The organism is Fibrobacter sp. UWB3 (genome assembly GCF_002210405.1).
Taxonomy (GTDB): Bacteria; Fibrobacterota; Fibrobacteria; order Fibrobacterales; family Fibrobacteraceae; genus Fibrobacter.
Genome location: NZ_MWQJ01000009.1, coordinates 115,344 through 173,014 on the forward strand (window position 1 = coordinate 115,344; position 57,671 = coordinate 173,014).

Here is a 57,671-nt window from a genome sequence, read left to right on the forward strand (position 1 = left end):
GGCGTTCAAGCCGGAATACCATGGTAGCACGATTTTCTACGGTGGTGATGTGAAGTCTGTAAGTCAGGTAAATACCGCCGGGATGAAGGAATTCAAGTTCCCCAATGGCAAGATTTACATGTACAAGTAAGTCAAGTTTTTGAATAAATAGGTACAAAAATGGCTGCGAGAAATCGCAGCCTTTTTGCTTGAAACCCTTGCATGTCATTCCACTTCGTGGCTTGACGTGTTCGCCTCGGATATAGAAACATGCAAGCATGTTTCTGCATCGCTCGGCTCTTTTGTCATTCCCGCCACCGAGCGGGAATCTCCTTATAGCAGCCTTTTTAATCCCTCGATATTGCGGAGCACGATTGCGCCGCGCTTGATTTCAACAAGCCCTTTGGCGGCGAATTCCTTGAGCATGCGGGCGACCACTTCTCGGGCGGAATTCACGTCTCGCGCGATTTCTTCTTGTGTCTTTTTGACTTCGGGCTTGTCGCTACTTTCGTATGAATTAATCAAGTAATTGGCAAGGCGTTGGTCGAAACGCTTGAATAGCATCTGCTGAATGGCCCAAATCGTCTGTGAATAGCGTTCCGTTTCACGTTCAAAAACGAATGAACGCACGTGAATGTTCGAGTCCATGAGCTTAGCGCAAACAGAGGAGGGGATGACGAGTACGGTTGTGTCATCTTCAGCGGTGACGATTGTTTCGAATGTCAACTGGTGAATCACGCATGAGGCGGTCGAAATGCAAAATTCATTTGCGTGCGCACGGTAAAGCGTGACTTCGCGACCTTCATCCGAGATAAGGCTCACGCGGATGCCTCCGTTCAAAATGAGGATAATCCCGAGACAAGCGGAACTATTGCTGCTGACAATCTGGTCTTTATTAAAGTGCTTGATCATCGCGCGTTGCGAAACTAACGCCTTTTCTTCAAGCGATAGATTTCCCCAAAACGGAATTTTCTTGACAATTTGACTAATCGGTTCGACCATAGCGAGCTCCCTCTAGAGGGAATATATAAAATCATTTTGTTTGTCATTCCCGGCGCCTGTCCTCGCTTGACGGGGATGACCGGGAATCTCCTTTTTTAAAGGAGTAGGAAGTGTGCTGTGTTTGATGTGTTAATGCATAAAATGCCCGCGCACTCGGACTCTGCTTACTTCGGCTTGCTCAGTACAGGCCATACAGACGGTGGCGGGCTTGGTTGGATTGAACAGGAGAATAGAAATTATATCATCTTCACGATTTGGTCTTTTGGACGGACGCCAACTGCGGAATTTGTGACTTTGCCGTCTTTCATGACCACGAGCAGCGGAATGCTAGACACGCGGAACATGGCAGCGAGATCACCCTCTTCATCGACGTTGACCTTGCAGACTTTGACTTTGTCCTTGTACTCCTCGGCGATTTCCGAGATGGTGGGCGAAAGCATACGGCACGGGCCGCACCATGGTGCCCAGAAATCAATCAGAACGGGTTTGTCGGATTTGAGGACTTCCTCTTCGAAGTTTTGATTCGTGATTTTTATTTCTGCCATTTTTTTACCTCTATTTTGTTTTCTTCTTGTTTACGTCTATATTTTAGATAATGTGAGGCTGTTGTTCTGTGACTAGGTTACATTACGTAAAAATTTTTTAAAGAAATTGTAGTAATTGCCGTTTTTGACTAAATTTCGTCAATTTTAAACGAAAAAAAAGTCGCGAAAAAAGATAATGATTGATGTATTGGATATACAATGCAGTGGAATAAGTTTAAACGTGTTGACGAAGATAGTGTGTATTTTATATATTAATTATATATATTTTATGGAATGGAATAATGACTGAAGCAAATGAAAAAAAGTAAATAGACGTGTTTTTTATATAAGTGCTATTTGTTGGTTTGTTTTGACTTTATGTTGTTTTTTGTTTAAAGAATCGTATAAAAGTTGTTGTGATATATTTACTGCATGGGGTACGTGTACTTCTATAATTGGCTTTGGCGTGGCTCTTTGGCAGATTGTTGGAATGCGTCTCAATACAGAAAATGCAAGAACTGCTGCCGAAAATGCGGAAACTGCTGCAGATGCTGCAAAACAAAAAACGCATGAAATTTATGAAGCTGTACAAAGTAATGTAAAGCGAGTGAATCAAATGATTGCATGTTCTGATATTCGAAGCTTTGCTCAGATTCCAAATGAAATTTTAAAATTGATAGATAGCAAACAATATCGGTGGGCTGGGGAAAAATTGAATTCTTTACGTGCATGTTTGAATGATATAAAATGTAATCCTGAATACGAGAAAACAAAAAAAACAGATGTGATAAAAGATTACTTGGCTGAATTGGCTGATAATGCTGCTGATTTAGCGATTATTAGTGATGGAGAAACACTTCAATCGACAAAACTTAAGGAATTGAACCAATTCCTATATAGAGTTAGTAGTTTTTTAGAAACGTTGGCGGGTGACGTTAAATATTCAAATTTAAGTGAGGTTTGTCATGGAAAAACGTTATAACGAAGATAAAGTTTCATTAGAACAACAAGTAGAAAATGCAAAAAAAAAGGTGAAAGAAAAATTAGTGATTTTGTTAAATCAATTTGTTGATCTTACGCAGAATCAAACTATTATTTGGAAAGAATGTTCTGAAAAGAATAAGTATATGTTTGTTCGTGAAAATGTGGCTTTTGTATTAAAAATATCAAAAAAAGAAAATGAAAAAGCTGTTTTTGGAATAAGAATGATGGATTTGAATAATCAAAAACCAACTATTGATTTTGATGATATAAATCAAAATGATGGGAATCTTTATGCAGCTGCAGAAAAATTGTATTTAGTAATTGATCGTGGACGTATTCAAAATGATGAACAGATGATTGATATGTTTATGAAAGATTTAAAGTGAATGTAAGACGAATTTTTAGAAAAAATTAATATTTAATTGTATTGCATAAGAATTGACTAGACGTTTATAGTTGAATTGTTATTAAGCGTCTTATGGAATAGAAATATTTTGCTTTTATTATAAATATTACTCGTTTTGTATAGAAAATATTGTCTGATTGCAATTCGTTTTACGAGGTCTGTGGATCCATCATGCACGCGGACTACGTAAAGTCCTTCGGCTATAGCGGAAAGATCTGCGCGACCTTTTTCGCACTTTGTGCTAAATATCGGGCGGCCTTGCATGTCGAAAACGTCTACCTTGGCGTTCTTGCCAGCGATGGTCCCTGCGATATACAGCGTGCGTCCGACAAGATTCATAGAAATGTTATTTGCAACTATGCTCGGCTTGATGGCGATTGTAGAGTCACCGCAGTTGTCCGATCCGCAATCCTTAGGCGGGTTGAGGACTGATTCCGGGTAGGGTGTCTTGACTTCGGAAGCGGGGTGCGCCTTGAGGCTAGCCATCACGCTATCGTAGGCGGGCTTCGGCTTGTATTGCTTGTCGTAGAGCAACCCTTCGGTCTTGCCTTGCTGTTCGTCGAGCCAGCTGTGTGCATCGGTCAATCCCCAAATCACGAATTCGCCCATATTCGGCTCTTCGAGGAATACGTCCATGAATTGGCGGTACAAGTGCCCTTGCTTGGCGTAGTCCGCTTCGGTGAGCTTGCCTGCTGAATCCTTCGGGAATCCGATGTCGAGTTCGGTGATGTTCAAAGTCACGCCGAGATCTGCAAGTGCTTTGGCGAGTGCGCGCACGTTTTGCGGAGTTGTTTCGTGTGCAATTTCGATGTGGGTTTGTGTGCCTACGCAGGTGATAGGAATGTTGTTTGCTTTCCAGCGCTTGACCTGTTCCACGACAAAGCTTGCCTTGGATCCTTCGCGGAGGCCCCATTCGATGGAATAATCGTTGTAGCAGAGCTCTGCATCCGGGTCGGCTTCGTGCGCCCAGACAAATGCGGAATCCAAAAATTCTGCGCCGATGCCTTCGTACCAAACGGAGTTTGTGGAGCGCCAGTCGGCATTGTAATCGTCATTGACGGCTTCGTTCACCACATCCCATTCGGCGATTTGGCCTTTCCAGTGGCCAACGACTTTGGTGATGTGATTTTTGAGGACGGCGAGCAGCTTTTCTTTCTGTCCGCTGTAGTTGTTCACCCAGTTTGCGACTTGGCTATGCCAGGCGAGGGCGTGTCCGCGAACGCGGAGTCCGTTGGCCTGTGCGTATTTGACCATCTTGTCGCCCTTTTCGAAGTTGAATTCGTCTTCCTTGGGCTCGGTGGCGTCGAACTTCATTTCGTTTTCGGCAACGACCACGTTGAATTGTGTCTTGTGTATTTCTTCGAATTCCGGCTCGATAGCGTCGTTGAACCATTCGCTGTTCAAGATTGTGCCGATAAAGCGGCCGCGCTCCTTGGCGAGCTCACGAATGGTTTCGTCAGCGGCATTGGCGTTTACAAAGCCCGCGCCTATAATTGCGGCACCGAGTGCAATGTGCGATAAAGAATGAATCTTTTTCATTTTATATCCCTCTATCAACCCATTTGCACCAACCCGAAAGATACATAAAACGTTCGAGAAAGTCAAATAAAAAAGGGACCAGGAAAATCCTAGTCCCTAGTAATTAAGAGGTGAAATCTATTTTATGGAAATCCGTTTGGTTAAATTCGTGGATCCGTTTTGCACTCGTACCACGTAAAGGCCTTCGGCAATGTTACTTAGATCGACTGTTCCGTTAATGCAATTTGTGCTGAACACGGGGCGACCTTGCAAATCGAGCAAGTCGACCTTTGCGGCGGTTTTCGAAGCCAATCCGGTCACGAACAGCGTGCGTCCGGCGACATGCAAAGAAAGACTATTGGGTGCATTGAGCTGCTTGATGGATTGTCCCGGATCCAGTGCGATTGAATCTTTGGCGGTTGAATCTTTTGCCGTGGAGTCCTTGACTGTAGAATCTGCTTTTGCTGAATCCTTCGGCGGTTCGTAAGTCTGGAGTCTTACCAAGATGCTGTCAAAAGCCGGCTTCGGTTTCAAATTGTCATCGTAGATAAGGCCTTTTTGTCGGTTGAGCCCGCCAAGCCAGCTCCATTTGTCAGATACGCCCCAAATCAGGTACGTGTCTGCATTTGGTTCTTCGAGAATGATATCGAGGTATTGACGGAATGTTTGTCCCTGACGTTCAAGGTCGCTTTTGCTGACATTGAGCCCACTCTTGAATCCGATATCAAGTTCGGTGATTTTCAGCTTTACATTGAGTTTTGCAAGTTCCTTGGCGAGGGAGCGGAGGCTATCTGGCGAACCGATAAAGTGCTTGTCGGTGGTGGTATCTTCCACATGCGTCTGGGAACCCACGCAATGGATAGGAATGCCGTTTGCAACCCAGCGCTTCACCTGCTCCAGCAAGAAGCCGGCCTTTGCTTTCGGATTGACTCCCTGTTCGAGATTGTAGTCGTTGTAGCAGAGTTCTGCATCCGGGTCTACAGCATGAGCCCATACGAAGGCAGAGTCGATGAATTCAGGACCGATACCCTGGTACCACACGGAACCTGTACGCCACTGGGGCTCGTTGTTGCTGATGGCTTCGTTCACCACGTCCCATTCGGCGACCTGACCTTTCCAGTGGCTGACAACCTTTTCGATGTGGTTCTTGAGAACGGCGAGCAATTTCTTTTTATCGTTCTTGTAGTTGTTTACCCAGCCCGGAACTTGGCTGTGCCAGGCGAGGGCGTGGCCGCGGACGCGCATTCCGTTTTGCTGGGCATACCTGACCATCTTATCGCCGTTGTTGTAATTGAACCTTCCTTCTTGCGGTTCGGTCGCATCAAACTTCATCTCGTTTTCGGCAACGACGATGTTGAACTGTTGCTTGTGAATCTGTTCGTAATTGCCAGGAAGGCCTCCGCCGAACCATTGCGAGTTCAAAATCGCGCCGATGTAGATTCCGTTTTTATCGGCAAGGGATCTTAATGTTTCGTCTGCAGCAAAGGCGTTTGTTAATCCTGCACCGAATAGGGCCATGCTAAGCATAAGACCCGCGAATGCGTGAGTCTTTTTCATCTTTTGTACTCCTTTTAACCCTAATCCTAATGAGTACCCAATGTTATTTAAGATAAACAAAAAGTAAGCTAAAAGATGTAAAGAAAAATATGCAAAGTTCCACGATAACCAAGATAATGGTAACGCTATTGAACACCTCCCTTTTAAAATTGAATATCTTTTTATCAGTAAAGTTTAAGTTGGAGGTTCTCATGTCTCGTTCCTTGAAGTTTTCGCTTGCTTTGTCGGCAGTATTTGCCGCATCGGCGATGTTCTCCGCTTGCAACAAGCAAGAAGTTGCGCAGTCTAAAACTCAGCCCGCGCCGATTGCTGAAGTAGCTCCGCAGCAGTCTAAGTCTGTGGTGGTTTATTTCTCGCAGACGGGAGCGACCAAAAAGTTGGCTCAGGTTTTCAAGGATGCCCGCAATGCAGACGAATTTGAACTCCAGCTTGTAAAGCCGTTCCCTTCGACATACGACAGCACGATTGCCGAAGTGCGTGCCGAACGCGAAAGCAAGCAGTGGCCCGCTCTTGTGAATGCAAAAGTGGAACTCGCCAAGTACGATACCGTGTTCCTCGGTTATCCGATTATGTTCGGGACATTTACGACTCCGATTTACACGTTCCTTGAAGCGAACGATTTGAGCGGCAAAGTCGTTGTGCCGTTCTGCACTTATGGCAGCGGCGGTCGCAAGGCGAGCGCTAGCGAACTTAAGACTCTTGAACCGAATGCCAATGTGACTATCGCTTATGGAATTTCTAACAAGCGAATTAATGCCGAAGGCGGTGTCGAAAAGGCTAAGGAAGAAGTCGCGACATTCTTTGCAAATCTCGAAACGGGCAAGACTGAAGAAATGCTTGCTGGTGGCTTCTCGGAACAGCGCCCGCTCACGGCTGAAGATTCTGCCGTGTTTGCTGCAGCTACCAAGGATTACGCCTATTTGGGCTTAAAGCCGCTCAGCGTTTCGACGCAGGTTGTCGCTGGAATGAACTACCTCTTCGTTTGCGAAATGAAGGCTTTCGGTGGACCGGCAACGCAGACGAATGTCAAGATTTTCAAGCCGCTTCCGGGCCGTGGTGAACCGGAAATGATTGTCGTCGAAAAGTAAATTTGGAATATGAACTATCTATCATCTGCTCTTGTAATAGCTCTCGTTGCGTCCAGCGCATCTTTTGCTGCCCCCAAAGCAAAAAAGCAAGAACTCAAGGACCCGCGTGATAAGCAAAAGTACCGCCTTGTCAAAATCGATGACCGCACTTGGATGGCCGACAACTTAAACTACAAAATGCCGGGCAGCACTTGCTATAGGGAAGATGACGATAATTGCATGGTCTATGGTCGCCTCTACACTTGGGATGCGGCAAAGTCTGCATGCCCTGCTGGTTTTCGCTTGCCGACAAACGAAGATTTCGAGAGCTTGTGGAAAGCCGCCGGTGGCGACTTCAATGCTGGCTATTTGATCAAGGCAAATTATGGATGGTCCGGCGAAACGAACGGAAACGATACGCTCAAGTTCAGCGCAATGCCATCCGGAAACATGTTTGATGATGGCACTTACGGCAACGAAAGCAAGTTCGCGTTCTTCTGGAGCGCAAACACCGAAGCTAATGAAGCTTCGGTGTGGTATCTTTCGTCAAAGTCGATGGGCTTTAGCTACATGATGAAGCCGAAAGCGTTCGGATTCTCAGTCCGCTGCGTACAGTAAACGGATAGCTTCAGATTCTATTTTGCATAATCCTCGTCGTTAGGCGAGGATCTGTTTTTTTAATGTCATCCCCGCTTTTTTGTCATGCCCGCGCAGGCGGGCTTCTCCTATTTTTAGAAAATAAGTTATTTTAGGGTTTAGAAATTCATGGATGAATTAAAGCCCGAAGAACAAGCTCGCGTTTTGATAGATGAAATGCTCGCCGCAGCCGGCTGGGCAGTTGTTCCGCGTTCTGAGTATTTGGACGTTCCGCATGCACAGGCGGTTACCGAGGCGCTGACCAAAGGGAACAACGAGGCCGACTATCTATTGTTTCTAGATGGAAAGGCTATTGGTGTTCTTGAGGCTAAACGTGCAGAGAACTCTTTGGGGATGCACGTTGCTGAACAAACTGCAAAGTACTCCGCAGGGGCGCTTCCTTGGTACCAAACATGGACAAAACCTTTGCCATTCCTTTTCATGTGTAATGGCGACAAGTTGCTGTTCTGCGACCGAAGGGATTTCGCTGCTGGAGAGCCTCTGGAGTTCCTTGAACTTAAAAAGATGTTCACGCCGAAAGAAGTCGCAATTCGTGCGGAACTTAAATCTGAATTTGCAAAAATGCCTGCAGTCCCCGCAGTGCAGACGAAGGCCAAAGCAGGTTTGCGCCAATGCCAGTACGATGCAATTTGCAACTTGGAACTGAGCTTTAAGCATGGCAAGAAAAAGGCTTTGATTGTCCTTGCAACGGGTGCTGGTAAAACATTTACCGCATGCACAGCGGCGTATCGTCTGCTCAATTATACCCCGGCTAAAAAAGTCTTGTTCCTGGTGGACCGCAACAACCTTGGCAAACAAGCCGAAGGCGAGTTCGGGACATACAAGCTTACGGAAACAGGAATTCCGTTTAGTGATGAGTATGTCGTTCAGCGTCTCCACAACGTGAAGGATATCGAAAAGTCCCATGTGGTGATATCTACCATTCAGCGTCTTTATGCTGTTTTGACCGGGCAAACCTTTGTTGATACCGACGATGACGAATCAGAACTTGATGGCGACTCAACAAACGATCAGTCCTCCGTAAGCATTGAACTTCCGCAAGATTTGAAGGTTGCAAGAGATGCCTTTGATTTGATTATTGTGGATGAATGCCACCGTTCCATTTATGGCAAATGGAAACAGGTGCTCGATTATTTCAATACGGCCCGTGTCGTTGGATTGACTGCGACTCCGACAGAAGAGGCATATGCGTTCTTCAACAAGAATACGGTGGTGGAATACACCCTTGAAGATTCTATCCGCGATGGCGTGAACGTACCCCCGCGCGTATTCCGAATCAAGACCCTAGTCAGTTCGCATGGCGGGACAATCGGTCAGGGCGAACACGTAGAGCGCATTACGCTCTTGGATGGTTCCAAGCAAAAGAAAATTCAGAAAGAGGACCAAAAGTACGAAAGTACCGAATTAGACCGCAGTGTCGTGAACCCGGCACAGATTAGGCTCGTAGTTGACTCCTTTAAGCAAGCCATTTATTCGTCGCTTTACCCGGAACGTTTGAGCGATGACCCTGTCCGCAATTGGAAATATATTCCCAAGACGCTTTTCTTTGCAAAGACCGACAGCCACGCCGACAACATCGTTGATGCCATCAAGCAGTCCTTTGCCGTTGAATTTGAAAAGGTGGGGCTCAAGCTCCCCGAAAAGTTCGTGCAGAAGATTACATGCAAGGCAGGGAATTCCAATCAGCTGATTTCCGATTTCAGGAACGAGAAGGAATTTCGCATTGCGGTGACGGTGACGCTTGTGGCGACCGGTACGGATGTGAAACCTTTGGAAGTCCTTGTGTTCATGCGCGATATCAATTCTGCCGTACTTTACACGCAGATGAAGGGTCGCGGTTGCCGAACGATGGACGACGACAAGTTCCAGCTTGCAACTCCGAACGGAACGAGCAAGGATTGTTTCTACTTAGTCGATGCGGTTGGTGTTACCGAACACGAAATGAAGCTTCCGGGTGCGACTAGCGATGCGGAATTTCACAAGACCTTGGGACTCGAAAGGTTGATGGAACGCCTGGCCCATGGCGAAGTTCCTGATGAGCACTTGAATTTGTTTGCGGGTTATCTCTCGAAAATAAACAACAAGGCGGAGCAGGAAGATTTGAGCGAAGTTAACAAGTTGCTGGCTCCAACATCCCTGTATTTCTTTGTAAGTCGAATTTATGACGCCCTCACAGGTAAGAACGAATTCTCGACGCATCCTTTACCGGAATACAAGGATATCAACGACGCTAACATTGAACGCAGGGAATTGATTTCTGCAGTCATCAACAATGTCAAGGTTCGCAGGGTTCTCCTTGAAATCAATCGTGGCTTTATCAAGATTCAGCATGAAGGCACAGATAGTCTAGTTTACTCCGGTTTCAGCATTGATGAATCTAAAAAGTATGCGGAACTGTTCCGTGAATTTATTGAGCAGAATCGTGATGAAGTGGAAGCTCTGCGCATTATCTACAACAGCGAAGATGTTGCCGTTACCTACGAAATGCTCTCGGATTTGAAGCGCAAACTCGAAAAGTTCAATCCGATGCTGAACGAAAAGAATCTTTGGACTTGCTACAAGACATTGTCCGTGAATAAAGTGGGTAAGGCCAGAAAAGTAAAGGACCTAGAAAAGGACGAAGTTGGCCTTTTGACGAACCTTATACAGTTGGTGCGTTACGCTTTGGGGCAAAAAGAGTCGCTTTATTCATTGCAAAGCACGTCTGCCAGCCTTTTTGAATTATATTGCGGTCAAAATCAACGCGTGTTAAACGAAGATCAAAAGCAAGTGCTTAAGAGGATTGCTCAATATGTTGTGCAGAACGGTTGCGTCTCGGCGCCAATCCTGATGCAGTATGAAAAGCCTCTATTCTTGCAGGCGGCAAAATTCTTCGGCCCGCAAAATGTTAATACAGAAATTCAGAACTTGACAAAGTTCATGTTCCAGTAAAGAAAAATGAAAAAACAGATTGAAGTAAAATCCGAAACGACATTGACGAAAAAGGTCTGGAATATGGCCGATGTGCTGGCGGCTGCCGGCGTGGGCTTTACCGACTACATTATCCAGCTGACTTATTTGCTGTTCCTGAAGATGGATGCCGAAAAGGAATCCTACGGATTGGGGAGTGCCATTCCCAAGGGCAATCGCTGGACGGATTTACTTTCTCTTGAAGGCCCTGATTTGCAGGCGAAATACGAAAAAATTCTTGATACGCTCAAGTCCAAGGATGGCCTGATTGGCGCAATCTTTACCGAAGCGCAGAACAAGATTCAAAAGCCAGCCATGCTTAAAAAGCTCATCAACATGATTGATGAAGAAAACTGGTTTAGCATGGAAGGCGACATCAAGGGTGCTATTTACGAAAGCATTCTTGAAAAGAACGGACAAGATAAAAAGAGCGGTGCAGGGCAGTATTTTACTCCGCGTCCGCTTATTAACGCCATGGTCGATGTCGTGGCTCCGAAAATTACGGAAACCGTTGCAGACCCTGCTTGTGGAACGGGTGGCTTTTTGCTTGCCGCATACGATTACATGAAACGCCAGAGCAACGATATCGAAAAGTTGAAGTTCCTGCAGACGAAGGCTCTTAGCGGTAATGATATCACGCCTTTGGTGGTGACCTTGGCGAGCATGAACCTTTATTTGCATGATGTCAGCCCGGATACGACTCCTGTCAAGTGCGTTGATTCCTTGGAACACGAACCTGAACATTTGGTGGATGTCATTTTGGCGAATCCTCCATTCGGAACGCGTCCGGCAGGTAGCGTAGATATTACCACCATGCGCACCGACTTGATTGTCACGACGACCAACAATCAGCTGAACTTTTTGCAACACATGATGCTAATGCTCAAGGATGGTGGCCGTGCGGGCGTGGTGTTGCCGGATAACGTTCTGTTTGCAGATGGCGCGGGCGAAACGCTCCGTAAAAAGCTTTTGACCGAGTTCAACCTCCACACAATTCTTAGACTCCCCACGGGAATTTTCTACGCGAACGGCGTGAAGGCAAATGTGCTTTTCTTTGTCAAGGGAAGCCCCACCAAGGAAACTTGGTTCTATGATTACCGTACGGGTGTAAAGCACACGCTTGCGACAAGACCCCTGAAACGCAGCGATCTTGATGATTTTGTGAGTTGCTACAATGCAAAGAACATCGCCAAGCGCAAAGAAACTTGGAGCGAAGAAAACCCGACCGGGCGTTGGCGCAAGTATGGGGTCAAGGAACTCCTTGCTCGTGACAAGACGAGCCTCGACATAACTTGGATTAAGGACAAGGACGATATCGAAGACGTGACGCTTGCCGAACTTCTGACAAACATCAAGGACGAAGCGAAGGAAATTGCTGACCACTCCGAAAAACTCGCCAAGATGCTCAAGGAAATCGACGGATGAACACGAAACTCCTGAGGCAGAAAATTCTTGATCTCGCTATTCGCGGAAAACTTACCGACCAACGCAAAAGCGACGGCACTGCTCGTGAACTGTTAGAACAGATTTCTTCGAAGGTCTCGTCATCCTCCTCTACACTGTCATCCCCGCGTAGGCGGGGATCGCCGTCTTCGTCTGCAGCAAAAACGATCATCCCCCTCGACAAAAGTGAAGCCCCCTTTGAAATTCCAGAAAATTGGGAATGGGTGAGGCTTAATGATATTTTTAATTTTATTGATTATAGAGGAATGACTCCTGAAAAGGTAGATAAAGGAGTCCCTTTAATTACCGCAAAAAATGTAAAGAAAGGTTATATTGATTTTTCAATAGATGAGTATATTTCTGAGGAGTCTTATGCAGCACGTCAAGGAAGAGGGAGTCCACAAAAAGGTGATATCCTTTTTACAACAGAAGCTCCTTTAGGGAATGTTGCGTTAGCAGGCATTGATAAATACAGTCCTGGTCAAAGAATTATAACATTTCAGCAATATACAAAAGAGAAACTACTTGACAATCGTTTCTTTGTATTCTTTTTTTTGTCAGATCTTTTTCAGAATTTACTTGTTGATCAGAAAACGGGAACAACTGTAACAGGAATAAAGGCTGCGAAGCTAAAAATGATTCCTGTATTACTTCCTCCCTTAGCAGAACAACAGCGCATTGTTGAAAAAATCCAAGAAGCCTTTGCCGAAATCGATTCCATCGAAAACAATAAAGAACTCCTGAAAACCCACATCAAGCAAGCCCGCCAAAAAATCCTTGACCTCGCCATTCACGGAAAACTCGTACCCCAAAACAAAGCCGACGAACCCGCCAGCGTTTTGCTAGAACGAATAACACGTGATAACCCCCATTATGAGAAGTTGACCGATATTCCCTTTGAAATACCGGAATCGTGGGAATGGGTTAAGTTGGGAGATGTGTGCAAACCAATAAAAAGAGGAAAATCACCCAAATACATTGAACAAAGTAATATATTGGTTTTTGCTCAAAAATGCAATCAAAAAGATGGTCCCGTTTCACTGGAGAAGGCTCTTTATTTAGATGAATCAACGCTAAATAAATATCCTAAAGAAGAATTTCTGCAAAAGGGTGATGTTATCATCAATTCAACAGGTACAGGGACATTAGGACGTGTAGGCCTTTTTAATGTTGATTTGCCTCAAGGAATAAAAGGAATCGTTCCTGATAGCCATGTGACAACGATTCGCTCATCTGTTGTAAATTCAAATTACCTCTATTCTTATTTGAAAAACAAACAATCATATTTGGAAAAAAACGGAGAAGGCTCCACAAATCAAAAGGAACTTAAACCGCACACAATATACGATTTAGAATTTCCACTCCCGCCTTTGGCGGAGCAAAAAAGAATCGTGAACAAAATAGAAGAAATCTTTGCTTCGTTAGACGAGATTTCTCTCCATTTGGTCTAGCGTATAAAACAGTTCCTTAATTTTTGCGGCAATCCGAGATTGCTCAGCAAGCGGAGGAATTGCAATAAATGATTTTCTCATTTGCTCAAGGTAGAAGCCCATTTGAGCGGTTCCTGTTGCATTCTCAACTATGTACTTTTGATAGTAATTAGAATCAAAAAAATATTTCAAGTATTCGTTATAAATATTGGTGTGTATCAGAGACACACTTCTCTGAAAACAATATTTGCCATCACCTGAAAAAATACAACTACGCCCTAAACTTCCGACAGATGTAAAAAGGATATCCCCTTCCTCCAACTTTGTTCGTTGATTTTCTTCTTCAAACATTTCTTTTGACAAATAACGAACATTTTCTAGATCAACGATATCATTGTCATTGATATTCCTAGATGAAAGCATCATGTATTTAGTCACGTAATCAAGCCCCTTGGGCGGATTATGGTCTCCATCAATTAACTTATTGCAAATATCACCCAATCGGCACCAACACCAATTTTCTGGAACTTCAAACGGAACTTCATCTTTACTCAGCATGGGAGGGAGATTCCCGCCTTCGCGGGAATGACGTTTGTAGTTAGAATCTCTCTCGTCTTTCGTCTCTCGTCTTTCGTCTAAACCCATCTTCTCATAATGGGGGTTATGCCTTCAAAATTATTTTCAATGAAATCAACAAACCTCTTGACAAATTTTCAAAATAGTGTATATTTGTGCAGTAGTCCGTTTTTTTATAGCATGTAAACGGAGTGAGGTAGTATATGAGCAAGCAGAATGTGTCGACTTTTACCGCATCAAAATCAGCCGGCAAACTCTATTTTTCCCTAATTTCTGGTGTCAAAATGCCGCAAATTTGCTCAATTTGCGAAAAAAGTGCTTATTACATGGCGGAAAGTGGGGTGAAAAGTACACTTTCCGCAGTGCAATTGGGCATTTTTGGCGAAATTCGCTCAATTATCGGGCGTCATGAGGAGAAAAAAGTTCTCCAAAGGTGTGTGGATAGTGAAAGAGCTGAGTTTGTCGCGATATATGGTCGCAGGAGAATCGGCAAGACTTTTCTGGTAAAGCAGTTCTTTGAAAGCTCGTTTGATTTTTATACGACTGGAGTCTATCAGGTCTCTCGTTCTGAACAATTGAAAAATTGGCAAAAGCAATTACTGAAATACAGTAAACAGAGAAGGAACACGCCTAAAGATTGGTTTGAGGCTTTTGATCAGCTTCAAGAGTATTTGCAATCCTTAAAAAAGGAACGGTTTGTCGTTTTTATTGATGAATTGCCTTGGCTCGATACTCCCAAATCGAATTTCCTAAAGGCTCTTGAAATGTTTTGGAACAGCTGGGGTTCTGATTGCAATCGACTAAAGCTGATTGTTTGTGGCAGCGCCACAACCTGGATGATTAATAAACTGCTAGGTGATAAGGGCGGTTTGCACAATCGTGTGACAATGCCGATTTGCCTTTCTCCGTTCACCTTGCACGAAACAAGTCAATACTTGACTTATATGGGCTTTGACTGGTCCGATATGGAAGTTATCGAGACTTACATGGTATTGGGTGGAGTTCCTTATTATTTGTCTCTGTTGAGCCCCTCTTTAAGTTTGCGGCAAAATATAGACAACCTGTTTTTTAAGCGTAACGCGGTGTTAAAAACGGAATATGACTTCCTTTTTAACTCGCTTTATAGCGAGGCACAAGCATACAAGAAAGTTGTGGAACTTTTATCGTCAAAAATGATTGGCATGACTCGTAGCGAGATGATGTCGAATCTTAAACTTTTGGACAATGGTTTTTTCTCGATAGTTCTTGATAACTTGGAAAAATGCGATTTTATTCGGCATTATCAATCTTTCGGAAAAAGAAGAAACGAAGCGTTATACCAGCTGACGGACATGTTCACACTGTTCTTTGTGCGGTTTGTCAAGAATTATAACGGCATGGATGAAAATGCCTGGAGTCATTTGCCCGATGGCAAACGCAATGCTTGGCAAGGTTACGCCTATGAACAGGTTTGCATACACCATATAAACCAAATAAAAAAAGCTTTGGGCATATCAGGGATTGCAAGTGATGTTTGCTCATGGACTAAAAAAGGAGAGAACGGCGCACAGATAGATTTGGTTATTGATCGGAGCGATAGGGTGATTGACTTATGCGAAATCAAGTATTGCGATCGACCGTTTGAAATCAAAAAAGATTATGCAGATTGGCTTAAAGAACGACGTGATATTTTTAGAGAGAATGTGCGAACGAACAAGACTTTGCACCTGACCATGATTACCCCCTTTGGATTGGCTAAAGGGAAATATGAATCCTGTGTTCAAGGATGTGTGACGGCAGCAGACCTTTTTCAATAAGGAGAGGAGATACTTGCGATGGATTGTTTCGTTTTCTACCTTGCAGAAAGACCTTCGTTTTACCAGTATCTGGAAGGGCAGAACCTTGCTGTCAATACGATGGATTCGTATTGCTGGACAGCGGACTTCTTCAAGTCGCATTTCGGACGGTTTGGTCGTAAGTCGTTGGCTGATTATAAGAGTTTTCTTTTAGAAAATTACAAACCCAAAACTGTTAATTTGCGAATTCAGGGCATCAACAAGTATTTGGATTTTGCAGGCAAATCGAAGTTACGGATCAAGAATGTCAAGGTTCAGCAAAAAAGTTTTCTGGAAAATGTCATTAGCGATGCCGATTACAAATTTTTGAAAACTAGTCTATTGCAAGATGGTCAGACTAAGTGGTATTTTGTTGTGTGGTTTCTATCGGCGACGGGAGCCCGTGTAGGGGAACTTGTGAAACTCAAAGTGGAGCATGTCGAGTGCGGATATTTCGACATCTACGGAAAGGGTGGAAAGTTGCGGCGGCTCTACATTCCGGAAACATTGCAAAAAGAAGCTTTGCGCTGGTTGGAAAGTGAAGGTTGTTCCAGCGGATACCTGTTTTTGAATCGTTTTGGCAAGCAAATTACCCCGCGTGGAATTGCATCGCAACTGAAAGCGTTCGCAAAGAAGTATGGCCTAGATGAAGCCGTCGTTTATCCCCATTCGTTCCGTCACCGGTTTGCCAAGAATTTCTTGGAAAAGCGAAACGACATCGCTTTGCTTGCTGACCTTATGGGGCACGAACATATTGAAACGACACGTATTTATTTGCGCCAGACTGCAAGCGAACAGCGTGAAGTCGTAAATAAGGTGGTGACGTGGTAAACTTAAAAAAGTCCGCATTTTATTGCGAACTTTTATACAAAGTAAATTTATATAAAACGCCTAATGGAGGTGTGTTTAACGGCAGGTCTTCGTCTAAGATTTTCCTAATCCCTAAAACCTAATTCCTGAAGCCTACTAAACTAGAATGCTTGGTAAATCTTGAAGATCGCGAGAATCTTTCCGATGATTGCCGGAATGCCCGGGCATAAGAAACAGAGGATAACGCGTGTGACGCGGTTCTTCCACCAGCGCTTGACTTGCCAAATGTCGTCGGTGAGCGTTTCCATTTCTTGCACGCGAGGCGGTCGCATATAGACCTGCGTGAGTGCCGTAAAGAACCCGACTCCGATAAGCGGTGTAAGCCCAGTGAACGGAGCCATGATCAGCGCTACAAGAATGGTGACCGGATGGCCGCCTGCGATGATTGTTCCGAGCATGGCGCCACCGCCGGTAAGCATGGCCCACTGGAGGCTCAACTGCCCAGCCTTTTCAATTCCAGCAACGTAACCGATGAGGGCGATACTTGCGATAATCAGGAATGTAATGGTCCAGCCGATAATCTTCCAAAGCGAAGCACCCTTCGGGATGACAGAGATGGATTCTTCGCTTGGCAGTTCCTTGTCTTCTTCGATGATGCTTGCGATACCGCGCAGGTGACCTGCGCCAATGACGGCGACAATCTTGTTGCCTGGAGCGTTCTTGATCTTGCTTGCGAGGAACTGGTCGCGTTCGTCGATAAGCACCTGCTTCACTTCGGGGAACGTCTTTCCGAATTCCTGCATCATGGAATTGAGGGCGTCCTTTTCCTTGATTTTTTGCAGTTCTTCTTCGCTGATTTCAGTCTTGTCGAAGATGCTTGCAAAAAGCCCTCCGAGGAGGCTGAACTTGCGGTACCACGGGGTGCAGGCCCAAGTGCGTCGGAGCGTTATCTTGATGTCTCGGTCGGCGAGAACCAGTGGAATATTTTTGCTATTGGCAACGTCAACCGCCTCCTTCAGTTCGGAACCGGGCTTGACGCCTGTCTGTGCGCCCATACGTTTTTGATACGAGCCCAGAACGAGGTTTGCGATGAGGGTTGCCAGTTGCTTTTTCTTGATGACATCTCTCAGGTCTGTATTTTTCCAACGGTCGGGGTCCTGGATAGACTTGAGGCGCCCGTCGTCGAGTTCTACGCAGACCGTGTCCGGAGATTCGGCTTCGATGGTCTCATGGACCAGGTCCTTGGAAACTTGCGAAATATGGGCGGTACCTACGAGGACAATTTCCCTGTTGTCCTTGGTATGGATACGGTAGACGTCGGACTTTCCTCCCGACACAGGTTCCTTGATTTCTTCAGACTGAGAATTGGTTTCATTCATACGGTAGACGTAATGTAGAAAAAGATGGGCCTTTTTTTCAAAAAGTGGTTAATTTGGGCACTTTTTATGGTGAAAACGGAAAAAAATTAGAATGACATATTTAATAAATAAGTGTATATTTTGGTAGGATTTTTTTCGGAGGAGTACCCCATGAAAAAATTATTAGTTCTTTTGTCTGCAATGAGTTTGTTCTTCCTGGGCTGCGCTGGCACGCCGCAGGATAACGGTGAAGCGTTGGATAACGCTCTTGTCACCTTCACGTCTAATGTCCAGAGCTCCCGTTGGCAAGAAGCCCTTTCCAATGTGACACCGGACGAAGCTCGCCAGATTGGTACGTCTGATGGCTACGAATTTTTGCCGGAATACCAGACTGCTGCAAGCCGTCTTCCGCTCTCTACCCTCCGCAAGGCCGGTCTTAGCGTCGATAGCGATGGTCGCCTCGTCGGTATCAAGGCCGTCATGGACGAAACCAACGAACGCTACAAGGTTTCCGAAGACCAGGCTAAGGTCGGTACGAACCTGAAGCAGATGGAAGACGATCGCATCAAGCGCCGCCTCGAAGAAGGCCAGAAGATTCTCCAGGAAGAAGAAGCTACGGCTCACCAGGAACAGCAGGTCGAAGTGCTCACCAACCGCCTTACTGACGATGAAAAGCGCAAGTATGGCAGCACCGGTGAACTCCTCGCTCCGGAATCCACTCGCGAAGACGGTACTGTTGAAGAATCCTATAATGGTGACTACAGGTAAGCAAGTCATTTTGGGTGAATCTTTTTTGTAGATTTAATTCCCTCGACGGTTCGTCGGGGGATTTTTTGTAGGAGTGTCCTATGTATCGAGTTTTTGCATCATTTGCCATGCTTATGACCTTGGGCCTAGCTGCTTGTGGTACGGACTGGAGTGCAGGCCCGGATGATGGGGGCGCCTCTTTCAGCAGGCGTTTCCATTACTATTATGAAGTGGACTGCCGTTACGACGCCTTTGATCAGCCCTATGATTGCTCGGATACTTATACCATGTCTCCATCCATGAGTGTTGATTTGCGGATCACCCACGATGGTTATGCCACCCTTTGCGTCGATGATGAATGCTCCTATTACGATCCGGGTGAATACGATGCCGGTTATGACCACGGGGATCGCTATTATGACTTTTCGGGGGATGATACCCGCATGGTCGTCTATGCGGACGGCACCGAACTCATCTATATCGACTCCTATAAGGGATATGCAAGCTATTATTATCACGATTACTATGACGCATATTGATTTCTCTGGGGAGATTTTCTATCTTTAGCCCCACTCATGAGTAATTCGGAAAATTTTGTTATCGCCCTTGATGGGGGCTCTGGCACTGGCAAGAGTACCACTGCAAAGATTATTGCAAAGAAATTGGGCATTACCTACCTCGACACGGGTGCGATGTACCGCGCCGTGACACTTGCCGCTCTCGATGCCGGTCTTTCCGCTGAAGAAGGCAAGGCTATGGACGAATTGCTCTCTAACCTCACACTCGGGTTTGACTCCGAAAACCGCATCCTCATTAACGGTGTCTGCCGCGAATCTGAAATCCGTGGCATGCGCGTATCGAGCAACGTGAGCATCTACTGCGCTCTCCCGTCGGTCCGCGCCGCAATGACCAAGCAGCAGCGCGAAATCGGCAAGAAGCAGAGCTGCATTCTGGATGGCCGCGACATCGGAACGGTCGTTTTCCCCGATGCGAAGTACAAGTTTTTCATGGTCACAGACGTGAAGGTCCGCGCCGAACGCCGCTACAAGGAACTCCTTGAAAAAGGCGAAAAAGTTACCCTCGAAGAAGTCCTCAACAATCTGGTCGAACGCGACCGTCTGGACTCCTCTCGTGCGACCGCCCCGTTGAAGAAGGCGGACGATGCTATTGAAATTGACACTACACACATCTCAATCGAACAACAGGTTCAAAAGATTCTTGACTACGTAGGTGTAGTGGCGTAGCCTGAATCCTTTAAACCACAACCCAATTAACTAATATGTCTCAAAATCTCAAATTCGGAACTCAAGAAGATCTCGAAGAAATTCTCGCCGCCCAGGGTGAATGCTCCCCGGACTTCCGCAAGGCCAACGCTGACGTCTATGCCGGCATGGGCTGCCTCGAACAGGGCAAGCTCGTCACGGGTAAGATCAGCCAGGTGAACGACCAGGAAGTTCTCGTCGACGTGAACTACAAGTCCGAAGGCGTTATTGATCGCGCCGAATTCAAGGATACTGATTCTCTCGAACTCGGTTCCGAAATCGAAGTGTTCGTCGAAAAGCTCGAAGACGAAGACGGTCGCCTCATCCTCTCCAAGCAGAAGGCTGACTTCGTTCGCGTGTGGGATCGCATCCACGCTGCATTCGAAAACAACGAAGTCGTACGCGGCACTCTCACGAAGCGCATCAAGGGCGGCGTTGTCGTCGACCTCTTTGGTATCGATGCCTTCCTCCCGGGCTCTCAGATCGACCTCCGTCAGATTCCGGACATCAACGCTCTTATCGGCCAGGAATTCGACCTCAAGGTTATCAAGGTCAACAAGGCTCGTCGCAACATCGTCGTTTCTCGCCGTGTTGTTCTCGAAGAAGAACGCAACAAGCAGCGTGGCGACGTTCTCGAAACTCTCGAGAAGAACCAGGTCCGCAAGGGTATCGTCAAGAACATCACCGACTTCGGTGCATTCATCGACCTTGGCGGCGTAGATGGCCTCCTCCACATCACCGACATGAGCTACAAGCGCATCAACCACCCGTCCGAAATGCTCCAGCTCGGTCAGGAAGTCGAAGTCATGGTTCTCGACTTCAACGACAAGAAGGAACGCATCTCTCTCGGCATGAAGCAGCTTAAGCCGCATCCGTGGAAGGATATCGCCGAACGTTATCCGGAAGGCGCTATCGTCAAGGGTAAGGTTGTTTCCATCACTGATTACGGTGCATTCGTCGAACTCGACAGCGGTGTTGAAGGTCTCATCCACGTTTCTGAAATGTCCTGGACCCAGCACGTCAAGCACCCGTCCAAAATCCTCACCGTCGGTCAGGAAGTCGAAGCTGTTGTTCTCAAGGTTGAAGAAGATGCAGAACGTATCTCTCTCGGCATGAAGCAGCTCGAATCTGATCCGTGGGATTCTATCGAAACTGAACTTCCGCCGGGCGCACGCGTCGTCGGTGAAATCCGCAACATCGCTTCCTTCGGCGCATTCGTCGAAATCAAGGAAGGTGTTGATGGCCTCATCCACGTCTCTGACATGTCCTGGACCAAGAAGATCACCCACCCGAACGAAATGGTCAAGAAGGGTGACAAGGTTGAATGCGTCGTTCTCGCCGTCGATAAGGAAAAGCGCCGCATTTCTCTCTCCATGAAGCACCTCACCGAAGATCCGTGGGATTCTATCGATTCCACCTACCCGGTTGACTCCGAAGTCAAGGGCAAGATCGTTCGCATGCTCGACCGCGGCGTCGTGGTTGAACTCGCTGACGGTATCGAAGGCTTCATCCCGGTTTCCAAGCTCACCGCTGAATACATCAAGGTTCCGGCCGATGCATTCAAGGTTGGCGACGAAGTTCCGGCTGTCGTGACCGAAATCGATCAGAACAACCGCAAGATCTACCTCTCCGTTGTTGACTACTTCAAGAACCGTGAATCCGCTGAACTCAAGGCTTGGATGGACTCCCACAAGCCGGGCGAAAACGGCACCACGATTGGCGAAGCTGTCGCTCCGAAGAAGAAGGCTTCCAAGAAGAAGGCTGAAAAGTCTGAAGAAGAAGCTTAATTTAGTTTCTGACTAAAGCTTAAAGGAATCCCGCGGGTAACCGTGGGGTTTCTTTTTTTGTAACGTCACCCCGGTTGCATCGTCACCCCGGTTGCGTCGTCACCCCGGTTGCGTCGTCATCCTGAGCGTAGCGAAGGATCCAGTCACGTCTCGCCATGCGTCACCCTGAACGGAGTCGAATGGCTCTAGTAACTGTGACTTTCCACTCTTGTCATTCCGGCCTCCGAGCCGGAATCCCCTTACATTTTTACGAATGGAGATGCCCGCCTTCGCGGGCATGACAACGCCTGCATTGTCTTCTCTCGTCTTTAGTCTATAGGCGCGTAGCGCCGTTCATTCGTCTATTTTTCTATCTTGCAGTTCATGAATCTCGCTGGAAAGAAAATCCTTCTTGGAGTCTCGGGCGGAATTGCCGCCTACAAGTCTTGTGAACTCTTGCGCCTGCTGCAAAAGAAAGGCGCCGAAGTGCGCGTCTGCATGACTGAAGCCGCCACACAGTTCGTGGCCCCACTTACATTTGCAAGCCTCTCCAAATGCCCTGTTTACCTGAAAAACGGCGCCGTCGAAGCACGCCCTTTCCAGCACATCGATTTCCCGCGTTGGGCGGACCTTTATCTCGTTGTTCCTGCGACCGCAAACGTTATCGGCAAGTTTGTCTATGGCATTGCCGATGACCCTGTGAGCCTCTGCTTTATGAGTTGCACGGGTCCGCGTTTTATCGCTCCCGCGATGAATGTCGCGATGTTCAATTCCCCGGCGGTCAAGCGCAATCTCGAAACGCTCCGCAGTTTTGAAAATACGTTCGTGATGGACAGCCCGGCGGGCGAGCTCGCCTGTGGCGAAGTCGGCAAAGGCCGCCTCCTCGACCCCGCAGAAATCGTGGAATATCTGGAAGGTGCAAATGTCATGCCGGACTCTTTGTCACCCCGGACTTGTTCCGGGGCGGCATCGCCTATTTCATCTGCGTCAAATTCGTCATCGCAATCCGTCGTCCTGAACAACGTGAAGGACTGTTCGCAACCCGTCACCCTGAGTGAAACGAAGGGTCCAGTCAAATCTTGCCCAACGCAATCTCCTGCTGCGCAATTCCTTCAAGAAACTGCTTTGCAAGACCTTCCCGTATCCGGTGAACGTGTTCCTCGAGTCCTCATTACGGCTGGCCGCACCGAAGAAGCGATTGACCCCGTGCGTTACATTAGCAACCGCAGCAGCGGAAAGACGGCCGTTGCAATCGCAGCGACGTTCTTGGCGAACGGCTTTGATGTGAGCGTTGTTGCAGGCCCGATGGAAGCGGAATTCCCTGGTGCTGTGCACGTGACAAAAATCAAGAGCGCTTGCGACATGCACAAGGCCGTTCTCGAACAGATGAAAAACGCTGATGTGCTCGTGCATTGCGCTGCCGTGGCCGATTACCGCCCGAAGGTGGCCGCTACTGAAAAAATCAAGGATAGCCGTAGCCAGCTCGTCTTGGAACTCGAACCGAATCCGAACATCTTGCGTGACAGTGTTGCTCAAAAGCGTGCAAATCAGGTCATTGTCGGTTTTGCTCTTGAAACAGATCATTTCAAGGAACATGCTGCTGAAAAGCTCAAGAAGAGCGGTGCTGATGCGCTTTTGCTTAACGCCCCGGTGGCAGCAAACAGCGGTTTCGGTTTTGACGAAGTGCGTTACGCCTTGATTCGTGCGAACTCTCGCAAAGCACAGGAATCCGGCGACTCTCGAAACGCCGCAGAGGTTGAAATTCCCGAGATGAAGATGGGCTCCAAAATCGATCTCGCGCAAGAAATTGTAGATTTTAGCCTTAATCAGTTAAAGAACGCTTAGAGGAACGGTATGCCCGAAGAATTTGATTTTAGCGAACTTCGCAAATATCTGCAAGGCCAAATGGACATGGGCGAGGAGGACTTGCTCCTCGATGAACCGTGGACATTGACCCGTAAAAAGTCCGCCGTTCCTGCTGGGGCTCCGCGCCCGGCAAATCCGATGCCGCAAATGCAACGCCCGGCGAACCCGGCGCCATTCCCGCATCATTCGGCTCCCGCGAATCCTGCTCCGATTCCGCAGCAATCGCCGTTCCAGTCTCCTGTGCAGTCCGCTTTTCAGCAGCCTTCATTCGGCGCTCCCGCGCAACCCGCGCCTTCTCCGCGTCCGGCCCCGGCGCCAAAGCTTGATGCTGGCCTCACGATCGCCCCGCGTGCCGTCAAGAAGACGACCGCCGCGTACGAACTCGCCGATTCCATCGGCGCCTTCTACGATGCGCTCAAGACTGACGCGCTTTATGCGCGTGCCGCGAACGTTGTTCGCTACGAAGGCCCGGAGCACCCGCGCCTTCTGATTCTCCTTGCTGCCCCGAAGCCCGGTGAACCGGCCGGCGCCTTTTTCCAGTCTCCGACTGGTGAGATGCTTGTGCGTTTGTTCGGAAGCCTCGGTTACGCCCCGGAATCTCTTGGCGTTACGTATTTCTACAAAGATGCTCCGCGAGCACTATCTCCGATCCTGCTCGCCTCGCTCCGCCGAATGTTAACAAAGGAACTTTCCTTTATTGCACCTGAAATCATGATTACCTTTAGCGAACCGCTTTTCTATGACGTGTTCAGCAAGGGTAAGAACTTCAACGATCTCGCCGGTACGGCGCTTGATTTCAACGGCACAAAGACGGTTTCGCTTGTCGATGCTTACGCGATGACGACGGACAAACAGCTGAAATGGCTCACGTGGAAGGTGCATATCCCGCGCAGCGGCCTTTTCACCGCTGCCAAGTAGCCGCGCATTACCCCGCGCACACTCGCAATCACATTGTCATGCCCCACTTGATGGGGCATCTCCTTTTATGCATGTTTTTACCGTATTCTGGGCATCTCCCCAAAATCCTATGTAAATTTTTATTGTATATTTAAATCGGTATAGTTATGTCAGAAGAAAATAATTCCAAGTCGTTTGATGGTCGCCAAATGCCCGCCGATGTTGAGGCGGAGCGCTGCCTGTTGGGCGGTATTTTGCGTGATCCCGAAGTGATGGGCACCGCAGTGATGGCCATCAGTGACGATGACTTTTTCTACATGGAACGTCATCAGTTGATTTGGAACGCACTTTGCAGTTTGAACAAGGCGGTGACCCCCATCGATCCCGTGACACTTTCGGCGGAACTTACGAAGATGGGGAAGCTCGACATTGTCGGTGGCCGTGAATACATCTTTGAATTGATGGAATCCGTTGCGTCATCGGCGAATGTCCCGTGGCAGTTGGAACACCTCCGTAGCAAGGCGGTGCTCCGCAAGCTCATCCGCACGTCTTCCGATATTATTCGCCAGGCGATGGATCCTGCTTCGACGCCGGATAACGTGCTTCAAGATGCCGAACGCGATATCTTTGCGATTGCCGATAACCAGGTGCGCAACACCTTAAAGTCTATCGACAACTTCGTGGCGCCTCTTCTGGAGCGCATCAACAATCGCAGGGAAGGCGGCATTACAGGCGTGCCTACGGGCATTACGGAACTGGATGAACTTACGAACGGTCTCCAGAATTCCGACTTGATTATTCTCGCTGCCCGTCCGGGTGTCGGCAAAACGTCTTTCGCCATGACCGTTGCCGCAAACGCAGCCATTCGCTACGGCAAGAACGTCGCGTTCTTCAGCTTGGAAATGGATGGCATCCAGCTTGCCCAACGTTTGCTCTGTTCGCAGGCACAAGTGGACCAGAGTAGGCTCCGCAACGGTAAACTCAATTCTGACGAAATCAAGAAGATTATTGCCGCCGTGACTCCGATTAACCAGGCTCCGCTGTTTGTCGATGACAACGCCGACCTCGGTATCATGGAACTCATGAGCAAGGCGCGTCAGCTCAAACACAAGGGCCACCTCGACCTTCTCATCATCGACTACTTGCAGTTGATGAAGACCGGCAAGGAAGAAAACCGCGCTGTCGCAATCGGTGCGATTTCCCGTGGCCTCAAGATCTTGGCAAAGGAACTGAGCATTCCGGTCATTGCACTCGCTCAGCTCAGCCGTAAAGTCGAAGAAAAGGGCCGTGAACGCCCGCAGCTTTCGGACTTGCGTGAATCCGGTTCTATTGAACAGGACGCCGACATGGTGTGGTTCGTGGAACGCCCGTTCGTGCAGACGCATAAGGACGAAGACCGCTACAAGGCAACGCTCATTGTGGCTAAACACCGTAACGGTTCTGTGAAGGATATCGACATGAGCTTCGTGCCGGAATACACGACGTTCTACGATGCAACCGACCAGCAAGGTATGGAAGGTGGCGACGAAGATTATCAGTATGGTTCAGATGACGATGGCGGTGGACCGCAGGTTGCCGACTTTGGCAGTTTTTAAGGAAGTGCTATGACGTTGATTCTGAAACCGATAACATGGATAGGGCAAAAGATTGTCGATGCAATCGCCGCTGTTGGCGAGTGCATTTGCATCCTGTTCATTACGCTCAAGCAGTTCCGCTTCGTACACAAGAATCCGTCGCTGATTGTGAAGGAGATGATCTCCGTAGGCGTCTCCTCGCTCCCGCTCCTGTTCGTGACGTCCATCTTTACGGGCATGGTCGCAACCATCATGGCGGAATTCGAATTCCACAATCTCGTGTCCGACAAGTTTGTGGGGACGGCCGCCTGCAAAATGGTGCTTATCGAACTTGGACCGCTCCTTACGGCTATCGTGCTCTCGGGGCGCGTAGGGAGTGCTGTCGCTGCTGAAATCGGTTCCATGAAAGAGAAAGAAGAGCTTTCTGCATACGTGGTGCTCGGGCTTGACCCGTACCGCTACCTCGCGATGCCGAGACTGTTTGCGTTCTTGACGATGATTCCGTGCCTGACCGCCATATCCAATGCGCTTGCGCTGATTGGCGGCTGGATTGTCTGTGTGCTTGCTTTGGATATCACGACCTACACCTATTCGACCGGTATGCAGTACCTGTTCGAAAATTTGGACTTGTGGGCGGGGATTATCAAGTCTATTGTTTTTGGAACGATCATCTTTGTGCTTGCCTACTATCATGGGACGCATTCCAAGCCGGGTGCGCATGGCGTGGGACTTGCGACGATGAGCGTTGTGGTTTCTAGTTGTCTTATGATTTTGGTTTCTGACTTTATCCTTGATGCGTTCTTGTTCTTCTAGAGGTTGAGCTATGCCGAATGTGAAAATCGATCCGAATGATATTGCAATTCGACTCAAAGGGCTTAAGAAGTCCTTTGGCCCTCAGACGGTTCTTGAAGACGTGAACCTCGACATCCGCCGTGGCGAGACGATGGTCATCATCGGTAAGTCTGGCGGTGGCAAGTCCGTGATTCTTAAGCACATGATTGGACTTTTGCAGCCGGATGGCGGCGAAGTGACTGTCGATGGCGTGACGATCAGTACGCCGCAGTTTTTCGATACGCGTACCATCCGCCGCAAGATGGGTATGTTGTTCCAAATGGGCGCCTTGTTCGATTCCATGGATACAGGCGAAAATATCGCCTTTGCCCTCCGTGAACATCATCCCGAACTCTCTGAAGCCGAGATCCAGAACGTGGTGACCGAAAAGCTCCAGATGATCAACCTCGTACCGTCTTTCCGTACAAAGATGCCTTCCGAACTTTCGGGTGGTATGCGTAAGCGTGTGGCGCTTGCAAGAGCGATTGCTCTGAATCCGGAAATTCTTTTGTACGATGAACCAACAACGGGCTTGGACCCGATTACGAGTGACGTGATTAACGACCTTATTCTCGATATGCAGAGCAAGCTCGGAGTTACGTCTGTCGTGGTGACGCACGACATGGTAAGCGCATTCAAGGTGGCGGACCGAATTGCCATGCTCTTGAATGGTCGAATCATCGAGGTGGGGACCGTCGATGAAATCAAGAATACAAGCAACCCGTATGTGCATCAGTTCATTACGGGCCAGCGCAAAATTTCGGTGGATGGGGAATCGCAAGAATAAAAGAGTGGGGAAAATTATGGATAGGAAAAAATTATTATCAGTACTGTTAACGTCCGCCATGACTGCTTTCTGGGCGTGTGGCGAAGGCGATATCGTCAAAGTCACTGATGAAGATGAAATGGTGGCTTCGAAGAGCGATCCTAAATCGAAGAATGTAATAAGTGATGAAGAATTTTTGCAATACTATATCGACTATTGCAATAGCAAGGAAGGCCGCAAGAAAGGTTGCAAGGCTGAACTTGCCAGCAGTAGCTCTGAGAAATCTTCGTCGTCTGGAAAGTCTTCTAGTTCTGCCAAGAGCAGCAGCTCTGCAAAGTCTTCGTCGTCCGGAAAATCTTCTAGCTCTGCCAAGAGCAGCAGCTCCAAGGGCTCTTCTAGCTCGTCTAAGGGCGGCTCGAGCAGTTCTTCTAGTCCGAAGGTTTCTGGCAAATGCCAATTGCTCAAGGCCGATGTCGTTCATGTCGGTGAAGAGGTTATCTGGCGCTACCTTCCGGATGATAACACTTTGGAAGAAGCCCGATTTGAATGGAATTTGGGTGACGAAACAAATATTGAAATCGGTGATGGCGACATTAGTGGAACCGGCTTGCCGGAAATCAGCGTGTCGTATAAGGCCGCAGGCGATGTCACAGGCCCGTCTTTAACCTTTGCCGATGTGGAGTTTAAGTGCAAGGATTCCTTTAAGGTTTATGCAGAGGGCGTTGATCCTACGTCTTCTTCCAGTGTGTCGTCTTCTTCTAAGACGGAATCCTCTTCATCTGCCAAATCTTCGTCTAGCTCAACTCCTAAGGGCTATTGCGCTGTAAGTAAACACGAAATTGAAATTGGCGAATCCGTCGATTGGTATATCGTGGATGCCGATAGCGTAGAACTTGAAGGTCCGTACAATTGGTTTGACCTGGGCACTCCTGATGAAAACATTGTTGAAGGTGTGAAAAAAGGCAATGGATCGACTAGAGTCACTGTTACATATACCGAATCTGGAACGGTTGTTCCTATGGGATTCTGGGGTAGCAAGAATCAGTCTATCGATTGCTCTCGTAACGAACTGGACGAAGATGATTTCAATCCGTTGCTTGTCGTTAAGGATAAGGCCGAAAGTTCTTCGTCTTCTGAAGAGGTTCCCGACGAAAGCTCCTCATCGAAGGAACAGAAGTCTAGCTCATCTAAGGCGAAATCCTCTTCTTCTTCCTTTGACCCAGGCATAATTGATATTTAGGGTTTATAGTGATTTGAATCGCTATAGAATACACTAACCTGTATAATTAAATTTACAAACGTCCTAGGAGCTTGATCTAGGGCGTTTTTTTGTGCGCTTCGTCATTAAAAAACTCTTACACTATTTGCATATTGGATCGATTTAATTTATTTTTCGCCTAAGAGGTTATTTATGAATAAAAAGATTTATATCGGAATGGCTGCTTTTGGTGTTGCGGCAAGTTTCTGGGCTTGTGGTAGTGGTGACATTTTGGAACCCAATGCAGGCGATGACGTGATGGGAATTGTGGTGTCCAACGAAGGTGGTGATACTAGCGAAGTTGGTGATCCGAGTATTATTTGGGACGTGATGACTAAGGAAAACTGCCCTCGTTGCTTCGAAGGTAGCGTATCCAGTTCTTCTCGTAAGACGCAACCGGTTAGATCCTCTAGCTCCAGTGGTGGATCGAATCCTCAGTCGGCTACATCTTCTTCTGATGATGGTGGCTCGATTGTTATTAAGTCTTCTTCTTCCTCTGCAACTCCGGAATCAAGTCCTTCTGTGTCATCTTCTTCCAAGACTGTCAATCCGGGCGTTTCGTCGAGTTCGGGTGGCGGTGCTAATCCGGGTCCGTCTTCTGACTTTGGAACATGCTCTCCGGCAAGATCTGTTATTTCCAAGGGCGATACCGTCTCTTGGATCTTGAAACTCAAGGATCCGACTCAGATGATTAGCGCCACTACGACGTGGAAGGCTCTGGGTGGCGATCCTGAAACGAACAAGGCTTCCGGCATGAATGGTCGTACCCAGAATGTGAAGTACATCGCTTCTGGTCAGTATACGGCAAGTGCAACGGTCAGTGTTGGTCCGGCCAACTACAACATTAGCTGCCCTGCAATTCAGGTGAACGGCGAACCGATCACGGGTTGTGTATGCGCTCCTGAAGGTGTGACTGGTGCCGTTAATTACCTGAAGACTCCAGATGTTAAATGGACTGTAACGGGTTGTAAGACTGGTGCTACTGTTATGACTTACTCTTGGGATGGTGGTGCTGCTGGTGCAGAAACATCCTTTACCAAGACATTTAGTGCTGCAACAGCATCTGCTGCTCCGACTTTGTTTGTTGCTAATAATGACAATACCTTGCAAGAAGTTGCTTGCACTCCTGTTAAGGTTACCGAAGGCGAAGAATTCAAGATTGAGACAACTCAGGATAAGGCTGTATTTAAGGAAAGCGGTAGTTATGCTATTTCTGCTAATTTGCCAAGCGGATGGCATAATACTGATACCGAATGCAATGTCTATTGTAATGCAAGTACGTCTAATTTCACTGTCACTATTGATGAAATCGAATTGTCAGGTAAGGTTTCTGGCCAAACTTATGTAGCCAAGGGTGGTATGCCTGTTGCTCACACGGTTGATGGCTATTCCATTCCTGTTAAGGTTGAAATCCCTGCCGGTGATTCCGTTTCTTGCGGTGTGAACTGGTAATAGTTTCATTATAGAGTATAACATAAAAAGACCTCCCGCATGGGAGGTCTTTTTGTATGCATCGTCATCCTAAAATGCAATTACCGCGTCGTCCAGAGCGAAGCGAAGACAACTCAGAAGGCGGGCGTTGCGACCATGCTTGCGTGGGCATAATCGAGCCAAAGAGTTGGGGCTTTGCCCCACCCAGTTAAGTCTAGTATTTGCAATACAAGAAATAACTGGATGTTTCGTGGCTATGTCTTATTTATAAAATGAAAGCCCGCTTTCGCGGGCCATCATATTAGCGTCTAATAATCAATAACTATTGACTAAAGACCAAAGACCAATGACTACTCTTTATCTCCCTTGAACTTGGCGAGGAACGTCTTTGTTTCGTTTGCCACAATTCCAGAGAGAAGGATTAGTGCAATGAGGTTCGGGAATGCCATCAGGCCGTTGAAAATATCTGCGCTTGTCCAGACCGCGCTTACCGTGAGGTACGGTCCAATGAAAATCGCGAAGATGTAGAGCCAGCGGTAGGTGAGTATTGCCTTCTTGTCCCTGCGACCAATCAGGTACTGCAAGCACTTTTCAGAATAGTAGGCCCAACCGAGAATCGTCGTGAAAGCGAAGAACACGAGAGCCGTGGCGAGGAAGTACGGAGCAATCACAGCGCCGCCCGGGATAATGGAAAGGCCGCGGGAGAATGCTTCCATCGTGATGTTCACGCCTTCGAGTCCGAGCTTCGGATCCCAAGCGCCCGAGACCACAATGGCAAGGCCCGTCATCGTACAAATGATAATCGTATCGAAGAACGTGCCTGTCATGCAGACAAGGCCCTGACGCACAGGTTCCTTTGTCTTTGCTGCGGCAGCTGCAATAGGAGCGGAACCGAGACCTGCTTCGTTACTGAAAATGCCGCGTGCGATACCTTTCTGCATTGCAATAAAGATAGAACCGACAACGCCGCCAGTGACTGCAGACGGATTAAACGCTGCCTTCACAATCGTTTCGATGGCAGAAGAAATGTGCGAGAAGTTGAGGAGCAAAAGGAGAATGCAGGCAATGATGTAGATGATGGCCATGATGGGGACAATGTACATCGAGACTTTTGCAATGCGCTTGAGACCGCCGATGATGACGGTTGCTGCAAAGATCGTGACGAGGAGGCCTGCGATTGCTGTGGTGACGCTCACGGAGTTGCCGCCGATGTTGACAAATTCAGCGGCGTTCGGGGTGAGGCGAGCCATAGCGCTCGTGATGCCGTTGACCTGCGTGATGGTGCCAATGCCGAGGAGGCCTGCGCACATACCGAAGATGGCAAAGATCACGGCGAGCCATTTCATGTTCCAGCCGAAGCGTTCCTTGATTCCCGTTTCAATGTAATAGAACGGACCACCGAGAACCTTGCCTTCCTTATCGACTGTGCGGTACTTGACGGCGAGCAAGCCTTCGGCATACTTTGTTGCCATGCCGAGGAATGCGGCGACTTCCATCCAGAAGAGCGCGCCTGGGCCACCAGTGCCGATTGCGGTTGCCACACCGACGATGTTACCCGTACCGATTGTGGCGGCGAGAGCCGTGCAGAGCGCTCCAAAACTGGATACTTCGCCTGCGCCGTCTTTTTCGCTGTGCGCCATGAAGCGGAGTGCGTTGTGCAAGTTCATGACCTGCAGACAGCCGAGTCGGATGGTGAGGAGGATGCCTACAAAGAGGATGATGACAATGAGGGGAACGCCCCAGACGTACCCATCGATAGCATCGAGAATGGAATTGAGAGTTTCCATAAATAATCCTTGATGTTAAGGGGTTTTGCCCCAAAAATAGAAACTATATGCTAGTTAGCGTTTTGACATCCGCCTCGTAGTCCACTCCATCAATATCGAAACCGTTTGTCGCGAGAAAATCGTGGCGGTATCCTTCGAGGTCGCCCACTTCGGCGAGGTTCTCTTGCGTGACTGTTGCCATGCGCTTGTCCACTTCTGCCTGGACTTTCGGATCCAATTCATAGTCGTCGATGCGGATGAGGTGATTCTCGTCCGTCGGGACTTTGGAACCCGTATAAAGTCTTTCGGTCATCAAGCGTTCCATCTGCTCGATACAACCTTCGTGATTTCCCATTTCCTTCATGACCTTGAAGAGCACGGAAATGTACATCGGGATGATGGGAATGACGGCGCTAGAGCGCGTGACAAGTCCTTTGTTCACAGAGACATAGGCTTCGCCGTGGAGGTCGTTTTGCAATTCCTTGTGGAGTTCCAGTGCGGTTGCTTCGAGATGCTTCTTGGCGCCACCGATTGTACCGTCGCGGTAGATGGCGTGCGAAAGTTTCGGGCCGATATATGAATAAGCGACGGTCTTCACGCCTTCGGCGAGAACGCCTGCCTCCTTGAGCTTGCGTACCCAAAGCGCCCAGTCTTCACCGCCCATGACTTTAACTGTATTGGCCGCTTCTTCGGCGGTGGCGGGTTCTGCGCTGATGGTACTGATTTTTCCGCTGAGGCAGTCAATCGTGGCGCCTGTGAATACTTGACCAATCGGCTTCAAGACGCTGCGGTAGATTGTTCCGTTGTCTGGATCAACGCGCACGGAGCTTGCGACGCTGTATACGAGTAAATCGACTTTCTTGCCCATCTTCTTGAGTGTGTCGATAACGTTTTGGCGCATTTCGTGCGAGAAGGCGTCACCGTTGAACGTCACGGCATCTAGGCCCGCTTCTTTTGCGAACTTGTCAAAAGCCATGTTGTTGTACCAGCCCGGCGTGCCTGTCTTTTCGCGGGATTCTCCGATTCCACCGTCGGAGCCTTCCTTTTCAAAAGAAACGCCGATAGTTGTTGCCTTGTAGCCAAATGCGGCAACAATGCGGCTTGCAAGTCCGTAACCGGTAGAGCAACCGAGGACGAGAACGGTCTTCGGTGCATCGGCAGGAATGCTGCGCGTAGTGAACTTCTTTTCGATAAATTCAATTTGGTGTTTGACGTCGGCAGCACAGCCCTTCGGGTGGGCGTTAATGCACATGTTGCTACGGATGAGCGGTTTAATAATCATAATGACTCCTATTTTGACGCCCGCAACTTAGCAATTAAAAGGTCGGAGTCTTGGCTTGTATACAGAAAACTCTTGGTGAAAAAGTATTTGTGTAATATTTCTGTGACTGTTTTGAAAGTTTCTATGAAATGTTGCATGAAAAGTATTCCAATATAGACCCCTATCTTGAAAGTGAATTTGGTTTTATACAATGAATTTTGCTAATTTTTGTCACAAAAATAAATATGGATTTAAAGAGGAATCTATGACTGAAAAAAGTCCTGTCCGTGTACGCTTTGCTCCGAGCCCCACGGGTTATTTGCATGTCGGTGGCGCACGTACGGCAATCTACAACTACTTCTTTGCGAAACACATGGGTGGCACGTTCTACCTGCGCATCGAAGATACTGACCGTAAGCGCTATAACGAAACCGCTCTCCACGACTTGATGCGCGACCTCAAGTGGCTTGGCCTCCAGTGGGACGAAGGTCCGGGTTGCGAAGGTGACTGCGGTCCGTACTTCCAGAGCGAACGCCTGGACATCTACCACCGCGAAATCAAGAAGCTCTTGGATGCCGGTTGCGCTTACTACTGCTTCTGCACGGAAGAACGTTTGCAGGAAGTCCGCGCCGAACAAGAAAAGTCTCACGTGCCGGTCACTGGTTATGACCGCCACTGCCGTAACATCAGCCGCGAAGAAGCCGAAGCTCGCATTGCCGCTGGCGAAAAGGCTGTCATACGTTTCAAGGTCCCGGAAACGGGCGTCACGGAATTCGATGATATGATCCGTGGTCACATCAGCTACCAGAACGAACTTCTGGATGACCTCGTGCTCATCAAGCGCGATGGCTATCCGACGTACCACTTCGCAAGCGTTGTCGATGACCACTACATGGGCACGACGCATGTGCTCCGCGGTGATGAATGGATTAGCTCCACGCCGAAGCACGAACTCTTGTACAAGGCTTTTGGCTGGCAGCCGCCTGTTTGGTGCCACCTGCCGGTGATTCTCGACAAGAACGGCGGTAAGCTTTCCAAGCGCAAGGGCGCCGCTTCTGTCGGTGACTTCCGCGACCTCGGCTATTTGCCGGAAACGCTCGTGAACTACCTCGCACTCCTCGGCTGGAACCCGGGTGACGACCGCGAAGTGATGAGCGTCAAGGAAATGATCGATTGCTTCACGCTCGAACGCATCAACCCGAAGTCCGCAAGCTTCGACGAAAAGAAGCTCCAGTGGATGAACGGCCAGCACATCCACATGTGCGATGATGCATTCCTCAAGGACATCATGGTTGATGGCCTTAAGGCTATGGGCGTTGATACGAGTGCCGAACCGAACGAACGCTTGCTCGAAATTGTGAAGCAACTCAAGCCGCGTGCGCATTTTGTGCAGGATCTCGCAACGATGGCAAAGTACTTCTTTGTTGCTCCGACGGAATACGACGAAAAGGGTGCGAAGAAGCATTTCGGTGAAGGCTCCAAGGAAGTCGCAACGCTCGTGCGCGATATGCTCGCTGCCATCGAAGACTTCAAGACTCCGGTGATCGAGAAGGGATTCTACGACCTGGCCGAACGCTGTGGTCACAAGGTCGGTGAACTGGTGGGTGCACCGCGCCTTGCCGTGTCCGGCGTGACTGCTGGCCCGGGTCTCTGGGAAATGTTCGAAATTATCGGCAAGGAAGAAGTGCTCCGCCGCATCGACGTGGCGCTCCCGCTGATGAAATAAACTTGAAAAGAAAATGCGTCAGTATTTCCCTTACAGATTGTACTCGCAGCAGCTGTACTGCCGGCAATGCCAGCAGGCAGTTCGCCATGACGTCTGCGCCATGGAAGAGTACACGACGTATGGGGGTATGGAACGCGGTATTCCGCTACTTTGTGTCTGTACTCATTGCGGAATGTATCATGTGGCTTTCTCGCAGGAATTTGCGTTTTGCCATAAGGATGATCCGCAATCTGAGTATGCAAAGGTCTATGGGCACAACCGAATTTTTCCAGGCGATTGGCTCTACTTTGATGGGGCAACCCGTCCTTGTATCGTCAAGAGTTTTTTCCAGTCTAGGGATAAGGAAGTTGTCGTCTATAAAAATGGACCTGCGGATGCAAAGTTCGAGGGTCCAAAAATTCCGATAGACCATGAGGTATCGCCCAATGGCTATCGGCTATTGCCTGCCCAGTGTGTGAACACCTTGTTGGGAGACCATGTCTACCATGTCATCCGCAAGCAGTTTGGTATTGCCATTGGAGTCGTCAAAGACGAAACCAAGGACAAGCTTGTGGTGAAGATGAATGATGGATTAATCGTTTTTATGAGCTATCCGCGTTATGCGGAAAATCCGCCGAATCAAGAAGTTGTTTCTGTTGTGCGTAAGCACCTGGAACTTTTGTCGGATGGGCTTAGTGAAGAGGTTTCCGTTGAAGCGGGGCAGGGAATTGTCTATTTGCGTGGCTTTGTAGAAAGCCTTGCGACAAAGCGAAAAATACAGACCAAAATTGGTGAAATTGCGGGACTGCGCGGTTGTGTGAACATGGTTCGCGTCCGCAAGAATTCCAAGGTTTCCGACGAGGACTTGGAACGACAAATTTGGGATGTTTTGGATGATATTGCTCATCCGATTTTCAAGTACAGTGTCAAGGTGAAATCTGGCGCTGCAAAGGTGACGTTCTATTACGAAGATGAAGTTTATCCTGATGAACTGAAGTCGCGTATTGAATGTATTCCCGGCATAGTTTCGTTGAATATGCATGGGACTGCGATTCTAAAAAAGAATCTCGGCAAAAAAGACCTTTGCCAGAAAATTATGGATAAGCTTGCGTCATACAGTTTCTTGAAAAATTCGTTTGTTCATGTCACGTATGTGGGCAAGCGTTTCTTGGTCGAGGGGCGTGTGGCAAATATTGTTCAGAGAGAGTTTGCGCTATTGGCTGTTGCTGGTTTTGCTCGGTCGGTAGCGGTGGGGAACCGTCTAAGAATTTTAAAAACTTAGGAAAAAGAGGAGTGAAAAATGGCTACAGGATATGAAAAGATAAATAAGATTAAATGCAAACTTCGTGTGCCGATGACGGTCTCGATGCTTGCTCAGGCGATGGATTGCGGACCGAGAACTATTTTCCGCCATTTAAATGCACTAGAACAGGAAAATTGTGGTCTCCATAAGTTCAAAAAGGATGGCGAAACTTTTTACGTTATTCAAACCGAACAGAAGGTGGACTTTAACCAGAAAATCGTCAAGCAGCTCGAAAAGTTGAAAAAGACGATGAACGACACGACTCCTTTGGACTTGAAAAACCGCAAGCTCATCGATAGCGTTATTTCGTCCATGCAGACAACGGACCCGGATGGATTCAAGGCTGAAGCGATTACACTTGACCCGAACTACATTATGGATTATGGCCCGTTCTGTGACCATAAGGCTCAAGACTCTATGGTCTCGAAGCTTTTGTCTGCAATTCGTGAAGGCTTTAGAATCCGTATTGTGTACAGAAGTACGAACGAAGAAACGGAAAAGAAGACGATTGAAGTTTGCCCAATCAAGCTTGTGATGCGCATTGATACGCTTTACTTGATTGCTGCTGATGAAACGTATGCCGAAACGCATATCTTTAAAAATTATCTTGTCGAAAATATCATGAGCGTTGTCCAGACGAATAACTGCGCCATGACGCTTCGTGAACCGTTCTGCGTCTATGAACATTACAAGTATGCTTTTGGCAAGTATGTTTCTACCGAAGACCCGCAAACGGTGACGCTTCTTATCAAGACCGGTTGGCTCAAGACGCAGTTCTTAAAGTCTAGATTTTCTCCGTGTGCAGAAATCACGGAGGATAAGGACAAGAACATGATTGTGACGCTCAAGCTCCGCTTGACTCCGGACTTTAAGACATGGCTGTTTGGCGTGCTTCCGGATGTGAAAATTTTGAAGCCGGAATCCTTGAAAACGGAAATGCTTGAACGCTTGAAAAATACATTGAAGGATATGAAGGCGTAGTAATGGAATACCGTCTTTCTGATTATAACTTTGAATTCCCGAAAGAATTGATTGCCTCCCGTACGGCGGGCAAGGGCAAGACGCATATTTTGTATTGCCCCAAAAATGGCGGCGAACGCCGCATTATGAAGGCTCCTGAAATTGTCGACCTGTTCCGCCCAGGCGATTGCCTCGTGGTGAACAATACGAAGGTGATTCCTGCTCGTCTGTATGGCGAAACGCAATTTGGCGGTCAGGTCGAAGTCCTCTTGGTGCAGGCGTTGAACCCCTCCGAAGCAGGCGAGGCCCGCTTTGAAGCCAAGGTGCATCCGGGCAAGGCTTTCCAGGTCGGGCGTGAACTCAAGCTCGCTGGTGTGCGCACGTTCGTGGAAGAAGTTCATGAAGAAGACGGCAACCGCGTTCTTCGTTTTGAAAAGACTCCTGCCGAGATGGAAGAGGTCATGAACAAGGAAGGGCACGTTCCGCTGCCGCCCTACATTGACCGCCCCGATGACGAAGACGACAAGAAGGCATACCAGACGATTTTCGCAAAGTATGCTGGCGCTGTGGCCGCACCGACCGCAAGTCTCCACTTTAGCGAACAAATGCTCGAAGACTTGAAGGCGAAGGGTGTGTACGTTGCTGAAGTCACGCTCCATGTGGGCCCGGGAACGTTCCAGAACATCTCTGTCGAAGATTTCACGCAGCATAAGATGCACGGCGAGTATTACGAACTCACCAAGGAAAATGCCGACATCATCAACAAGGCGAAGCGCGAAGGTGGCCGCATTGTGACGGTCGGTACGACGAGTACGCGCGTGATTGAAACGGTCGCCGATGCCAACGGATTTTTGAAACCGCAAAAGGGCGTGACCTATGCGTTCTTCTACCCAGGATACAAGTACAAGATTGTGGATGGTCTCTTAACCAATTTCCATTGGCCCAAGAGCTCTCTCATTTTGCTTGTGTCGGCATTCTATGGTCGTGAAAACACGCTCGACGCATACAAAATGGCCGTAGAGAACAAGCTTAAATTGTTCAGCTACGGCGACGGAATGCTGATATTGTAAGGGATTATTTTGCAGGCGTTTCGGATTCCATTTCGAGCGCTTGCGGAATCTTTTCGTCCTTGCAAAGGATTTCTTCGCGAATCTTAAATGTGAAGTCCTCCAGGTTGTTTTCAAACATCTTCTGGAAGGGCTTCTTTTTTTGTACGCGTTCCAAGGCGCAAGAGCAGTAGTTGATGCGCTGGATCAGCTTCACGTCGTCTGTCGGCGTGTCGTGCGAGAAAACGCATTCGTGCATGATGGCGTATTCCATGGAACGGTCATAACGGAATTTGCACTTGTTCGGAAGGTCCGGCTGGGCTGCAATTTTTTCAATGATTTTTTCAGTCGGAATCTTGCTGCTAAACCAGTTGTTGGCCTGGTAGCCTAAGAAAAAGAACAGCAAGCAGACGATGATGCGGATGGTGTTTCTTCTGCGGTAAGCCATTCTGTTGAAACTGCGTTCCAGAGCGGCGAACGTCATGGTCGCGTGTTTCTTGACTTCGTTCAAATCATCGTTATCGCTGTTGTTTACGTTATTGTTGTTTTCAATCATGCTTCTTCAAGTGCCCATACTTCTGGATAGGTGCGGTACGTATTTGCATAGTCGAGACCGTAACCTACCACAAATTTATCTTCAATTTCAAAACCAACGAAGTCGGCATGGTAATTCACCGTTCGTCTTGATTCCTTGTTCAACAGTACGCAAGTCGTGATGGAGGCGGGGGAGTAATCCGCGAGGGCTTTCACGAGGGAATACATCGTGTTGCCAGTGTCTAGAATGTCGTCAATCAGCAAAACGCGTTTGCCCTTGATGTCGAGACCTTCAAGGCCCGAAATATGGACATTTGCATTTGGCTTGTCGGATTCGCCGTAGCTTGACGCCTTGATAAATGCGATGCGCAATTTCGGAGTCGCGATACGGCGAGACAAGTCGGCGGTAAACATGTAGCTGCCGGTAAGTGCAGATAAAATCACGTCGAAATCAAACGCCTTCAGTTCAGAGGCGAGTGAGTCCAGACGCGCATTTATCTCTTGCGCTGTAATGAGTGGAGCGCTTGGCAGCTTGTACATTAAATCACCTCGAAGTTCAGCCATTGGAACATCGGCTTGAGGGCCGCAAACTTTCCGTCAGGTTCTGCCTTGTATTGCTTGTAGATGCCAAAGACGTGGTTTTCGAGAGAAGTCTTGTTGATGAAAATCTTCAGCCAATCGGCGACCGTGATGAGATCGGTGATGTAGTTGAGGGTTTCTTCGTTGAACTTCTTTGCTACTTCGTCGATGAGGAGCGTGAGCTTATGGAAGAACATGTGGCCAAGCCCGCCAAAGCTAAAGTGCGTGTTGAGCGCTGTTGCTTCGGTGATGAGCTCGTGAATTTCTTCGATGTTCGCCTTGTTGTGCTCGTTCAGCAACTGCAAAGCGGCATGGTGAATGCGTGCGTTGATTTCCACCGTGAGAATTTTCCTCATGGTGTCCGGCAAGGTGTGGTCCGGGTCGGCAAGGCTGTCGATGGAAATGCCATGGTTCAGCGCAAAGCCGGAGAACGACTTTGTGATGTTTTCGAGGTGCATCTGCGTCGAAAGCTGGTTGATGCGCTTCAGGGAATCGCTCGCGAGATTGCTCATGCGGACAACGTATGCTGTCGGATAGAGCTCGTGGAGTTGTTCCGTTGTCATGTTCGTATTTTCAACAAACGTGAGTCCGCTTTCCTTTTCTTCGCCCATGGCAACGACGATGTTTACGCGGCTGAGCTGGTCCGTGACGACCAAGTTCGTGGTCACGCAAGATTCACCGAGATCGTTGTCTTCGTAAGACGTGCGCACGAGCGTCTGGCGACGGCGGGACGCAATCTTTGTTGCCGTGATGCGGGAATCCTTGTTGAGGTAGTCTTCTTCAAGTTCGAGGTGGTAAATCGCGGCACGTTCTGCCATCTGCTTGATGACGGACGGGACGTTTTCTTCGGCGTACTTCGTGAAGACTTCGGCGCCGTTCCACTTGTGTTCGTTACTTGTGGCGCGGGCGAGGATGTACAGAATTTCGCTCTTGAGATTGTCTCCCATCGGGAGGAACGGCTTTAAAAGCTGCATCGCGCGGAGGGCATAACGCATGTTCTGCACCGGTTCGAGCCCTTCGATATCGTTGAAGAACCAGCCGCAGCTCGTGAAGCTGAACAGGCAGAACTTCTGGATTTCGAGAAGTCGGATGGCCTTGGCGCGGTCTTCTTGCTTTTCGTAATCCTTGAGCGTATCCTTGAGGTACTGTTCCTTGCGGGATTCGTCTTCGGGCGCGACAATCACCTGGATGTAGTTGTTGCGAGCTTCCCACGGATCAATCTTTGAAATCTTTTCGAATTCGCGAACGAAAATGTTGTCGGCGACTTCCTTGAGGTGGTTGAATGCATCGCGGAGCGGACCACGCCATTTCTGGTTCCAGTCGGCGCCACCGCCGGTGGAGCAACCGCAGTCTCTATACCAGCGACCAACACCATGAGCGCAGCTCCAAGCGCAACCTTCGCCGTAGAAATTCTTGAGTTCAACTTCGTATTTGGGCGGGAACTTTTCAAGGTACCAGCCGTAGTTCACCGGAACCATGTGGTTCTGCGGAGCGAACTTGTTGTAGAGCCATGCGGCGCACATGTCGCCAAACGGTTCATGGTGGCCGTAAGATTCACCGTCGGTGCCGATGCTTACGAGTTGTGGTTCGCTGCGGTTTGCGTCCCAGGCGCTTTCAATGCGGTGACCAAAAGTCCCTGCATCGCGGAGTAAATGTTCAAAGCCGACGGCACTCGAAAGCCACGGGTTGTAGAAGAACACGTCGAGGTAACCGTCACAGACGAGGTTGCCTTCCTTGTCGCGCGGGTAAATGCGGTACGGGCGCGTGGTATCGATATTCGTGTTGCTGCAATCGGTCCACTTCTTGTCGCCAAACTTGCGGAACTTGTCAGCCTGCGTGGGCGAGAGAATCGTGTACTTGATGCCTGCCTTGATGAGCTCGACAACGGTTTCAAAGTTGATGGCTGTTTCGGCAAGCCACATGGCTTCGGGCATGCGACCGAAATGGAACTTGAAATCTTCAATGCCCCAGCGAATTTGTGTACGCTTGTCTTGCGTGCTTGCGAGCGGCATGATGATGTGGTTGTAAACTTGTGCAATCGCATTGCCGTGCCCGTTCATGCGTTCCTGGCTGCGCTTGTCGGCGTCCTGAATGCGTTTGTAGGTGTCGGGCGTGTTGGTACGGATCCAGCCCATGAGAGTCGGGCCGATGTTGAAGCTCATGAAATCGTAGTTGTTTACGATGTCGACAATTTTGCCTTTAGAATTTAAAATACGGCTTGCGGAGTTCGGGCTATAGCACTCGCTGGCAATGCGTTCGTTCCAGTCGTGGAACGGACGTGCGCTTGGCTGGTTCTCGATAACACCAGTCCAAGGGTTTTCGCGAGGGGGCTGATAAAAATGTCCGTGAATAGTAAAGTAAAGGGGGTTCTTTTCGGTCATGGTTTAAAAATAGAAAAAAGGTTCAAAAGTGAACCTTTTTTTTAAAATACATGTTGCGACGCGCACTATTTTAAGCGTAAAACCTGCATGGTGTTGTGATGTCCGACACTTGCCTTGACAATGTAGTTGCCGGCGGCGAGCGATTGGATGCTTAAGCTATGCGTTCCTGCCGAAATTTGACCTTGCAAAAGTGTAGCAACTCGGTGTCCGGTCAGGTCAAAAACAGTGACGGTGGCGTTGCCGTTTTGATTCGTGGATAGCGAAAGCGACTTGCCATTTATAGCAAGATTTACGTTGTTTGCTTTTTGCGTGAATATGTTGATGATGGGGTTGTTGACGGTGACATTTCCCCAGCCAGGCATATCGTCAAGAGCGATGATGCGCTTGTCATCGAGATTCTTCTTCCACATTTCTGTGGTAGTCTTTTCCAAGAAGTTTCCGCTCCAGGTCTGGCTCCATGTCATCCAATAGCTCCAATTGGCCTTGTCTTCGGCAATGCTGTCGATGTCCGGAATGGCGCCGTTTTCGCTCAATGCAATCATCTTGTTCGTGCCCACATCGCTCACGATTTTGTAGTAGTAGTTTGCACCGGAATTGTGGTCGTTGAGCGGGTCGTAAATGTCAACCGCGACGATGTCCACGTATTCATCGCCGGGGTACCAGCTTGCATTGAGGGCGGAGTAATCGTAACCAAATTGCGGGTCCGTATTGATGTTCCATACCCAAATCAAGTTGTTGAGACCGTTTGTTTTTACCATGCGGTCAAAGACGAGTCGGTAAAGTTGTTTGTAGCAATCGCCGCTGCCGACGCCCCACCAGAACCAGCCACCGCTTGCTTCATGAAGCGGGCGCCAGATGACGGCAACGTCTTTTTCCTGCAATTGCTTGAACAATGCAGAAACTTTATCGATGTCATTTACGATGTCCTTGTATTCTTGAGAGGCTTCGTTGATTTCCTTGCAGGTGGAATCCTTGAATGCCTTGGTGTAATTGAAGCACGTGTTGCTTTCGCTAGAACCCTTTGCGCCATTGGCGCATCCGCTGCTGCGGTAGCCATTCATAGGGTAGGTGTCTTTGGTGTAGAATACGGTGTCTTCGCCGACTTTCCAATGCCATGTGAATGTCGGAATGCCTCCCAACTTCCAGAGTTCTTCTGCCATCAGGAGGTTGTTTTCGGAATAGCCTCTGAACCAGCCTTCATCGGAATGTCCGCCGGCGGCAAAGAGCATGTCAAAACCGCCAATGGCGGGGTAGTGCCCTGTGCGTTTGTAGAATTCGGCAATATCCGTCTGACCTTTCCATGAAACTTCTGCGTCGGTGTACTTGCAGGAATCGGCAGGAGTGCAGCCGCCCGGCGGGATGAGTTTCATGTTGCCATAATCGTAGTTGAAATTCTGGTCGCTGATCATCATGCCACTAAGCGTTGTTTTCGTAAAGTTCTCGCGCAAGAAAGAGAATACTTTGCGTGCGGATTCTGACGCATTGGGCGTGACAGGAGCGGTACCGATTTTGTATTCCGGATCGGGATGGCGTTCGACGGTGATGTAGTCCACGCCGATGGCTTGGTTCCCGACCGTAATCTTATTTTCGCCAACCTTCATTTTTGCCGATGCGGACACGACATAGCTCGAATCGCAATTACGTGGAGTCGTGAGCATGGAACCTACATCGACACCGTTGACTGTGATTTTAGAGGTAGTCCAGTCGTATTGCTTGATGAGAACTTTTGTGGTAATATCGTAAACGGCGGTCTCTTCGACTTTGACCGTAAACGTGATACCGCTAGCGTCGGCGGGCTTAGCGTATTTGCCGCCCGAAAAGTCTGCGCCTTCGGCAACGGTTGCGCCGCTCAAATCTTCGGCTTCGTAAGTTGTCGGTGCGGCATAAATTGATGTTGCCGCGATTGCTGTGGCAAAAGCCATTGCGGAGCATGCGCCCGCGATTGATTTACATCCCATATCTACACTCCATTTTTTTTGCATTGTCATCCCAGCTTTATGCCGGAAACGTTTTTTTTTGCAATGTCATCCCGGATTTATTCCGGGATCGGTATTCTCAATTACTTTACTAGAATCTTTCCGTTTTGGTTAAATCCATTGCCTTGCACTTTCACGAGGTACTGTCCAACCGCAATTCCGCTCAAGTTAATGCTTGCTGTGCCATTGATAGTGCGGCTCATTACCTGATTGCCCTGCATGTCGAAAATTGCAACTCTTGCGTTGGCGTATGCTGCGACACTCGGAATAATCACTTGCAAATTCTTTCCGATAACAGACAAACTTGTGGCAATCTTCTGTGCGTTTAACGTGTTCTTGAAACCCGTTGTCGGTGGCGTGACGATTTCGTACTTGTCCCAGCCCGGCATATCTTCGAGCGTCAAGGTGTATTCGTTGTTCATCACGATTTTCCAGCTTTCGGCATTGTTGTCGTTTGCCCAGCCTTCCATTGCGTAGTCGCCATACCACGGCATAAACCAGCTCCAGTTGGCGCCATCGGCCTTCATCTCGTCAGGGTAGGGCACAGAACCATTTTCGCTGAGCGCGACAATCTTTTTGCCGCCGAAGATTTCCTTGACCGTCTCAAAGCTGCCGATGAGGCTGGAGTGGTTTGATTCACGCGGGTAGTAATAGTAGTCGCGGCCCACAACGTCCACGTATTCATCGCCCGGATACCAGTCGAGAGCGTCGCTCGCTTCGTCGGTGGTCCACACCCAAATCAAGTTGTGCAATCCTTTCTGATTCACGAAAATATCGAACATGAGCTTGTACAGTGCAACGCACGATTTTGCACCATCTGTACCCCACCAGAACCACTTGCCGCTAGCTTCGTGGAGCGGTCGCCAAAGAACGGCGACGCCTTCTTTTTGCAATGTCAAAAGTGAGTCGGCGATCATTTCCATGTCGCGGACAATGGCCTTGTATTCATCGCTACTTGTTTTCCATTTGCCGGTGGATTCGTCGTAAGCCTTGTTGATACTGAATTCGGTGTAGGGATCGTTTCCGCTCGATTGCGTGTAGAACGCTTCGACTTCGTGCATCGGGTCTTTCCAATGCCAGTTGAATTGCGGAATGCCACCTGCTTTCCAGACCGTCTTTGCCATTTCGAGCGAAGCGTGCGTGTACCCCTGATACCATTGCTGGTCAGAATTCTTGCCCGAGGCATGCAAAAAGTCAAAGCCTACGAGAACCACGTTCTTGCCGCTAGCCTTGTTGATGTAACTGAGTTCGGTTTGTGTTTCGTAGTTTTGCGGGGTGTACTGGCCGTTATTTTCGAACGGGCGTTCCGTCATGACGCCGCTAATCACGTGCTTGCCGAAATTGTTGAGCAAGAAGTTGTAGAGCTTCTGTGCACTTTCGGTTGGCTCTGGCGTGACAGGATTCGGTGAAATGCTCCACGGGCTGGCTTCGTATTCCGTGAGTTCGATGTAGTCGAGGTTGACGTAACCCCAGCTGTGGACGATGCCTATTTTGTTTTCGCCTGCGGTGAGCTTGATTTTGCCCGCGCCTTTGATGGTCGTGAATTCGTCAGAAATTCCAAAAGAAATCTGCCCTGCAGAAACGCCGTTGACGGTCAAGTTCTGGATTTTGTTGGTCGATGTTGATGGTATTTGGTATGTGGCCCAAAGAGTGTAATAGCCCGTTACGGGGACTGCCACTTTGAACTCCAAATTGCCGTCTTTCATATCGACGGATTTTCCGCCCGAAGCTTTAGCATCTTCGATTACGACGACTTTGTGGTCATCGGCGAGGACGGCGTCTTCGGCTTCTAAACGGATGGGGGTGGCGGCAAAAGCGGTGCTTGCGAGTGCTGCGACAGTTGCCGTAGCGACAAAATTTGTGTAGTTAAAGTGTTTCATAAACATCCATATCTCCACCCCTAAATCTATATTCTTGCGCCCCAAATTCAAAGGATTTTCGTCACTGCTTTTGTCCAAAAAACAGCATTGTCATGCCCCACGTCATCCTGAGCAACGCAATTCGTCATCCTGAGCGAAGCGAAGGATCCAGTTCCATTTAAAGAAAAAGTCCCGCGAAAAGCGGGACTCATTTGCATTGTCATCTCGGCGCTTGTCCTCGCTTGACGGGGATGACCGGAAATCTCCTTTCAAAGGATTACTTCACAATCACGGGCTGAGTCGTGGTGATTCCAGCACCCTTCATGCGTATGATGTACTGACCCTTCGGCATATCGGCAAGGCTGAACACGTAGTTGCCTGCGCCAAGAACTCCGTTAAAGAGCGTGGCAACGATTCTTCCGTTCATGCCGAACACGTCAACGCTGACCTGACCTTTTGCCTTTGTGTTGAGCATAATCTTGTCACCGTTGATAGTGAACTTCGAAGTTGCGATTTTGCTCTTTGTCAAAGTTGTGGATTTGCCGTAAACGTAGTTTTCATCGAAAACGATTTTGATTTCCGGAATCATTTCTTCGGTGTTTTCGTAACCGCGCTTGAAGGCGTCGTACTTGTCGGTGTTGAAGTCAAAGAGCGTCAAATCGCCAGCCTTGATATCGTCGTAAATCAACGTGCCAGTGTAACCAGCGGCGTAGTTGGCAAGCGTGATGCTGAGCGTCTTGTTGCGGTCGGCAAAGCTAGAGATATCGATAGAGCATGTGACCTTTTCGCCTGCCGGAACCTTGCAGCTGCCTTCCGTTTCCGTCCAGGTCCAAGAATCCGTGAGCTTGAAAATCAAGTAGATGTCTGCGTCGGTCTTGCCGTTGTTCTTGGCGGTCCAAGTGAACGTCGTTGCGCCGGAGAGGTCCCAGCCGCCCTTGTTCTGGTATTCCACCTGGCCATTGTCGGCACCGTAGGTCACAGCCATCATGCCGTTTCCGCCATTGCCGCCTTCAATGTTCACATCCTTAATCTTGATGCTTGCTTCTTCCGTTGCGGCGAGCTTCTTCATGGCGTCGAGAGCCGGGTCAATCGTGTAGCTGTAACCGCCAAAGTTTGCTTCGGTCTTGTCGCCGATGTACTGCCAGGCGAGAGCGCCTGCGTAACCGCCGTCAAAAGCCTTGCGGTAGCATTCTTCCGTTGTAATTTCTGTCTTTGCGGCGAAATTGGAGCGGTAAGTATCGCCTGCCCAACCGCTTGCCGGGAATTCACCAATAATCATCGGTTTGGAATCGTAGCTGTACTTGGTCGCCATCTGGGCCGCAGTGTTTACGAACGGGCTTACGGAATTGTCTTGCCAGTACGGGTAATAGTGCGTCTGGAAAAAGTCGAGCGTACCGTTGGCTTCGCCACCCGCTTCGATGAGGGCTGCGTCATTCCAATGCTTCTGATACTTGATGTTCACGCTACCGGTCGAAACGAGAAGATCCGGGTTTGTCGTGTGGATGGCTGCTGCAACCTTGTTCGTAAACTTCTGGATTTTGGCAAGTGCCATCTTCTTTGTAGTCCAGCCGCTGCATTCGCTAGTCATACCCTCGGGTTCGTTAAAGACTTCCCAAGTCATGAGCGCTTTGTGGTTGCCGATTGCTTTTACGACAGGAATAAGGACGTTGTCAATAAAAGCCTTGGTGCCTGCATCTTCGAAAAGCAATTCGTTAGCGGTAATGTCGAGCTTTTCGTTGTAAAGTCCCCACTGGTTCGGTTCCATCAAGTTGTGGCTGAAAAGGCACATCGAAACCATCACGCCATATTCTTCAGCGATGTCCAAAGCCTTCTTCATGTTCGCGATGGTGTTTTCCTTTGGGCCCGTGACCAAGTGCGTCGTTTCGTCAATTGTTGGGCTCTGGCTCATGTTGTTAAAGAGCCACCAACGAATAGCGTTACCGCCTGCGGCACGCGTGCCTTCCACAGCCTTACGCCATGCGTTTTCGTCCAGCGGGGAAGCACCCACGTCGGAATTGTAGTCGCTCCAGGCGAGGTTTGTACCCGAGAAGAAAATCTTCTTGCCGTTGTATTGCAAATCGGTTCCGCTTACCGTGAGACCCGGGGCTGCAAATGCGGCCGTTCCGAGGAGCGATGCGGCGATTAAAGTCTTGAAGCTATTCATGAAATATCCTTGTTTTTCTTGAAACTAGATTTTTAACGATGAAATAGGGCAATCCCGACTTTTGAGTGTTGACAAAACTTGTGGAAAATGTCCACACCCCCAAACATCCTAAATATCGTCTATTGAAAAATAGATTTGTGAAATTTGAAGTCAAGACGCGCTGTGATAAAGTGCAATATTTTCACGGAAATGTAAGATAAATAAACGTTTTATTTGGGCCGTTCGGGGCGAAAAGTGACGAAATGCACATTGTAAGAAAAGGCGACCGCTTGTGCGGCCGCCTTTAGGTATTTGGCTTTTTGTGTTATAGTCTACTTGATGAGAACCTTCTGGGTGGCATTGAGTCCGGCGCCCTTGACGCGGATGATGTACTGACCCTTGTTGAGGTTCTGGAGGCTGAACGTGTGGCTGCCTGCGCTGAGGTTTCCGCGGTGGAGTGTAGCGATGCGCTTGCCGATCATGTTGAACACGTCGATGCTTGCGAAACCGGAAACGTTTGCGGTGAGCGAGAGGTTGCCGTTCTTGACGCTCATGCCTGCCTTCTTTGCGGCGGCAATCGGCTTGATGGCGGATGTGCCTGCCGGCGTGCCGTCCTTGTTATAGAGCTCGATACTTGCGATGTGGCCCTTGCTCTGGTCTGCGGCGGTGAAGAGTTCAGTCTTCTTATTGAATCCGTTGATGATGATACCGTTGTCCGTGACCATGTTGTCGAAAAGCACGGTGCCTTCGAATCCGTTAGCGCCAGCCAAGATGAAGGTGACAGAGAAGAGGTTGTCGAGGTCCATCGGGTGTTCGACGCCTGCGTCATCGGTGTAAGTTTCGATGGCAAATTCACAAGTGGATTTTGCACCGTCGTTGAGCCAGCAGCCGTCAGACGGAGACTGTTCCCAAGTCCATGCCTTATCGGCGGAGCCATCGCGGACAAATGCCATGCCGATCCAGATGCCGTTCATTTCGCCACCGGAACCCTTGTTTTCGATTGTGACGGCGATGCTCTTTGCACCGGTCAGTTTCGGAACCTTCTTGAATTCGATGTTTGCACCGCTATCGTTGATAGCCTTGTAGGTCACGCCCATGACGAGGTCAACATTTTCCGGATTGGCCTTGGCCGTGTCTGCACCGAACTTGGCATTCTGTGTAGAAGTCGGGCAAACGTTTGTTGCTGCGGCAGCTTCGCTATAGTTGTCCCAACCCGGCATTTTGTCGAGGGTGATGATGCGTTCGTCAGCGAGGTTCTTCTGCCATACGCTTGCTGCAGTCTGGCTCACATAGCCGCCGTTCCAGCTCGGGGATTCGTACCACGGCATCCACCAGCTCCAAGTAGCACCGTCTTCGTACATCTTGTCAACGTCAGGAATCGGGCCGTTTTCGCTGAGGGAGATAATCTTGTTGGTGCCAGCCTTGTTCGTAAGGTCGATAAATGCGGAGCTGTTGCTCTGGTGATCGTTGGCTGCATTGTAAATGTCTACGCTCAACACGTCATAGTAGGTTTCGCCCGGAGTCCAGGACATCGTAGCGGCGTCCTTCGGATTGAAGTCCCAAATGAGGTTGTTGACGCCATTCGTGAACACCATGCGTTCGTAGAGCAACTGGTAGAGGGCTGCGAACTGCTTGCCTGTGTGGGTGCTCCACCAGAACCAGTTGCCACCGGATTCATGGAGCGGACGGAAGATGGCGGCAACGCCTTCTTTCTGGAGGTCAAGGAAAATCTTAGAAACGAGATCGATGTCAGCGACGAGAGCCTTGTAAGCGGTCGAAACGGTATCCCAGTTGGTCGTGCCGGTCACGAAAGCTTCGGTGAAGTCGAATTCGGTGTAATTGTCGTTTGCGCCTTTCACGTAGAAGTTTTCTTCGTCACCCGGACGCCAGTGCCATGTGAATGCCGGAATGCCGCCCTTCTTCCAAGTGCTCTTGGCGATATCGATGGCCTTTTCGGTGTATTCCTGGAACCAGCTGTTGTCCTTGCTGCCGCCAGTGGCGTTCATCAGGTCAACTCCAACAAGTGCGGGGTACTTGCCGCCAGCCTTGAATACGGCCTGAACGTCTTCGTGCAGGGTGGCGTCACCCTTGGTGTAGGCGTCCATATTACCGGTCATCACGCCAGAAATGGTCTTTTTGCCAAAGTTATTGACGAGGAAGTTGTAAAGCTTGACTGCGGACGGGGTGGCTGTCTTTGTCACCGGGGCGTTGCAGAGGTTGAACGCTTTAGCTTCGTAACCCTTGACTTCGATGTAGTCGAGGTCAATCCAGCCCCAGCTATTGGTGATGGCGATGGTGTTCTCACCGGCGGCGAGGTTCATGACCGTTTCGACGTCGGCAAATTTGCCCTTATCGGTCACGTCGAACGTCACGGCAGAGGAGGCTCCGCCAGCTTCGACGTTGTTAATCTTGGATCCACCGTAATTGTTCATGTAGTGGAGAACGATGGTGTATTTGCCTGCTTTTTCGACCGTCACCTTGGAAAAAGTGATGTCGCCGCCGTTCATCTTGACGTATTTACCGCCGGAAGCTTCGGTGTTAGAGGCGACGGCTGCGTCTTTGGTGATGGCTGCGTCTTCGGCTTCATACGGGGCCGCGAAGGCGGTGCAGGCGACTGAAAGGCCACATGCGAGGAAAACTTTCTTAAAATCCATGTTCTCTCCTTAAGATACGTGTTCTCAAAATATATTGAAAAAAGCAAAAATGCAATAGCATTTTTGCTTGAAAGGAAAAAATATGTTTACGGGCATTTTTGGATGCCTTTTTAGCCCGTTTTTAGCGTTTTTGGAACTTTGCTCCGAAAACGAACGTGCGGCTTTCGCTTGGCTTGATGACGATTAAATCGCGGTGATGGTTTAAAGTATCGGGTTCCGCGGTCATCGGCTCGATAGCGATGCTCATACGGTCAGGCGGAGTGTAAATCTGGATGGCGTTATATTGTTCTTTGCCGGCCTTTTGCCAAATTTGGAGGGATTTGGTATCGCTTTTGAGTTCTACGGAGGCTAAAATGTTCTCAAAATTTTTCTTGTTTTTGAGAACGTAGGGGGCTTCGCCCTGGTTTAAGCAGAAACAATCGTTGATGAACTCGTCATTGATGAGCCTACCGCCCACGAAACGGGTATCCGGCTTGAATTCGCCCGTCGGGATGTCTGCCTTGTCGAGAATCGCGAGGTTCGATTCCGGGAGCGTCATTTGGAGACCGTTGATCTTTTCTCCGAGCGTGTAATAGGGGTGCCAGCCTTCGGAATAGGGGAGGTCGCCCTTGCCGATATTCGTGACGGTCGATTCGACGGTGTAGCTTTCTCCGGTGAACGTGATCTTGTTCACGGCACGGAAGGGGAACGGGAATCCTGTAAATGCACCTGGCCAGTCGATACCGAATGTTGCGACGCATTTTTCGCTATCGCTTTCGAAACTCAGGAGGTTCCATTCCTTGTTCTGCAAAAAGCCGTGGAGAGCGTGCGGTGCCCAGCTCACATTGTTGACGAGCTGGTAGTCGTTGCCGTTCCAGTTGAATTTGGCGTAGGCTACGCGTCCTGGGAAGGGGGCGAGTCTGCAACCTGCGTTTGTGTCGGGGCCCATTTTGAAAATGTCGTCGCCTTCGCGGTAGCCGAAAAGGAGGTCTTGAAGCTTGCCGTTATTGTCGGGGATGCGCCAGGCGTTGAGGCCTGCGCCGTAACCGCTCAAAATTTCAAATTCAGCGCCGTCGTCACGCTGCAAAACAAAGCACTGCACAGTGCCCAAAGGACGGGAAATAAGTTTGAAGTTGCTCATGTTTTTAATTTAGCAATTACTATCTTTGCTATTATGGATTCTCAGACGATTGTTGCTCCGATGACGCCTGCGGGCGTGAGTGCCGTTGCCGCCATCCGCGTGAGTGGCTCGAAGGTGCGCGAAGTGGTGCGCCTTCTGTTCGGTGAATCGGCAATCAAGAATTTGAAGCCTCGCGAAGCAAAGCTTGCGACGGCTCGCGACTATCGTACAATGGTCGGCGATGACCGCGCGACAGCACTCGTTATCGATAGCCTCCTCTACATTTTTTTTGAAGGTCCGAATTCCTATACCGGCGAAGACGTGCTGGAACTTTACCCGCACGGAAACCCGATTATCGTCCGTGAACTGATTCAGGTCATCAAGAGCGTCGATGGCGTGCGCTTGGCAGAACCGGGCGAATACACGCGTCGTGCATTCTTGAACGGTCGCATGGACTTGGTGCAGGCGGAATCCGTTGCCGATGTGATCCACAGTGCTAACCGTGATGAACTTAAGAACGCCCATCGCTTGCTCGGCGGTGCGCTCTCGAAAAAAGTCAAGACGCTCACGGAACAGGTCATGGATATCTCGGCCCGCCTCGAATTGGATGTCGATTTCTCCGAAGAAGAAGCTGATCCGGATTATGCAACTTGGGGCGTGAAAATCTCTGCGATTCGCGAAAGCGTAGAATCCATTTTGAAAAGTTTTAAGGGCAAGGCGGCGGTCAGCCGTTTGCCGCTTGCTGTTTTGTACGGCGCTCCGAATGCGGGCAAGTCGAGCCTCGTGAATGCGCTCCTCGGTGAAGACCGAATCCTCGTGAGTAACATCCCCGGCACGACCCGTGACTTTGTCGAAGTCCGCTTGTTCCTGGACGGGGGTGAGATCCGCCTTGTCGATACCGCTGGCATTGCCGAAAAGGCGACCGACGCGCTCGATGCCCTCAGCATGGAAAAAAGCCGTGAAATCCTCGCCGAAGCCGACATGAAGATTCTGGTCCTCGATGGATCAGATGAGCGCGGCGCATCTTGTTATTCTGAGAATATAAAACCGGATTTTGTCGTCGTTTCGAAGAGCGACTTGGGCGCATCTCGGCAGGGCGGCGCCTCTCGTCATCCTGAGCAAAGCGAAGGATCCAGTGAATCTCGCCTTCGCATTTCCTCCAAGACGGGTGAGGGGCTCGCGGATCTCAAGCGCGCCATGAACGCCGCTCTTTTTAAGAAAACTGAAAATTCCGAAGACCTCTGGATTACGAGCGAGCGCGAAAAGACCTGCCTCGAAGAAGCTCTTGCTGGCATCGACCGCGCACTTAACCTTATCCGCACAAATCCGGCGGTGGAACTTTTGGCTTTCGAAATGCAACTGGTGCGCCGTTCACTCCAGAGCATAACGGGCGAAATCTCGTCCGAAGACGTTTTACAACAAATATTTGCGGGGTTCTGCATTGGAAAATAGTTACGTTGGTCTCGTCCTTGCCGTCTTTGCGTTCGGCACTTACATGGTCCCTCTCAAGGCTTGGTCCAAGTTCTCGTCGTGGGCGTACCTCTCTTGCATGGCCTTGGGCATGTTCATCGGCCAACTTTGCATTTCGTTTGCGACGGACTCGTTCCGCCTTTTGCCGGTGGGTCTCCTTTGTGGATTCCTTTGGGTTTGCGCAGGCGCATTCTGCTTCTGGGCGGTCAAGGCTGAACAGGACTTGACGGGTGCCGGTGTGCGCTCGATGGGCGTGAGTATCCTGGCTTCGTTTGTAAGTGGCGTGCTCATTTTCTCGGAATCCACGCTGCTTTATTTTTCGATCCCGGCAATCCTTTTGTTGCTTTTCGGTTTGAGCAGGCTTGCCCCTCCGCAGGGGAACATCTTTAGGAATTGGCGCTCGCTTTTGGGCGGTCTCATCTTTGGGCTGTTCCTCATTCCGTATAAGTTTGCCAATGTCCCTATACTTGAATTTATGGGTTCGTTTGCCTTGGGCATTTTTGTATCCGCTGAACTTTTGGTTGCAATTTTGAGTATAAAGCGCCGTGCTCTTTTTGAATATGGCCTTGCTCCGTCTGTGACGTCCATGCTTATGGGTGTCTTGTGGGTCATCGGGCAGCATGGCTGTTTCTGGGCAATCGATTCGAATGGCGCTTTGGGCTATGCCGTTGGTTACCCGCTCACGCAATTGAACTTGCTGGTGAACTTGCTTTGGGGTGTGATGGTTTTCCACGAGTACCCGACAAAACCGGAGCGAATTAAGCTTGCCATTGCAGTTTCTGTCATTCTTTGTGGTGGTGCCTTGCTTGCATTGTCAAAAATGTAGGGTACTGTAACTTTTTGTCGCGGTTATTGCGGCCTGTTGGCGTTCTGTCAACGGAAAACATGTAAAAAACATATTGTTTTTTTGCTCATCCCCAATTCTGAATATATGTTTATAGTATGAGTTGGTGGAAGTGCATATTGATTGGGTCTTTAGTCGGCTCCGCATCCGTGTGGGCCGTTAAAGCTGCACCGTTTTTAATCAATTCAACGCAGCCCGATGGCTCTGTTGTGCAGATTAGAAAGGTTGGAAACGAGCATTTTAACTATACGCTGACAGGCGAAGATAGTGTGCTCGTTGTCCGTGATTCCGCTGGTTATTGGAATTATGCCGACGAACATGGCAAAAAGACGGGCATGAGGGTTCATGCCAAGTCCAAACGTGGTGCAAAAGAGAAAAACTTCCTCAAAAAACGCGATTCTCGCCAAATTTTGGAAAAATTCCGCGAAAAGCGGTTGAAACAGCTCCAAGAACAGCAGGTGGACTCTTCTTTGGGTCCCATGATGCTTCAGTCTTCTACAGATGATCCGCAAATGGCTAATGAATGGGGCGGCTGGGGTTGGGGTGGTTGGACTCAGCCCGAAGACCCTGTGCAAAATACCAACTGGCCAAAGCAGCCTACTTTGAATACCGTTCAAAAGGAAGGTGATGTTCGCGGGCTTGTCATTCTGGTGCAGTTTAGCGATGTCAAGTTCAATCGCAGTAATGCCCAGGAAGAATACCTGAATTTTCTTAATCAGGAAGGCTATTCCAACTACAACATGAGCGGAAGCGTCAGGGATTTCTTCATTGGAAATTCAAACGGCAAGTATAGGCCGACTTTTGATGTTGCTGGACCGATTACGCTGAAGGGAACTCGCGATTCTTATGGTGCTCTAGTTGATTCTAGGAATATGGCTACGGGTGCTGTCAAGGCTGTTAGCGAGGCGATGGATTCGCTTGTCGCTAGGAATGTTGATTTTACCCCTTATGATAGCGATGGCGACCGTGTTGTTGACTTTGTCTATATGATTTATGCCGGTGTCGGCTCGGCCGATACGGATGTCCAGTCGGCAATCTGGCCGCACTCGTATAACGTTTCAAAACGACTTACGCGTAATATGTCCATGAATCGCTATGCTTGTTCTCCGGAAATCGACGGACAGGCTTATATGTACCGTAAAAGTACAGATGCGCTGAATGGTATTGGAACTTTTTGCCATGAGTTTAGCCATGTGCTTGGCCTTATGGATCATTATGATGTGAACGTTAATAATTCAAAGACTCGAACTCGCTACACTCCAGGGCCGTGGGATTTGATGGATGCCGGTTCGTACAACTGCCCGCAGAACAGATACTATACAACGTCTTGTTCTCCTGCAAATATGTCTGCGTTTGAAAAGTTTAGCTTGGGCTGGCTTGAGCCGCGTCGGCTAGAAGTATCGGACACGACTGTTGTCTTGAAGGCTGTTCAGGAAAATGATGGACTTGTGCTGACATCCGACAATGACAATGAATATTACTTTGTTGAATTCCGTCAGAATACTGGTTTTGATAAAGGTCTGCCGAATAAGGGTATGCTCGTTTGGCATATAAATTATGACCGGTATTCTTGGATGTATAATGAAATCAATGTGTCTGACCCGATGCACGTTGATCTGATTGAAGCCGATGGCAGAGCCGATGCCTACACGGTAGCGGCAGATGCTTTCCCGACGAGCCGAGTCAATAGCTTTAACGGATTTAAAACATGGGCAGGCGATAGCCTTGGACTTGAAATCTATGATATCAAAATTGTAGATGACCATGCGGAATTTAAGACCCGTGGAAACCGAGTCTCGCCGGTGCCTGAAAGCTCCTCGAGCTCTGCTAAAGTTTCGTCGTCGAGTGTGGCTGAATCCTCTTCAAGTAAGGAAAGCTCTTCGAGTGTTGAAGTATCATCGTCTAGCGTGCGTTCTGCAGTGAAGGAGTCTAGTAGCTCTGCGAATCGCTCTAGTTCTTCTGTAGTGGCAAGCTCGTCAAGCCGAATGGAAATTTCTGCAATCAGTTCGTCTTCTGAGAATACGATGATTGCCCATAAGATGCGCGTCGCTTCTATGGTTAAATTCTCTGTGTCGGAAAATGTTTTGCTTGTTAACGCAAAGATGGCTGGGCTTAAGACTGTCAATCTCTTTGATGCCAACGGTACGCTCTTGAAGTCGCAATCGTTTAACGGAGAATCCTGTGAAATCCACATGGAGGCCTTGCGAGGAAAGACGTTTATCGTTGCAACGCTCGAGTCTGACGGGCGGTTGATAAAATCGTATAAGGTTCGAATGAACTAGAAACTGGGGCGAATGCCCCTTTTTTGCAATATGTCATCTCCGCTATGGCAAAATGTCATCCCCGCCTCGAGCGGGGATCTCCTTTTTATAGAAAATATCTAAATTGTTCAACATGAGAAAACTTTTCGCTAAAATTGCTATGAGCTGCGCTCTGGTGCCTGCGCTGTTGGCTGGAACGTCCGAGGCTGCAGTAAATTTGCCAGTGCACAAGGAAGTCCTTGATAACGGGCTGACCGTTCTTCTGTACCCGAACAAGCAAGCTCCGACAGTGAGCTTCCGTTTGTTTTACGTGACTGGCTCTGTCCACGAAGTTCCCGGCAAATCGGGGCTTGCTCACATCTTGGAACACGAACTTTTCAAGGGCACAAAGAAGGTCGGCATCTCCGATAGCATTGCTGATGTCAAGTTCATGGCAACCCAGGATTCTTTGCAGGCTTTGATCCGCTCGGCAAGACTTGCTGACGATACCGCTCTCGTGAAAAAGCTTTCCGCAGAACACGATTCTGTGCTGAACGAACACCGCAAAATCTTTGTCAAGGATGAATTGTGGGGCGCCTACCAGGCTGCTGGCGGAACAGGTCTTAACGCCTTTACGAGCGATTTGGTTACCGCTTATACCGTAACGCTTCCCAAGAATAAAACGGAACTCTTTATGTGGCTTGAATCCGACCGTATGCAAAATGCGGTGCTCCGCGAGTTCTATTCTGAACGCTCTGTGGTGCGTGAAGAACGCCGCATGCGCTATGACGACCGCCCGACAGGCCGATTCTACGAAACGCTCAATTCCATGATTTACGAAGCGTTCCCGTACCGAGTGCCGACCATTGGCTGGCCAAGCGATATCGAAAATTTGACTCGCGAACAAGCCGAAGAACATTACCGCAAGTATTACAAGCCGCGCAATGCAATCCTTGTGATGGCTGGTGATTTGGATACGCTTGAAACAATGAAAATCGTCAAGAAGTATTTTGCGCCAATTCCGGCTGGCGAAGCTTTCCCTCCGCTTACCGTGCGTGACCCCGAACAGGCCGGCGAAAAGCGTTTGACCGTCAAGCGTAAGGACGCTCCGAATCTTTATACGCTTGTGTTTAAGACCCCCGCAGTGGGCGATAGCACTCTCTACGCACTTGATATTGCTGAAGGCGTTTTGAATGGACGTTCTGGCCGCCTTTACAAGCGCCTAGTCGAAGAAGAAAAACTCGCTGTCGGCGTGAGCGCAAGCAATAGCCCGAACAAGTACATTTCCGAGTTCTCCGTCCGTGTGAACCTCCGCCCTGACGCAAACCGCGAAAAGGTCGAAAAAATCGTCTGGGAAGAACTTGAAAAGCTGAAGAAGG

Annotated in this window: 45 protein-coding genes (2 of these 45 cut by a window edge); 29 read left to right on the top strand and 16 right to left on the bottom strand. The window is 48.8% G+C overall.

Features of this window, described 5'->3' with window-relative positions:
• On the top strand, positions 1–130 hold the 3' end of the coding sequence (locus tag B7991_RS11010; protein ID WP_088630858.1) for a carbohydrate-binding domain-containing protein. Its footprint begins 1,907 nt before the window's first position; the window shows 130 of its 2,037 coding nt (coding positions 1,908–2,037); its start codon lies off the left edge, out of view; it ends in the stop codon at positions 128–130.
• 182 nt (positions 131–312) lie between these two features.
• Here the strand turns inward: B7991_RS11010 and B7991_RS11015 are convergent, their stop codons facing one another.
• Both B7991_RS11015 and trxA read right to left on the bottom strand, forming a co-directional pair.
• A complete protein-coding gene (locus B7991_RS11015) occupies positions 313–981 on the bottom strand; it encodes a Crp/Fnr family transcriptional regulator (RefSeq protein ID WP_088630859.1) in 669 nt (222 codons plus the stop codon).
• Between the two features lie 236 nt (positions 982–1,217).
• Positions 1,218–1,526 carry a thioredoxin gene (trxA, locus tag B7991_RS11020; protein ID WP_088630860.1) on the bottom strand — a complete coding sequence of 103 codons (309 nt, stop codon included), beginning with the start codon at positions 1,524–1,526 and terminating at the stop codon, positions 1,218–1,220.
• A gap of 445 nt (positions 1,527–1,971) precedes the next feature.
• On the opposite strand from trxA, the gene B7991_RS11025 reads away from it, so the two are divergent.
• Both B7991_RS11025 and B7991_RS11030 read left to right on the top strand, forming a co-directional pair.
• Positions 1,972–2,487, top strand: coding sequence for a hypothetical protein (locus B7991_RS11025; RefSeq protein WP_088630861.1), 516 nt, complete (start codon positions 1,972–1,974; stop codon positions 2,485–2,487).
• Positions 2,471–2,875 (top strand): hypothetical protein, encoded by a 405-nt coding sequence (locus B7991_RS11030; protein ID WP_088630862.1) that lies wholly within the window; start codon positions 2,471–2,473, stop codon positions 2,873–2,875. The genes B7991_RS11025 and B7991_RS11030 overlap by 17 nt, the downstream gene beginning before the upstream one ends.
• Positions 2,876–2,931: 56 nt before the next feature.
• On the opposite strand, the gene B7991_RS11035 is transcribed toward B7991_RS11030, so the two are convergent.
• Complete coding sequence (locus B7991_RS11035) at positions 2,932–4,434, bottom strand: endo-1,4-beta-xylanase (protein WP_088630863.1); 1,503 nt, start codon at positions 4,432–4,434, stop codon at positions 2,932–2,934.
• Positions 4,435–4,551: 117 nt separating this feature from the next.
• Positions 4,552–5,970 (bottom strand): endo-1,4-beta-xylanase, encoded by a 1,419-nt coding sequence (locus tag B7991_RS11040; protein WP_088630864.1) that lies wholly within the window; start codon positions 5,968–5,970, stop codon positions 4,552–4,554.
• A 191-nt stretch (positions 5,971–6,161) separates the two neighbouring features.
• On the opposite strand from B7991_RS11040, the gene B7991_RS11045 reads away from it, so the two are divergent.
• The 5 genes from B7991_RS11045 (at position 6,162) to B7991_RS11065 (ending at position 13,537) form a co-directional block, all read left to right on the top strand.
• The gene (locus B7991_RS11045) at positions 6,162–7,058 is read left to right on the top strand and encodes a flavodoxin (RefSeq protein WP_088630865.1); all 897 of its coding nucleotides are present in this window, start codon (positions 6,162–6,164) and stop codon (positions 7,056–7,058) included.
• A gap of 9 nt (positions 7,059–7,067) precedes the next feature.
• On the top strand, positions 7,068–7,655 hold the full coding sequence (locus tag B7991_RS11050) for a fibrobacter succinogenes major paralogous domain-containing protein (protein WP_088630866.1): 588 nt from the start codon (positions 7,068–7,070) through the stop codon (positions 7,653–7,655).
• Positions 7,656–7,802: 147 nt separating this feature from the next.
• Positions 7,803–10,625, top strand: coding sequence for a DEAD/DEAH box helicase family protein (locus B7991_RS11055; protein ID WP_088630867.1), 2,823 nt, complete (start codon positions 7,803–7,805; stop codon positions 10,623–10,625).
• Between the two features lie 6 nt (positions 10,626–10,631).
• Positions 10,632–12,068, top strand: coding sequence for a class I SAM-dependent DNA methyltransferase (locus B7991_RS11060; RefSeq protein WP_088630868.1), 1,437 nt, complete (start codon positions 10,632–10,634; stop codon positions 12,066–12,068).
• Positions 12,065–13,537: a restriction endonuclease subunit S gene (locus B7991_RS11065; protein ID WP_088630869.1), complete on the top strand. Its 1,473-nt coding sequence runs from the start codon at positions 12,065–12,067 to the stop codon at positions 13,535–13,537. The genes B7991_RS11060 and B7991_RS11065 overlap by 4 nt, the downstream gene beginning before the upstream one ends.
• On the opposite strand, the gene B7991_RS11070 is transcribed toward B7991_RS11065, so the two are convergent.
• Positions 13,508–14,161 carry a restriction endonuclease subunit S gene (locus B7991_RS11070; RefSeq protein WP_088630870.1) on the bottom strand — a complete coding sequence of 218 codons (654 nt, stop codon included), beginning with the start codon at positions 14,159–14,161 and terminating at the stop codon, positions 13,508–13,510. The genes B7991_RS11065 and B7991_RS11070 overlap by 30 nt on opposite strands.
• A gap of 134 nt (positions 14,162–14,295) precedes the next feature.
• On the opposite strand from B7991_RS11070, the gene B7991_RS11075 reads away from it, so the two are divergent.
• Both B7991_RS11075 and B7991_RS11080 read left to right on the top strand, forming a co-directional pair.
• The gene (locus B7991_RS11075; RefSeq protein WP_217898060.1) at positions 14,296–15,888 is read left to right on the top strand and encodes an ATP-binding protein; all 1,593 of its coding nucleotides are present in this window, start codon (positions 14,296–14,298) and stop codon (positions 15,886–15,888) included.
• A gap of 99 nt (positions 15,889–15,987) precedes the next feature.
• A complete protein-coding gene (locus tag B7991_RS11080; protein ID WP_369597613.1) occupies positions 15,988–16,737 on the top strand; it encodes a tyrosine-type recombinase/integrase in 750 nt (249 codons plus the stop codon).
• Between the two features lie 140 nt (positions 16,738–16,877).
• Here the strand turns inward: B7991_RS11080 and B7991_RS11085 are convergent, their stop codons facing one another.
• The gene (locus B7991_RS11085) at positions 16,878–18,095 is read right to left on the bottom strand and encodes a TraB/GumN family protein (RefSeq protein WP_088630872.1); all 1,218 of its coding nucleotides are present in this window, start codon (positions 18,093–18,095) and stop codon (positions 16,878–16,880) included.
• Between the two features lie 150 nt (positions 18,096–18,245).
• On the opposite strand from B7991_RS11085, the gene B7991_RS11090 reads away from it, so the two are divergent.
• The 11 genes from B7991_RS11090 to B7991_RS11145 all read left to right on the top strand — a co-directional run bounded on the left by B7991_RS11090 (position 18,246) and on the right by B7991_RS11145 (position 30,493).
• Complete coding sequence (locus tag B7991_RS11090) at positions 18,246–18,842, top strand: hypothetical protein (RefSeq protein WP_088630873.1); 597 nt, start codon at positions 18,246–18,248, stop codon at positions 18,840–18,842.
• An 80-nt stretch (positions 18,843–18,922) separates the two neighbouring features.
• On the top strand, positions 18,923–19,360 hold the full coding sequence (locus tag B7991_RS11095; RefSeq protein WP_088630874.1) for a hypothetical protein: 438 nt from the start codon (positions 18,923–18,925) through the stop codon (positions 19,358–19,360).
• Positions 19,361–19,396: 36 nt separating this feature from the next.
• A complete protein-coding gene (cmk, locus tag B7991_RS11100) occupies positions 19,397–20,065 on the top strand; it encodes a (d)CMP kinase (protein WP_088630875.1) in 669 nt (222 codons plus the stop codon).
• A gap of 35 nt (positions 20,066–20,100) precedes the next feature.
• Positions 20,101–21,870 (top strand): 30S ribosomal protein S1, encoded by a 1,770-nt coding sequence (rpsA, locus tag B7991_RS11105; protein WP_088630876.1) that lies wholly within the window; start codon positions 20,101–20,103, stop codon positions 21,868–21,870.
• Between the two features lie 363 nt (positions 21,871–22,233).
• Positions 22,234–23,694 (top strand): phosphopantothenate--cysteine ligase family flavoprotein, encoded by a 1,461-nt coding sequence (locus tag B7991_RS11115; protein WP_088630878.1) that lies wholly within the window; start codon positions 22,234–22,236, stop codon positions 23,692–23,694.
• A gap of 9 nt (positions 23,695–23,703) precedes the next feature.
• Positions 23,704–24,633, top strand: a complete 930-nt coding sequence (locus B7991_RS11120; RefSeq protein WP_088630879.1) for a hypothetical protein — start codon at positions 23,704–23,706, stop codon at positions 24,631–24,633.
• A gap of 146 nt (positions 24,634–24,779) precedes the next feature.
• On the top strand, positions 24,780–26,207 hold the full coding sequence (gene dnaB, locus B7991_RS11125; protein WP_088630880.1) for a replicative DNA helicase: 1,428 nt from the start codon (positions 24,780–24,782) through the stop codon (positions 26,205–26,207).
• Between the two features lie 9 nt (positions 26,208–26,216).
• Positions 26,217–26,999, top strand: a complete 783-nt coding sequence (locus B7991_RS11130; RefSeq protein WP_088630881.1) for an ABC transporter permease — start codon at positions 26,217–26,219, stop codon at positions 26,997–26,999.
• Between the two features lie 10 nt (positions 27,000–27,009).
• On the top strand, positions 27,010–27,804 hold the full coding sequence (locus B7991_RS11135; protein ID WP_014545511.1) for an ABC transporter ATP-binding protein: 795 nt from the start codon (positions 27,010–27,012) through the stop codon (positions 27,802–27,804).
• Between the two features lie 58 nt (positions 27,805–27,862).
• Positions 27,863–29,023: a hypothetical protein gene (locus tag B7991_RS11140; protein WP_254917948.1), complete on the top strand. Its 1,161-nt coding sequence runs from the start codon at positions 27,863–27,865 to the stop codon at positions 29,021–29,023.
• A 171-nt stretch (positions 29,024–29,194) separates the two neighbouring features.
• Positions 29,195–30,493, top strand: coding sequence for a hypothetical protein (locus tag B7991_RS11145; protein ID WP_088630883.1), 1,299 nt, complete (start codon positions 29,195–29,197; stop codon positions 30,491–30,493).
• A gap of 329 nt (positions 30,494–30,822) precedes the next feature.
• Here the strand turns inward: B7991_RS11145 and B7991_RS11150 are convergent, their stop codons facing one another.
• Together B7991_RS11150 and fabV are read right to left on the bottom strand one after the other, a co-directional pair.
• Positions 30,823–32,259, bottom strand: a complete 1,437-nt coding sequence (locus B7991_RS11150) for a sodium:alanine symporter family protein (RefSeq protein ID WP_088630884.1) — start codon at positions 32,257–32,259, stop codon at positions 30,823–30,825.
• Between the two features lie 43 nt (positions 32,260–32,302).
• Positions 32,303–33,520: an enoyl-ACP reductase FabV gene (fabV, locus tag B7991_RS11155; RefSeq protein ID WP_088630885.1), complete on the bottom strand. Its 1,218-nt coding sequence runs from the start codon at positions 33,518–33,520 to the stop codon at positions 32,303–32,305.
• A 244-nt stretch (positions 33,521–33,764) separates the two neighbouring features.
• Between fabV and gltX the strand changes: the two genes are divergently transcribed.
• Genes gltX through queA form a run of 4 tightly spaced genes read left to right on the top strand, consistent with a single transcriptional unit; the run spans position 33,765 to position 38,537 of the window.
• Positions 33,765–35,225: a glutamate--tRNA ligase gene (gene gltX, locus B7991_RS11165; protein WP_088630887.1), complete on the top strand. Its 1,461-nt coding sequence runs from the start codon at positions 33,765–33,767 to the stop codon at positions 35,223–35,225.
• A gap of 13 nt (positions 35,226–35,238) precedes the next feature.
• On the top strand, positions 35,239–36,486 hold the full coding sequence (locus B7991_RS11170) for a BON domain-containing protein (RefSeq protein ID WP_088630888.1): 1,248 nt from the start codon (positions 35,239–35,241) through the stop codon (positions 36,484–36,486).
• A gap of 18 nt (positions 36,487–36,504) precedes the next feature.
• Entirely contained in the window at positions 36,505–37,488 is a 984-nt protein-coding gene (locus B7991_RS11175; RefSeq protein WP_088630889.1) for a YafY family protein, read from the top strand.
• 2 nt (positions 37,489–37,490) lie between these two features.
• Positions 37,491–38,537 (top strand): tRNA preQ1(34) S-adenosylmethionine ribosyltransferase-isomerase QueA, encoded by a 1,047-nt coding sequence (gene queA, locus B7991_RS11180; RefSeq protein WP_088630890.1) that lies wholly within the window; start codon positions 37,491–37,493, stop codon positions 38,535–38,537.
• A 4-nt stretch (positions 38,538–38,541) separates the two neighbouring features.
• Here queA and B7991_RS11185 read toward each other — a convergent pair whose 3' ends face one another.
• The 8 genes from B7991_RS11185 to B7991_RS11220 form a co-directional block, all read right to left on the bottom strand.
• Positions 38,542–39,069, bottom strand: a complete 528-nt coding sequence (locus B7991_RS11185; protein ID WP_073443074.1) for a hypothetical protein — start codon at positions 39,067–39,069, stop codon at positions 38,542–38,544.
• A complete protein-coding gene (gene hpt / locus B7991_RS11190; RefSeq protein ID WP_235003056.1) occupies positions 39,066–39,611 on the bottom strand; it encodes a hypoxanthine phosphoribosyltransferase in 546 nt (181 codons plus the stop codon). The genes B7991_RS11185 and hpt overlap by 4 nt, the downstream gene beginning before the upstream one ends.
• A complete protein-coding gene (locus B7991_RS11195; protein ID WP_088630891.1) occupies positions 39,587–42,007 on the bottom strand; it encodes a DUF3536 domain-containing protein in 2,421 nt (806 codons plus the stop codon). Before B7991_RS11195 ends, hpt begins: the two co-directional genes overlap by 25 nt.
• A 65-nt stretch (positions 42,008–42,072) precedes the next feature.
• A complete protein-coding gene (locus B7991_RS11200) occupies positions 42,073–43,965 on the bottom strand; it encodes a glycosyl hydrolase (RefSeq protein WP_176421801.1) in 1,893 nt (630 codons plus the stop codon).
• A gap of 101 nt (positions 43,966–44,066) precedes the next feature.
• Positions 44,067–45,869: a glycosyl hydrolase gene (locus B7991_RS11205; protein ID WP_088630893.1), complete on the bottom strand. Its 1,803-nt coding sequence runs from the start codon at positions 45,867–45,869 to the stop codon at positions 44,067–44,069.
• A 250-nt stretch (positions 45,870–46,119) separates the two neighbouring features.
• Positions 46,120–48,006 carry a T9SS type A sorting domain-containing protein gene (locus B7991_RS11210; protein ID WP_088630894.1) on the bottom strand — a complete coding sequence of 629 codons (1,887 nt, stop codon included), beginning with the start codon at positions 48,004–48,006 and terminating at the stop codon, positions 46,120–46,122.
• 311 nt (positions 48,007–48,317) lie between these two features.
• Positions 48,318–50,639 (bottom strand): glycosyl hydrolase, encoded by a 2,322-nt coding sequence (locus B7991_RS11215; RefSeq protein WP_088630895.1) that lies wholly within the window; start codon positions 50,637–50,639, stop codon positions 48,318–48,320.
• A gap of 121 nt (positions 50,640–50,760) precedes the next feature.
• On the bottom strand, positions 50,761–51,759 hold the full coding sequence (locus B7991_RS11220; protein ID WP_088630896.1) for an aldose 1-epimerase: 999 nt from the start codon (positions 51,757–51,759) through the stop codon (positions 50,761–50,763).
• A gap of 33 nt (positions 51,760–51,792) precedes the next feature.
• Between B7991_RS11220 and mnmE the strand changes: the two genes are divergently transcribed.
• From mnmE to B7991_RS11240, 4 genes are all read left to right on the top strand, one after another.
• Positions 51,793–53,190 (top strand): tRNA uridine-5-carboxymethylaminomethyl(34) synthesis GTPase MnmE, encoded by a 1,398-nt coding sequence (gene mnmE / locus B7991_RS11225; RefSeq protein ID WP_088630897.1) that lies wholly within the window; start codon positions 51,793–51,795, stop codon positions 53,188–53,190.
• On the top strand, positions 53,180–54,034 hold the full coding sequence (locus tag B7991_RS11230) for a GRP family sugar transporter (protein WP_235003057.1): 855 nt from the start codon (positions 53,180–53,182) through the stop codon (positions 54,032–54,034). Before mnmE ends, B7991_RS11230 begins: the two co-directional genes overlap by 11 nt.
• A 137-nt stretch (positions 54,035–54,171) precedes the next feature.
• Positions 54,172–56,334, top strand: a complete 2,163-nt coding sequence (locus B7991_RS11235; RefSeq protein ID WP_254917949.1) for a M6 family metalloprotease domain-containing protein — start codon at positions 54,172–54,174, stop codon at positions 56,332–56,334.
• Positions 56,335–56,446: 112 nt separating this feature from the next.
• Positions 56,447–57,671 carry the 5' portion of a pitrilysin family protein gene (locus tag B7991_RS11240; RefSeq protein ID WP_088630919.1) on the top strand. Its footprint extends 245 nt past the window's final position, so the window shows 1,225 of its 1,470 coding nt (coding positions 1–1,225); the start codon lies at positions 56,447–56,449; its stop codon lies off the right edge, out of view.

What these genes read in the sequence shown, in the direction of transcription:
- B7991_RS11050 (WP_088630866.1), top strand. Translation starts at nt 7,068, where the DNA reads ATGAACTATCTATCATCTGCTCTTGTAATAGCTCTCGTTGCGTCCAGC.
- B7991_RS11150 (WP_088630884.1), bottom strand. Translation starts at nt 32,259, where the DNA reads ATGGAAACTCTCAATTCCATTCTCGATGCTATCGATGGGTACGTCTGG.
- B7991_RS11095 (WP_088630874.1), top strand. Translation starts at nt 18,923, where the DNA reads ATGTATCGAGTTTTTGCATCATTTGCCATGCTTATGACCTTGGGCCTA.
- cmk (WP_088630875.1), top strand. Translation starts at nt 19,397, where the DNA reads ATGAGTAATTCGGAAAATTTTGTTATCGCCCTTGATGGGGGCTCTGGC.
- B7991_RS11175 (WP_088630889.1), top strand. Translation starts at nt 36,505, where the DNA reads ATGGCTACAGGATATGAAAAGATAAATAAGATTAAATGCAAACTTCGT.
- B7991_RS11200 (WP_176421801.1), bottom strand. Translation starts at nt 43,965, where the DNA reads ATGGGATGTAAATCAATCGCGGGCGCATGCTCCGCAATGGCTTTTGCC.
- B7991_RS11215 (WP_088630895.1), bottom strand. Translation starts at nt 50,639, where the DNA reads ATGGATTTTAAGAAAGTTTTCCTCGCATGTGGCCTTTCAGTCGCCTGC.
- B7991_RS11015 (WP_088630859.1), bottom strand. Translation starts at nt 981, where the DNA reads ATGGTCGAACCGATTAGTCAAATTGTCAAGAAAATTCCGTTTTGGGGA.
- rpsA (WP_088630876.1), top strand. Translation starts at nt 20,101, where the DNA reads ATGTCTCAAAATCTCAAATTCGGAACTCAAGAAGATCTCGAAGAAATT.
- B7991_RS11045 (WP_088630865.1), top strand. Translation starts at nt 6,162, where the DNA reads ATGTCTCGTTCCTTGAAGTTTTCGCTTGCTTTGTCGGCAGTATTTGCC.
- B7991_RS11220 (WP_088630896.1), bottom strand. Translation starts at nt 51,759, where the DNA reads ATGAGCAACTTCAAACTTATTTCCCGTCCTTTGGGCACTGTGCAGTGC.
- B7991_RS11170 (WP_088630888.1), top strand. Translation starts at nt 35,239, where the DNA reads ATGCGTCAGTATTTCCCTTACAGATTGTACTCGCAGCAGCTGTACTGC.
- B7991_RS11070 (WP_088630870.1), bottom strand. Translation starts at nt 14,161, where the DNA reads ATGGGTTTAGACGAAAGACGAGAGACGAAAGACGAGAGAGATTCTAAC.
- B7991_RS11140 (WP_254917948.1), top strand. Translation starts at nt 27,863, where the DNA reads ATGACTGCTTTCTGGGCGTGTGGCGAAGGCGATATCGTCAAAGTCACT.
- B7991_RS11210 (WP_088630894.1), bottom strand. Translation starts at nt 48,006, where the DNA reads ATGAATAGCTTCAAGACTTTAATCGCCGCATCGCTCCTCGGAACGGCC.
- dnaB (WP_088630880.1), top strand. Translation starts at nt 24,780, where the DNA reads ATGTCAGAAGAAAATAATTCCAAGTCGTTTGATGGTCGCCAAATGCCC.
- B7991_RS11090 (WP_088630873.1), top strand. Translation starts at nt 18,246, where the DNA reads ATGAAAAAATTATTAGTTCTTTTGTCTGCAATGAGTTTGTTCTTCCTG.
- B7991_RS11030 (WP_088630862.1), top strand. Translation starts at nt 2,471, where the DNA reads ATGGAAAAACGTTATAACGAAGATAAAGTTTCATTAGAACAACAAGTA.
- B7991_RS11115 (WP_088630878.1), top strand. Translation starts at nt 22,234, where the DNA reads ATGAATCTCGCTGGAAAGAAAATCCTTCTTGGAGTCTCGGGCGGAATT.
- gltX (WP_088630887.1), top strand. Translation starts at nt 33,765, where the DNA reads ATGACTGAAAAAAGTCCTGTCCGTGTACGCTTTGCTCCGAGCCCCACG.
- B7991_RS11085 (WP_088630872.1), bottom strand. Translation starts at nt 18,095, where the DNA reads ATGAATGAAACCAATTCTCAGTCTGAAGAAATCAAGGAACCTGTGTCG.
- B7991_RS11075 (WP_217898060.1), top strand. Translation starts at nt 14,296, where the DNA reads ATGAGCAAGCAGAATGTGTCGACTTTTACCGCATCAAAATCAGCCGGC.
- B7991_RS11065 (WP_088630869.1), top strand. Translation starts at nt 12,065, where the DNA reads ATGAACACGAAACTCCTGAGGCAGAAAATTCTTGATCTCGCTATTCGC.
- hpt (WP_235003056.1), bottom strand. Translation starts at nt 39,611, where the DNA reads ATGGCTGAACTTCGAGGTGATTTAATGTACAAGCTGCCAAGCGCTCCA.
- B7991_RS11120 (WP_088630879.1), top strand. Translation starts at nt 23,704, where the DNA reads ATGCCCGAAGAATTTGATTTTAGCGAACTTCGCAAATATCTGCAAGGC.
- B7991_RS11145 (WP_088630883.1), top strand. Translation starts at nt 29,195, where the DNA reads ATGAATAAAAAGATTTATATCGGAATGGCTGCTTTTGGTGTTGCGGCA.
- queA (WP_088630890.1), top strand. Translation starts at nt 37,491, where the DNA reads ATGGAATACCGTCTTTCTGATTATAACTTTGAATTCCCGAAAGAATTG.
- B7991_RS11195 (WP_088630891.1), bottom strand. Translation starts at nt 42,007, where the DNA reads ATGACCGAAAAGAACCCCCTTTACTTTACTATTCACGGACATTTTTAT.
- B7991_RS11055 (WP_088630867.1), top strand. Translation starts at nt 7,803, where the DNA reads ATGGATGAATTAAAGCCCGAAGAACAAGCTCGCGTTTTGATAGATGAA.
- B7991_RS11080 (WP_369597613.1), top strand. Translation starts at nt 15,988, where the DNA reads ATGGATTCGTATTGCTGGACAGCGGACTTCTTCAAGTCGCATTTCGGA.
- B7991_RS11205 (WP_088630893.1), bottom strand. Translation starts at nt 45,869, where the DNA reads ATGTTTATGAAACACTTTAACTACACAAATTTTGTCGCTACGGCAACT.
- B7991_RS11185 (WP_073443074.1), bottom strand. Translation starts at nt 39,069, where the DNA reads ATGATTGAAAACAACAATAACGTAAACAACAGCGATAACGATGATTTG.
- mnmE (WP_088630897.1), top strand. Translation starts at nt 51,793, where the DNA reads ATGGATTCTCAGACGATTGTTGCTCCGATGACGCCTGCGGGCGTGAGT.
- B7991_RS11035 (WP_088630863.1), bottom strand. Translation starts at nt 4,434, where the DNA reads ATGAAAAAGATTCATTCTTTATCGCACATTGCACTCGGTGCCGCAATT.
- B7991_RS11060 (WP_088630868.1), top strand. Translation starts at nt 10,632, where the DNA reads ATGAAAAAACAGATTGAAGTAAAATCCGAAACGACATTGACGAAAAAG.
- B7991_RS11040 (WP_088630864.1), bottom strand. Translation starts at nt 5,970, where the DNA reads ATGAAAAAGACTCACGCATTCGCGGGTCTTATGCTTAGCATGGCCCTA.
- B7991_RS11135 (WP_014545511.1), top strand. Translation starts at nt 27,010, where the DNA reads ATGCCGAATGTGAAAATCGATCCGAATGATATTGCAATTCGACTCAAA.
- trxA (WP_088630860.1), bottom strand. Translation starts at nt 1,526, where the DNA reads ATGGCAGAAATAAAAATCACGAATCAAAACTTCGAAGAGGAAGTCCTC.
- B7991_RS11130 (WP_088630881.1), top strand. Translation starts at nt 26,217, where the DNA reads ATGACGTTGATTCTGAAACCGATAACATGGATAGGGCAAAAGATTGTC.
- fabV (WP_088630885.1), bottom strand. Translation starts at nt 33,520, where the DNA reads ATGATTATTAAACCGCTCATCCGTAGCAACATGTGCATTAACGCCCAC.